The following is a 52,244-nucleotide window of genomic DNA, read 5'->3' as shown; positions in this document are numbered from 1 at the left end:
GAATACGAAGCAATCATGACCACACCGGCCAGTCAGGCCGCGTGACCGTAACTGTCACCTGATCGTGCAGCAGACCCGGCCGAGTACCCAAGCTTGAGGCATATCAGCATCTGCGCTCTGGTCGCGGGCGCTGGTGGCGACCCCTGGCGAACTGATTCCACTATCGAGAGTGGAGAACCGAAGCAGATAGCTGATATCGCAAAAGCATTCTATGACGCCGGGATTTGTATGACGGATACGTCAGAAGCTTTCGCCGACGCACGCAGCCGATTCCAAGCATCATGGAACCGCGAGAACGGTAGCCACCCGATCAATGACTCGGTCGAGGTCCAAAGTGCGGCCGTGTCACTTAACTTGGACAAGCAACAGCTAACCAAGATCGGGGTGGACCTCGAAAAAATTGCCGCGTCGCTCACCGAGGCACAACGCGCTTCCCACAACGCAATTGAATCACTCGACTCAAGCCTTAACGAGATCGACGACGCGATAGACCGGACCTTGCGCCAAGGTGTCGAACTGACTGAAGCCGACATCGAGCCACTCGAAAATATCGCGATTCTCGATACCAGAGAAGCCCTCGCGCAAATTGAATCAACCCGCGAGTCGTACGCCGCCGAGATGACTCGTGCGATGACGGAGATGGAGGCCGAGGGCTACACCCCGGACGTCATTGATCCGGTTGACGGCAACGGGATGGACGCCTCGGACGATGCCCAATCCACCGCGGCCGCCTACAGCGCGAGCCAGCGCGCCACCGACCAGGCGCTTGTCGATTCCGCTGGCCCGATGACTCCCGAAAAAGCAGAAGCTGCAGCGCGTTTGCGCGATTACGCGACAGTAACGAACCCAGGATCGAGCCCCGATTCGGTCCGGCTGGCTGGCGAGCGGTTGGACGACTTTGCGAAGACCACGCACCCCGGGCCGTGGAAGACAGATCCCATCTTGGGCGTTCCGCCGTCCAGGCGCGCCCTCGTCCGCCGTGAATGGCAGAAGCAACTCGAACAGGGTCAACCGTGGATGCCGCCGATGACCCCGGACGAAGCAACACGTTGGATGGACGAGCAAGAGGCGCACGCACGACTGAACGCGATGAACGCGACGCAGAAAGCGCTCGAAGATGCGGGCATGTCAGCTCCCAAAGCAAAAAGTTTGGTTGATGCGATGACGTCGGGTTTGACGCTGAAAGATCTTTCACAATATGCCGAAGTCACTGGTGGTGCCGCAGCAGACATAGACGGGCGAGCCCCCGTGGGCCGGCACGCACTCGACGGATTCAATCCGGAAACGATCAAGACTCTCGGAACCATCGGAAAGACGGTGAAGGGTGCCGGATCATTGCTTGAAGTCGGGCTGGCGGTCGAGGCCCTCTCCATCGGTGCGCCGGCAGGCGCGACGCTCGGCGGCCTTGGCGGCAGTCTTGGTGGGGGCGCACTCGGCGGCGCAGCTTTGGGTTTTCTCGGCGGTTTGGAACTTGGTCCGGGAGGAGCGTTCGTGGGCACGATGGTCGGCGGCTTAGTGGGTGGGGCCGGAGGAGAGTGGGGTGGTCGCCTAGCAGGCAGGAAGCTATTTGATGAGTAACCTCGCCGACGTCCTGCTGACGTCAACTACTTCGCCGTTGCGTTCACACGCTGTATTCGCCGCCGGATTGTTCGCCGGCGCTGTGGGCGTCGCGGCGGTCGCCTTGCCATTGAGCACAAGACACAAGCGTTGGGTATTTTGGAGCGGGTGGTGCGGCGCAGCAATTCTCTTTGCGTTCTATGTTTCTGACCGCGGCGTCACCATCTCCGCGCTTACCGCGTCGGCATGCGTCCTTGCGGCGGCCCTTTATGCCTTCTACTTCACGCCCTTTATCAAACTCGGTGGCCGTGTGTGGACTTTCTGGATCAGCGACGCTCGGGAAGACCCCGATGTGCCACCTCCACCATCAGACAGTTACGTGGAACGTGTGACAGCTTCAAGCATGTGGTGGACGCTTGCCGGGCTCGGCTTGGCCACGGGCGGCTTCGCATTATCCATCGGCTGGTTGGTGCCCGTTGGCATCATGGGCGGAGCTCTACTTGCTGCACCCCTCGCCGCGGTTGGCCATCTCGACCGAAAGGACGGCTACCCCATCGCACGGGGGCGCCACATTGCGTTTTCGATCGTGGTTCTGTCGTCGATTCCGACGCTCCTTTGGCCACTACTGGTGTACGTCCTGGCTTACTTCATGACCAGTCCGACGTTGCCCGACGACGACGTTGCAGAACGGCCCTTTATCGACCGTGACGCCTGAGACCTGATCCCAAGGGCTACTCCTCGTCGATGGCGCAATACTCATCGCCGCTTGGCTGGGCACCGTGTTCGTTCAGGACCTCCAAGTCGAGCGTTGGCTTTGCTGGTTCGGCCGCTGCTCAGGGGTGCCCTGATCTAGCTGGGCCTCGCCCGGCCACGGTTGCCTCCGAAGACGCGGGGCCAGAAGGTACAAGCGACTATCGCAGCGGCACTGTCGATTTCGATGGCGCTTCTGCCGCCTGTGCTCTGTCTCATCGGGTACCGAATCGGAACGATCCGGCCCATGGGGTACGGACTACGCGGCCCTGTCGCACGGCACTACGCTCACGAAGACGACGAATAGCGCCTCAGCCCAGCACGTGCCGTCCGGTGATCATCGGCAGATCCAGGAACGTCCTGATCCCCGGCGCTGCCGAGCAGACTGGCGAAATCGCGTGCACCGCATGCATTGCCGTGCCCAACCAGCCCTGATCGGTCTCGTCCTCACCGTGGGTGGCGATCTTGGATTCCAGCACCATCGACGGCTCCCCCTCAACGGTTACCTTCCACCCTCGCCCCGTCGGCCACTCCGGCGCCTGCTCATCGCCGAGCCGGGTGATGTGCTCCACCGTCATAGCGGGGCGCCCGTCGACCACGGCCGTATAGCCAAAGCGCTGTGCCGCAACGGTTCCTGCCTCCACCCGGCCAGCTGTGATATCGAAAGACTCAGCGGCAACAGCCGTCTCACGGTGATAGACGAAGTCATCGACCGTCGCCCCCAACCCTTCGGCGAGCAGCATCAGCGGAGCACGGAACGTCACCCCGGCCAGGGAAGCATCGGCCATCGGCACCGGCTCGTCGGGCCGTTTACCGAATCCCATGATGTCGAACAACATCGGAGCGCTGTCGTTTGGGCCAAGTGCCCAGAGTTGTTCGGCGCGTTGGTGTGTCAGGTACCGCTGCTGGACATGAAGCGCTTCCACCTGTTGCTTGCCGGGGCATCATGGGTGGCCGAGTACGGCGACCCGGAGAATCCCGACGACTGGGCATTCATCTCCGAATACTCGCCGTATCAAAATATTTCGGCCGCTCGACGCTATCCTCCAGTGCTGATCACAACCTCTACGCGTGATGACCGGGTGCATCCGGGGCATGCCCGCAAGATGACGGCTGCGCTCGAAGAAGCCGGCCACCCGGTCTGGTACTACGAGAACATCGAGGGCGGGCACGCCGGGGCGGCGGACAATGCGCAGACCGCCTTCAAGTCGGCGCTGAGCTACTCGTTTTTGCACCGCATGCTGGGCTGATCGGGTGAGTTGACCAGCAGACGAACCGTAGTACCCTCGTGCTAACAGCTAACATGCCAGGGGGTGTGCGGTGCAGGTCGACGTCACTGAGATGCGCTCCGGCGCAAACCGGTCTTACAACGCGGCGACCCTTGCCATGGAGGGCGCTGACCAGCTGTCACGTGCGAGCATCGGCACCAGCATCTTCGGGGATTTCCCGCCGGCGGAGTCGTTTCACGGCGCTCTGGCTGAGGCGCACAGCAATCACATTCAGCGGCTGCGCGAGCACGAAACTCACCTCGGGGTGCTGGGCGACAAAGGCCACAAGACTGCCTCGGTGTTCGTCGAGATGGAGGAGCGCAACGCCGAGGCCTTGCGTTCGGTGCTATGACCGAATACCCGAGCCTGACCCATATCAGCATCGGCGCGCTCATCGGTGAGGCCGGGGGCGATCCGTGGCAGGTCGACGCGACGGTGCAGAGCGGAGATCCTGGCGCAATCTCCGATCTAGGCCGCGCGTTCTATAACGCCGGCGCTTGCACAGCCGAGACGTACGCGGAGTTCGAACAGGCGCAGGCCCGCTTCCGCGCGTCGTGGAATCGGGAGAACGGCGAGCATCCCATCAACGACAGCGCCGAGGTTCAGCGCGCGACCACGCGGTTGATGGTCCAGCGTGAACAGCTGCCTGCGATCGGCGTAGACCTGTCGACGACTGCCGCTAATCTTGCTGAGATACACCGTTTTTCCGGGATGCAGGTGGAGAACCTCAACGCTGAGTTGCATTACATCGACGCATTGATCGACCAGGCGCTCGCGCACGACCAGGACACCTCGGCCTTGGAAGACAATGCGATTTCGGTGACGTCCGGAGTGCTGCGTCAGGTCGAGGCGCTGCGTGACGATTACGGAGCCAAGCTGCAAGCATCGTTGACGGACCTGCGAGCCGAACACGGCTACGACCCGGCACCGATCGAGGACGTCGACGGCGAACTAGGGCCAGAGCAGCGAGGACGAGGGTCCACCCACTATTACGACACCAACCAACGGGCCAAGGACGAGGCTCTGGTCAACAGCGGCGGCCCGATGACTCCGGAGAAGGCCGATGCCTCAGCACGTTTGCGCGATTTCGCCAGCGCGACAAATCCCGCCGCAGATCCCGAAGCTCGACGCTTGGCCGGCGAGCGCCTCGACGATTTCCGGATGGCGAACTTCGTGGGACCGCTCCCCAAAGATCCCATTCTTGGCGGTGATGCGCGTACACGTGCGCGGGGCAGGCTCGACCTACAACGGCAACTGGAACAGGGGCTGTACGGCCTGCCGCCAATGACGGTCGATCAAGCGACCCAGCAGCTCGACGATGGTGAACAATTCGCGCGCTCAACGACTGTCAAGCGAGCCGTCGATGCACTAGTCAGCCAGGGAATGTCGCGCCAAGGCGCTGACCATACGGTAAGCGAAGTCGCCGGAGGTGTCCCTTGGTCAGATTTGATCAAGCACGATTCGGGGCTCCTCGCTGGGGCCGGTGCCGGTATCAAGGGTATGGCTGACGGCGCCTCTGACGGTCGCCACTACGTACCCGACGTTCTTACGGCCGAAGATGCCGGCGTACTGCTCAGAGTTGGCAAGCATCTCGGTACAGCGGGCACAGTAATCGATGGCGTGCTGACGCTGAACGATCTAGCTCACGGCGCTAAGCCCGGTGAAGCACTCGGTGGGTTCGCCGGCGGCGCCGGCGGCGGCGCGTTCGGAGCATGGGTCGCAACGGTCGCCGCCGGGTCCGTGGTGGGGCCGGAAGGAACCTTCATGGCTGCGGTACTTGCCAGCGTTGGGGCCGCGGCGGGGGGCGAGTGGGCCGGCAAGAAGGTGGGAGGACTATTTGATAGTGCATTTGGCAACTGACACGGGGCTCCACACCTGGTCTGCGGCTTTACTCGGGGTCGGCAGTGCCATGATGATCGGCGGCTTGGTCGCGACGATGGTGGCTCGGGAACCCAGGTGGGAACGGCGCTTTTACTGGGGTACTTGGTTGATCGGCGGTGCCGTCGGCTCGATCTCACTAGTGCCTAGGGGCATCGGACTAGCATTCGCTACCTACGCAGTCCTTGTGCTGGTTGCAATCGTTTGGGCATTCTTCCGCACCAACTACATCAAGTTTGGTGACCGCATCATCGCTGCGACGCCCTCCGACCGCCGCCCAGATTCAGAGCAGTGACTTCGCTCCAGCTGTCCCCCGACTCGATCGAACGGCGAGTGTGGTGGGCCTGCTGCGCAGTCGCAGTTGTGTCAGTGTTCTTATCGCAATGGCCCGAGTGGCTTACCGGACTATTTGCGTCGGTCATGCTGGCGCTGGCGCTGGTCGCCATCGCCGGCCGTTGGACCAATTTCATCAAGATCAATGGTCGCGTGTACGGTGCCTCCGTCCGTCCGTCGCGACCGGCCACCAGCTCTCGCCCCGGGCCAAGACGACGAATAGCGCCTCAGCCCAGCACGTGCCGTCCGGTGATCATCGGCAGATCCAGGAACGTCCTGATCCCCGGCGCTGCCGAGCAGACTGGCGAAATCGCGTGCACCGCATGCATTGCCGTGCCCAAACAGCCCTGATCGGTCTCGTCCTCACCGTGGGTGGCGATCTTGGATTCCAGCACCATCGACGGCTCCCCCTCAACGGTTACCTTCCACCCTCGCCCCGTCGGCCACTCCGGCGCCTGCTCATCGCCGAGCCGGGTGATGTGCTCCACCGTCATAGCGGGGCGCCCGTCGACCACGGCCGTATAGCCAAAGCGCTGTGCCGCAACGGTTCCTGCCTCCACCCGGCCAGCTGTGATATCGAAAGACTCAGCGGCAACAGCCGTCTCACGGTGATAGACGAAGTCATCGACCGTCGCCCCCAACCCTTCGGCGAGCAGCATCAGCGGAGCACGGAACGTCACCCCGGCCAGGGAAGCATCGGCCATCGGCACCGGCTCGTCGGGCCGTTTACCGAATCCCATGATGTCGAACAACATCGGAGCGCTGTCGTAGGTCGTGTAGTCCATCAACTCCTGCACGAGCAGCGAGTCGATGCGCGCGAACAACCCCGACATCGTCAGCGGCAAAACCTCAGCGGCCCATCCAGGCTCAATCCCCGTGCCGTGAAAGGACGTCTCTCCCTCGACGCACGCCTCGCTCAGTCGATCCACGACCTGCTGGCCCATGCTCGCCGGATAGATCAGCGCCGTGACTGCCGTCGAGATCACGTTCTTGCCCGACGCCAGCAGCAGGCAGATATCGTCGACCGCACCCATCGGATTCATCTCGCCCTGCGGCATATACAGCACGCAGTCGGCGTCCAGGGCGACGATCTCTTCGGGGTCCTTAGTGGTGGTGACGCCGATCGGCCCGATGCCGCACACCTCGCCGACGTCACGGCCCGCCTTGGCGTCGCTGTACACCAGCGCCCCGACCACCTGCATGTTGGGATGACGGTGAACCGCGGCCACGGCATGTTTGCCCACCGAACCGGTAGCCCACTGGATGACCCGCAGCACGAGGCGATAGTACTGAAAGCCATGCGGTAATACCTTCGATTGGCAATCCTTGACCATCGGCCCGCAAGTCACTTCACTGCGGTAATGCCCCCAGAATTCGACACCGTCCTGTACGGCACCGACGGGCCGGTCGCCACCATCACTCTCAACCGCCCCGAACACCTCAACACGATCGTTCCGCCGATGCCCGACGAGCTCGAGGCCGCCATCGGCCTGGCCGACCGCGATCCGTCGATCAAGGTCATCGTGCTGCGCGGCGCTGGCCGCGCATTCTCCGGCGGCTACGACTTCGGCGGCGGGTTCCAGCATTGGGGCGAGGCGATGATGACCGAAGGCCGCTGGGATCCCGGCAAGGATTTCGCAATGGTCAGCGGCCGCGCGACCGGCCCGACCCAGAAATTCATGGCCATCTGGCGGGCCACCAAACCGGTGATCGCGCAGGTGCACGGCTGGTGCGTGGGCGGCGCCAGCGACTACGCCTTGTGTGCTGATTTGGTGATCGCCAGCGAGGATGCGGTTATCGGCACGCCGTACAGCCGGATGTGGGGCGCCTACTTATCCGGGATGTGGCTGTACCGCCTCAGTTTCAGTAAGGTCAAGTGGCACTCGCTGACCGGTCGCCCGCTGTCCGGAGTCGAGGCCGCCAAGATCGAGCTGATCAACGAAGCCGTTCCCTTCGAGCGTCTGGAGGCACGGGTGGCCGAGATTGCCGCCGATCTGGCCCGAATCCCGTTGTCTCAGTTGCAAGCCCAGAAGCTGATAGTCAACCAGGCCTACGAGAATATGGGACTGGCGAGCACCCAGACATTGGGCGGCATTCTCGACGGGCTCATGCGCAACACTCCCGAGGCACTCGACTTCATCACCACTGCCGAGACTGAAGGCGTCCGCGCCGCCGTCGAACTGCGCGACGGTCCGTGGGGCGACTACAGTCAAGCACCGCCCGAGCAGCGGCCTGACCCGTCGCACGTGATCAAGCCCTAGCCCGTCCTGGCCAAACTGACCAGCAGCGAAACGATCACCCCGATGATCACCAGGCCGCCGCCGACCACCAGGCTGATGTTGAGCCACTGGTGCATGCTGTTCTCCGCCGTGCCGACCATCACCTCGGCGATCCGCCGAATGTCACCGGAGGAATTGTCCAGCACCGCATTCAGCCGCCCTCGGCCGAATTCGATTGCGGCCCAACCGGCGGCGCCGACCAGCAGTCCCGAAACACCCAGCGCCACCAGCATCTTGCTCCGGCTTCTAGCAAGGAACAGCGCGAACAACGCGAACAGCCCAGTCAGCCCCGCCACGCCGATGCTGACCCACCGCCCGTAGGCTGCCGCCGGCCGCAAGGCACCGGGCCGCAATGCCGCAGGCGCATTGTCGGTCAAAGGAATTGGCACTGACGTCGGCACTGTGATCTTGTAGTCGCTGAGGGTCTCCTTGAACGCCGCATCGGACAGCATCGGCGCGATGTCGATCACCCAGCGGCCCTGCGCGTCGACACTCGACCGAATCGCGTCGGTGAACAACCACCGGTGGGCGAATCGGTTCGCCTGAGCGAACTGGCCCGGAAACGACGAACTCGAGACGTAGGTCGCCGCCACCAAGCTGACAGTCCCGGTGTTCACACTCGTGCCCAACCGAGCCACCTGTGTCGTCAACTCCGAGGCCATCGCCGACTGAAGACTGGGATCGGCCGCCGCCTTCTGCGTCAGCGCCGCGTAGCCGTTTTCATCGACCAGATGCTGCTGCACCCACGCCGTCGGCAGGGCGACCGCGAGCAAGAGCGTCGTGACGAGCCACATGAGCAGCGTCGCCGCGAACCGCACGCGTCCTCCTCCGCGGGGACGCGCGGGTTCAGTCGGAGTGAGTCGCGCGTCCCACGATCAGGGGGTCGGGCTGCCCGACCACCTCATGGTCTTTGTTGTCGTAATTGAATTTACTCAGCACATGGCGCATCGCGTTGATCCGCGCGCGTTTCTTGTCGTTGCTTTTCACGACGGTCCACGGCGCAATCTCGGTGTCCGTCCAGGCGAACATGTCTTCCTTGGCGGCGGTGTATTCATGCCACTTGTCCAGCGACGCCAGATCCGTCGGCGACAGTTTCCACTGCCGCACCGGGTCGACCTGGCGGATGGTGAACCGGGTGCGCTGCTCGCTCGACGACACCGAGAACCAGAGTTTGGTGAGGCTGATGCCGTCGTTGACCAGCATCTGTTCGAACAGCGGCGTTTGCCGAATGAACTCGGCGTGCTGCTTGGGCGTGCAGTACCCCATCACCCGCTCCACCCCGGCGCGGTTGTACCAAGAGCGGTCGAACATGACGATCTCGCCCGCGGCCGGCAGGTGGTTGACGTAGCGCTGGAAATACCACTGAGTGCGTTCCCTGTCGGTGGGCTTCTCCAGTGCCACCACCCGCGCGCCCCTCGGGTTGAGGTGCTCCATGAACCGCTTGATGGTGCCGCCCTTGCCGGCAGCGTCGCGTCCCTCGAACACCAATACGTGCCGCAGCCCGTGGGCCTGGCTCCACTTTTGCAGCTTTAGTAGCTCGATCTGCAGCAGCCGTTTCTGCTCTTCGTATTCGTTGCGCGTCAGCCGCTCGTCGTACGGGTAGTTCTCCCGCCACGTGTCGACGGCTAGCCCTGCTGCGTCGAGCAGCACCGGGTCGTCATCGTCGTCGTCAAAGACCGAGTAGCCATGGCTTTCGAGTGACACGAGCGGAAATTATCAGCGGTAGGGAAACCTGGGGTGACGTCCCGGTGAACGACGGATCCGCGGTCAGGCGGCGCCGCGCGCGGACCCACCCTCACCGCCTGCCTAACCACCCTTGACATTGTTGGCGCGGCCGGTCCTGGCGCTCTGTTGCCTGTGCGAGACCACGGCTGCCGCAGCGGCGACACAGACCAACGAACTGCCCAGCAGCAGGCCACCGACGGCATCGGTGAAGTAGTGGTAGGTCACCGCTTGACCGAGCATGCCCAGCAACGCCCAAATTACTTCCACCGCAACGACATACAGCCGCGCACCCGCGACCAGGACCACCATGCCCAGCACCGCAACCATCAGCGTCGTGTGCCCACTGGGATAGGCCGGTGCGCCACCCTTCTCCCGCCCGAACAGCTCCTTGAAAATCCGCGAAAGCCACACGGCCATAACAGGATTCACGACGACGAGCACGGCCAGAAGCCAGCGCCGCCGATAAATTGCCACCGCGAGCGCACCGAGCAGGATCACCGCGACCGTGCGCTGGTCGGTGAAGAACAGCAGCCAACCCAGCGCGCTGCCGTGAGCCCGCTGGAACCAGTCGTCGATCGGCGTCGACCCAGTTCCTACCGCCCAGCCCAGCAGCGCCAGCGCCGCCAGGCCGACCGGCGGCCACCACCAGATCGCATTGCGGGTCAGCGGGCGATACCCCGCACGTACGCCGCCTGTCCGAGATGCTGGGCGCAGTCGTCGATGATGCTGACCAACCGGGCGCTGGCCGTCACCGGCGGATCCCAATTCGTGTCGACCACGCGGGCCAGCTCGGCGGTGGAGACGCTGGCGATGTATTCCAGCGTTGCCTTGTGCACCGCGTGGTAGTAGCCGGCCAGTAGATCCGCGGGTGCACGGACCTTGCCCACCTCCTCGGGTGTCTGCCCGTAGCCGTGTGCGTCGCGGGGCAGGTCAAGTTCGAAGCGGTCCACCCAACCGCCGGTGAACCAGACCTGATCGGTGCCGGCGATATCCGCGATTTGCAGATCTTGGACGCGCGCGCTGTGCCAGATCAGCCAGGCGATGCTGTTGGCGGTCGAGGTCGGCCGGAAGAACGAGACGTCATCGGTCAGATCGTCGGTGAGGTTGTTGACGTGTTCGATGATGCGGGTGAAAGAGTCCCGCAGCAGTTCGCGGACGGCGTTGGCATCGGACAGTGAGTCAGTCATGGGGCTGACGCTACGCGCCGTGAAAAACCGCTTCGACGTTGTTGCCGTCGGGGTCACGGACGAAGGCGCCGTAGTAGCCGGGGTGGTACTCGGGCCACAGCCTGGGCGCGTGCAGGGATTCGGCGCCGAGTTCCAGGGCCGCGTCGTAAAAGGCGGTCACCGCCTCGACACCAGTAGCCGCGAAAGCGATGTGCACCTCACGGTTGGGTCCTGAGGCGTCGCCCGCCGTGACGTCGGCGATCCAGAACGACGGCTTGCCCTCGACGCCGTAGCCGACGGCGGCATCGAAGTCCATCTGGCGCGTGTAGCCGAGCACGCCGAGTACGCGATCGTAGAACTCCTTCGACCTGGCCCAGTCGCTGCAGTTGATTCCGAAGTGATCGATCACAGCTCTCATCCTGTCAGGCGTCGTAACCTGAGCCCATGAGTTATGACTTGGTCATCCGCAACGGCACCATCGTCGACGGCCTGGGCGGCGAGCCCTTCACCGGTGACGTCGCCGTGTCCGACGGCGTCATCGTCGCGGTCGGCGCTGTCGACGGATCGGGAACACGGGAGATCGACGCCACCGGGCTGCTCGTCACACCTGGCTTCGTCGACCTTCACACTCACTACGACGGTCAGGCCATCTGGTCAGAGCGAATGACGCCGTCATCGGCCCACGGCGTGACGACTGCGGTGATGGGCAACTGCGGCGTCGGGTTCGCACCGTGCCGCCCCGAGGACCACGACGTACTGGTCGACGTCATGGCCGGCGTCGAGGACATCCCTGGCGTCGTGATGGTCGATGGACTCCCGTGGACGTGGGAGACCTTCCCCGAATTCCTCGACGCACTGGATTCGCAGCGGCGGGATATTGATGTCGCCGCGTTCCTGCCGCACTCCCCGCTGCGCGTGTACGTGATGGGCCAGCGCGGCGTCGACCGCGAGCTGCCCACCGCCGAGGACCTGACGATGATGCGCAAGCTGGCAGCGGAAGCGATTCACGCGGGCGCGCTGGGCTTCGCGTCGTCCCGCTTGACCATTCACAAAACTGCTGGTGGACAGCCCATTCCGAGTTACGAGGCGCAGTACGAGGAGATCGAAGCGATCGCCCGAGGTGTCGACGACGCCGGCGGCGGGCTGCTGCAGTTCGTGCCGGATCTGATGGCCGGCGATTACGAGGGCGCGCTGAGCGCGGTATTCGACGTCGCCTCGGAAGTGGGTCTGCCCGTGACGTTCACGCTCGCGATCGGCAACGCGGGCCCGCCGATCCACCTCGACGCACTGCGCATGGTCGAGAAAGCCAACGCCAACGGCGGTGAGGTGACGGGGCAGATCTTCCCGCGGCCGATCGGGTTGGTGCTCGGTCTGGACCTGTCTGGCAACCCGTTCGTCATGTACCCGGCGTACCGGGAGATCGCCGATCTGCCGCTGGCCGAGCGGGTGGCCGAGATGCGCAAACCCGAAGTACGCGAACGCATCCTGAACGACAAGCCGGCCAGCGACGGGCATCCGCTGATGTTCGCCGCCCAGGCGTGGGACTATATGTACCCGCTCGGCGATCCGCCGAACTACGAACCCGCCGCTGAGGATTCGGTCGGCGCGCGGGCCCGCGCCCGCGACGTCAGCCCGCTGGAAGAGGCTTACGACCGGCTCCTCGACGACGACGGTCACGCCATGCTGCTGGTCACACTGGCCAACTTCCGTGACAACTCGCTGGACACGGTGGCGGAGTTGATTCAGCGCGACGACGTCGTCCTCGGGCTCGGAGACGGCGGCGCCCACTACGGAATGATCTGCGATGCAAGCTTTCCCACCTACATGCTGACCCACTGGGTGCGTGATCGGCAGTCAGGCCGGCTGTCGGTGGAACGGGTTATCCAGGAGCTGACGTCGGTGCCCGCCCGCATCGCCGGACTGGCCGACCGCGGTCGGCTCGCGGTGGGCTACAAGGCCGACGTCAACGTGATCGACGCCCACGCGATGCGGTTGCACCAGCCGACTGTCAAGTCGGACCTGCCCGCGGGCGGGCGGCGGCTCGACCAGACCGCCGACGGCTACGTGGCGACGATCGTCGCCGGCGAGGTGATCGCGGAGAACGGCGTGCCGACCGCGGCTCGGCCCGGCAAGCTGATCCGAGGCCGTCAACCGGCGCCCTCGGGCGCGACCATATGAGCCGCGTCGCACCGCTGGCCCAGCCGTGGAGTGACGAGGACGCCACCGACATCGGCAGCTGGGGCCACCCCGACCGGACCTATGAGCCGCTGCTGCTGGTGCGCTGCCTGCAGCGCCACCCCGACATGGCGCGCAAGCTGCGCAAGATGGGCGAATCGCTCTACCTGGACACCCGGTTGCCACCGCGGGTTCGCACCATCGCGATCCTGCGCATCTGCGGACTGGTGCGCTGCGCCTACGAGTGGGGCGGGCAGGCCGCATTCTGGGGACCCATCGCCGGGGTGTCCGGCGATGAGGCGGACGCATTGGCCGTCGGCGATGCCACCGATCCGCGGTGGAACGCTGACGAGCGCATGCTCATCGGCGCGGTCGACGAGGTGGAGCGAACGGGTTCGTGGGCGACGCAAACCTGGGCTGCACTCGGTGAGAGCTTCGATGACGAGCAGCGGATGGAGCTGCTGATCGCCGTCGGCTGGTACCGAACGGTGTGCACGCTGTGCAACGGACTGGATCTGCCGGTCGAGGGCTGGATGCGGCCCTGGCCACATTCAGCGCCGTGATTTGTCCCGCTTGAGTGCGGGATGCGAACCGGCGAGCAACGGCAACAACACTCTTTTCGGCAGTAGCTGGAAGAGGCGGGTACTGATCACGTTCTGCACGCCGGCGATCACGTCGCCGCGATCCTGGTCGAGGGCGTCGATGCCGATCTTGGCGACCGTGCGTGACGGCATCCACATGAATTTTGGGAAGGCCTTGGCGAATTCGCGTTCGTCCATGCCTGCCGCACTGAGGAATTCGGTGCGGACCGGGCCGGGATGCAGGACCGCCGCGGTGACGCCGGTGCCGGCGAGCTCGCCGCGCAGCCCGGCGGTGAACATGCGGACGAAGGCCTTGGTGCCGGCGTAGCCGGCCTGGCCCGGGAAGGGCTGGAAGCCCGCGGTCGATCCGACGTTGAGGATCGCACCGCGACCGCGCGGGACCATCTGCTGCACCGCGCGCGAGGTGAGGTCGATGACGGCCTCGACATTCACCCGAACCTGGGCGATCTCGTCGGCAACCGGTGCAGTGGCGACCGCGCCGACGACGCCGATGCCGGCGTTGTTGACGAGGATGTCGACGGTCAGGCCGCGCCCTTCCACCTCGTCGAACAGAGCGGCCCGCGCGTCCGGGTCGGCGACATCGCAGGCGATGACTTCGACGCGTACTTGGGAGCTGAGTTCAGCGGCGAGCTCGCGCAGCTTGTCTTCACGGCGGGCGACCAGCGTGACGCCGTGGCCGCGCGCGGCCAGCTCGCGGGCGAGGTCGGCACCGATTCCCGAGGACGCTCCGGTGACGACGGCGGTGGACGTGGGTGATGGCGGAGGCAGCGGCATTTGCTTGCCAACCCTAAGGCACAGCATCGCTATTCCCGTCGAGCGTGGGGTTGTCGTCGACGAATCGGCCGGCCTCTGAACACCCAAAACCCACACGCTCGGCGCAATAAGATTCGCTCATGAGCGTCAAGGTGGACCTCGACCAGCTCGTCGCCACATTGGCCGACTATCCCTTCGGCTACCTGATCACCGTCGGCGACGACTACCAAGCGCACACCGTGTCGATCGTCCCTGTGCTGCGCGACGGCATCCTCGATATCGGGGAGGTCGGCAACAGCACACGACGAAACATCTGCGGCCACCCCGACGCCACGCTGTTGTGGCCGCCGATCCAACCCGGCGGTTACAGCCTGATCGTCGACGGCCGCGGGGAGCTCACCGACGATTCGCTGCGCGTCATCCCGCATCGCGCCGTATTGCACCGGCCGGCGCAACCGAACATCCCGACCGCATCCGGCTGCGGCGACGACTGCGTGCCGCTTGGCGGATAACGAAAAAGCCCCGGTGCGCCAAGCGCACCGGGGCTTCTTTCGTACTGGGACTTAGAAGTCCATACCGCCCATGCCACCGGTCGGGTCGCCCGCAGGAGCGGACGCCTTCTCCGGCTTGTCGGCAACGACGGCCTCGGTGGTGAGGAACAGCGCCGCGATGGACGCCGCGTTCTGCAGCGCCGAGCGGGTGACCTTCACCGGGTCGGCAACGCCGGCCTTGAGCAGGTCCTCGTACACACCGGTCGCGGCGTTGAGGCCGGTTCCGGAGGGCGAGTTGGTGACCTTCTCGGCGACAACGCCGGGCTCGAGGCCCGCGTTGAAGGCGATCTGCTTCAGCGGAGCCGACAGCGCGACGCGCACGATGTTGGCGCCGGTCGCCTCGTCACCCGAGAGCGACAGCTCGTCCAGTGCCGGAGCCGACTGCAGCAGGGCCACGCCACCACCGGCGACGATGCCCTCCTCGACGGCGGCCTTGGCGTTACGCACGGCATCTTCGATGCGGTGCTTGCGCTCCTTGAGCTCCACCTCGGTGGCAGCTCCGGCCTTGATCACCGCAACACCGCCGGCAAGCTTGGCCAGGCGCTCCTGCAGCTTCTCGCGGTCGTAGTCGGAGTCGCTGTTCTCGATCTCGGCGCGGATCTGGGCGACACGGCCCTGGATCGCGTCGGCATCGCCGGCACCCTCGATGACGGTGGTCTCGTCCTTGGTGACGACGACCTTGCGAGCCTGGCCCAGCAGAGACACGTCAGCGGTCTCGAGCGAGAGGCCGACCTCTTCGCTGACGACCTGGCCACCGGTGAGGATGGCGATGTCCTGCAGCATGGCCTTGCGGCGGTCACCGAAGCCCGGTGCCTTGACGGCGACGGACTTGAAGGTGCCACGGATCTTGTTGACCACCAGGGTGGACAGGGCTTCGCCCTCGACGTCCTCGGCGATGATCAGCAGCGGCTTGCCCGACTGAATGACCTTCTCCAGCAAGGGAAGCAGGTCCTTAACCGTCGAGACCTTGCCCGAAACCAGCAGGATGTACGGATCCTCGAGGACCGCTTCCTGACGCTCGGCGTCGGTCACGAAGTAACCCGAGATGTAGCCCTTGTCGAAGCGCATGCCTTCGGTGAGCTCCAGCTGCAGGCCGAAGGTATTGGACTCCTCGACGGTGATGACACCCTCGTTGCCGACCTTGTCCATGGCCTCGGCGATCAGGTCACCGATGGTCTGGTCACCGGCCGAGATACCAGCGGTAGCAGCGATCTGCTCCTTGGTCTCGACCTCTTTGGCGCTCTTGAGGAGCGTCTCGGTGATCTTCTCGACAGCCTTCTCGATGCCCCGCTTCAGGCCGAGCGGGTTGGCGCCAGCGGCCACGTTGCGCAGACCCTCGCGCACGAGCGCCTGAGCCAGAACGGTGGCGGTGGTGGTGCCGTCGCCAGCGACGTCGTCAGTCTTCTTGGCGACCTCTTTGACCAGCTCAGCGCCGATCTTCTCGTACGGGTCCTCCAGCTCGATCTCCTTGGCGATGGACACACCATCGTTGGTGATCGTGGGAGCGCCCCACTTCTTCTCCAGGACGACGTTGCGACCCTTGGGGCCCAGCGTCACCTTTACCGCATCGGCGAGGGCGTTGAGGCCCCGCTCGAGGCCACGGCGTGCCTCTTCGTCGTAAGCAATGATCTTGGACATTGCGAAGTGAATCCTCCGGTTGGGGGTTACACGTTCTTGGGTCGGACACAGTGCCCGCGACGGACGACCAAAGCTGTGTTCTGCTCCGGTCTCACCGTCCCGACCTAGCACTCACCGGTCGGGAGTGCCAACCACATTCTTAGCACTCGCCTATGCCGAGTGCAAGAAGATGATCAGCCGTTCACCCGGCGCGTAACCCGGCCACGATGACGTTCGTGATCCGGTCGGCGACGTCGTCCCCGTATTCCTGACCGCTCTTACAGACGACCAGCAGCGCCTTGAGTTCGGCGACGCCCACGTCGGCGCGCGCAGCACCCGCCTGCTGCGCGCCCACCAGCATCTCGCCCAGCACGCCGAGGAACTCCGCCTCGGCCCCCGGCGCCGCAGTGTCGAGGTCGATGCCGTAGCCCGCCAGCGCTTCGACCATGCCGTGGTCGGCCGCGCTTGCACGCACCGTCTCGCGGATGAATTCGAACAGCGCGGTAGACGGATCGGCGGCCAGCAGTTCTCGTCCCCGCGCCACGACAAGGCGCACCCGCTCACCGATGACGGCTTCGAACAGCGCTTCCTTGGTGGGGAAATGCCGATAGACGGTGCCCGCGCCGACGCCGGCCCGCCGCGCGATCTCATCGATCGGCACGGCCAGTCCCTGCTCGGCGAAGACGTCGTAGGCGACCTGCAACACCCGCGCACGGTTGCGCGCCGCATCGGCCCGTAACGGCCGGCAGTTGAGGACCACCTCATCACCCCTCACGCGTTGACAAAGCGGGGCGCACGTTCCGTATAGTCGAAGCAACCGGGGCGCGCGCTCCGTTTATCGAGTTTAAACGAGGAGAACCGCTGTGCCTGATCAGACGCCCAACTGGACCACAGCCGACATTCCGGACCAGACCGGCCGCACGGCCGTCATCACCGGCGCCAACACCGGCCTCGGCTACGAAACCGCCCGCGCGCTCGCCGCCAAGGGCGCGCATGTAGTCATCGCCGTGCGCAACCTCGACAAGGGCAAGGCCGCCGCCGATCTCATCGGTAGGCGATACCCCGGTGCCGACGTCAGCGTGCAGGAACTCGACCTCACCTCGCTGGACTCCGTCCGGGCGGCCGCCGGCCAGCTGCGCGCCGGCCACGACCGAATCGATCTGCTCATCAACAACGCGGGCGTGATGATGACGCCGAAGGAGACCACCAAGGACGGCTTCGAGCTGCAGTTCGGCACCAATCACCTGGGGCACTTCGCGCTGACCGGCCTGCTTATTGATCGCCTGCTTGCCAGCCCCGGCTCGCGAGTCGTGACCGTCAGCAGCAACGGCCACCGATTCGGCGGCATCCGGTTCGACGACCTGCAGTCCGAGCGCAGCTACAGCCGCGCGGGCGCGTACGGGCAGTCCAAGCTCGCCAACCTGCTGTTCACCTACGAATTGCAGCGCCGACTGGCCGGAACGGGCACCATCGCGGTCGCAGCCCACCCCGGCGCATCCAGCTCCGAACTCGGGCGCTACGCCCCCGGAGCCGTCCGACGGATCGCGCCGCTGCTGGAGCAGAGCACCGAAATGGGCGCCCTACCCACGTTGCGCGCCGCGGCCGACCCCACAGTCCGGGGCGGCCAGTACTACGGACCCGGCGGATTCCTCCAGCTGCGGGGCTACCCGAAGCTCGTCTCCTCCAACAAGCGCTCCTACGACACCGGTGTGCAACGACGGTTATGGGCGGTGTCCGAAGCGCTGACAGGTGTGGTGTACCCGCTCGACTGACGTGCAGACTGGGGGCGATGTCACTCCACGTACCGCCGTATCCCCCGCCGCGCTACGACGGTGACGGCGAGGTCAGCGCCGCCCTGCGCAGGGGCGACACCCCAGCCGACTTCGAGACGTGGCGGGTCAAGTACAGCTACCTGGCCACCGAGCAGTCCACCGGTGGCGACTTCGGCCTCTACCGCGTGGACCTCGGCCCACAGGCCGGCGGTCCGGGACCCCATTTCCACAAGGCCATGTCGGAGTCCTTCTTCATCCTGTCCGGACGGATCCGGCTCTACGACGGACGCGACTGGACGGTAGGCGAGCAAGGCGACTATCTCTACGTCCCGCCGGGTGGCGTGCACGGCTTCGGCAACGTGACCGACGAGCCGGCGTCGCTGCTGATGCTGTTCACTCCCGGTGCGCCGCGGGACTTCTATTTCGAGGGCCTGCCGAAGCTCGGTGAGATGACCGACGAGGAGCGTCGCGAGTTCTTCGAACGCAATGACAACTTCTTCCCCGAACCGCCCGACATCAAAGATGCGTATCCGTAATCCGTTGCGCTAAGGTTCTTCTCGACCGGAGAGGAGTCCCAGGGGTGCGGGCAGTTGATGCGCCCAGCACCCAGGCATTGCGGGGCTGGCAGCGACGGGCGTTGGTGAAGTATCTATCGGACGCTCCTCGGGATTTTCTCGCAGTCGCGACCCCAGGCGCCGGTAAAACCACGTTCGCTCTGCGGATCGTCGCCGAACTTCTCGCCGAGGGCACCGTCGAAGCCATCACGATCGTCGTCCCCACCGAGCACCTCAAGGTCCAGTGGGCGCAGGCCGCCGCCCGGCACGGCATCTCCCTGGATCCGAAGTTCTCCAACTCCAACGCTCAGAACTCCGCGGAGTACCACGGCGTCGTGGTCACCTACGCCCAGGTCGCCAGCCACCCCACCCGGCACCGGGTGCGCACCGAGAACCGCAAGACGCTCGTCGTATTCGACGAGATCCACCACGGCGGCGACGCCAAGACGTGGGGCGACGCCATCCGGGAGGCTTTCAACGACGCGACGCGGCGGCTGGCGCTGACCGGGACACCGTTCCGCAGCGACGACAGCCCGATCCCGTTCGTCACCTACGAGACCGGGCCCGACGGCTTCGCCCGCTCGCAGGCCGACCACACCTATGGCTACTCCGACGCACTCGCCGACGGCGTCGTGCGGCCGGTCATGTTCATGGCCTACTCCGGCGAGGCCCGCTGGCGCGACAGTGCCGGCGAGGAACACGCCGCCCGCCTCGGTGAGCCGCTGACCGCTGAGCAGACCGCGCGGGCGTGGAAGACCGCACTCAACCCGGCCGGCGAGTGGATGCCCGCAGTGATCGCCGCGGCTGATATTCGGCTGCGTGGCCTTCGCGAACACGTGCCCGACGCCGGCGGCATGATCATCGCCTCCGATCAGACCGCTGCCCGCGCCTACGCCGATCTGCTGGTGAAGATCACCGGCGAGGCCCCCACCGTGGTGCTGTCCGACGACAAGGGCGCCTCGGAGCGCATCTCGCAATTCTCGGCGAGTACCTCGCGCTGGCTGGTGGCCGTGCGCATGGTGTCCGAAGGCGTCGACGTGCCACGGCTGGCGGTCGGGGTCTATGCCACCAGCGCATCGACGCCGTTGTTCTTCGCCCAGGCGATCGGCCGGTTCGTGCGCTCCCGGCGCCCCGGCGAGACCGCGTGCATTTTCTTGCCGTCGGTGCCCAACCTGCTGCTACTCGCCAGCGAGATGGAAGCCCAGCGCAATCACGTGCTCGGCAAGCCGCACCGGGAGAACTTCGACGACGATCCGCTCGAGGCCGAGCTGGCCAAACAGAACCGCGACGGGCCCGACGACAGCGACAACAAGATCGAGTACCTCGGCGCCGACGCCGAATTGGATCAGGTCATCTTCGACGGATCCTCGTTCGGCACGGCGACGCCTGCCGGCAGCGACGAGGAGGCCGACTACCTCGGCATCCCCGGGCTGCTTGATGCCGAATCGATGCGAGATCTGTTGCGGCGCAGGCAAGAAGACCAGATCAGCAAACGGACCGCCAGCGGCGAGACGCCCAGGCTGACCACCCATGGCCAGCTGCGGGATCTGCGAAGCGAACTCAACACTCTGGTGTCCCTGGCCCATCACCGCACCGGCAAGACGCACGGGCAGATCCACAACGAACTGCGGCGGGTCTGCGGCGGCCCGCCGGTGGCGGCGGCCACCAGCGATCAGCTCAAGGCGCGTATCGAAGCGGTGCGAAAGTTGTCGCGCGAGAGCTGAGCCGACCTTCGCGAGTAACGTCCCCGCGTGTGACGACCGTCGAACTCGAAGCCAAGACCACCGACGCCCTCGCGGACCTGTATCGGCAGCTGCACTCCGACCCGGAGCTGTCCTTCGCGGAACATCAGACAGCCGCGCGCATCGTCGACGCCCTCGCCGGCACCGGCTGCGAGGTCACGCAGCATGTCGGCGGGACCGGAGTGGTGGCTGTCTTACGCAACGGCGACGGTCCGGTGATCATGTTGCGTGCCGACATGGACGCGTTGCCGGTGGCCGAGAACACGGGCCTGCCGTACGCCAGCACCAAAGTGGTCGTCGACCAGACCGGTAAGTCGTTGCCCGTAGCCCACGCGTGCGGTCACGACATGCACGTCGCCGCCTTGGTCGGGGCGGTGGGCGAACTGTCCAGGCTCCGCGAACGCTGGGCGGGCACGGTCGTCGCGGTGTTCCAGCCCGCCGAGGAGCTAGCCAGCGGCGCCCAGGCCATGATCGACGACGGACTGTTCGAACGTTTCCCTCGTCCGAGCATCGTCCTCGGCCAGCACGTCGGGCCACTGCCCGCGGGGATGATTGGGCACGGTCAGGGACCGGTCATGGCCGCGACCGACTCGGTACAGGTCACGCTGTTCGGCCGCGGCGGCCACGGGTCGCAGCCTGAGAACACCGTCGACCCCGTCCTGATGGCGGCGGCCACAGTGGTGCGGTTACAGAGCATCGTGTCCCGCGAAGTCCCCTCGGGCCAACAGGCCGTCGTGACCGTCGGGCGGCTGCAGGCCGGCACCAAGGAGAACATCATCCCGGCGACCGCCGAGCTCGGCATCAACACCCGCAGCTATACACCGGAGGTCCGCGCCCAGGTCAAAGCAGCTATCGAGCGCATCGTCACTGCCGAGGCGGCGGCCAGTAACAGCCCGCAGCCTCCACGCTTCGACTGGAATGTCAGCGCACCGGTGTTGATCAGCGACCCCGCGGCGACGGCCCAGACAGTGGCCGCGTTCGAGCGTGAATTCGGCGCGTCCCGGCTCATGCCATTGCCGCCGCTGGCAGCCAGCGAGGACGTCGGCGTCTTCGGCGACAGCCTCGGCGTGCCAACGGTGTTCTGGTTCTGGGGCGGCGTGCCACTCGACGTGTTCAACGAGGCACTGAGCCGTGGGCAACTGCCGCCGATGAACCACTCCCCCGAATTCGCGCCGGCGATCGAGCCGACATTGACCACTGGCGTGCAGGCCATGACGACTGCGGCGCTGACCTGGCTGCAGCCGAACGAGCTCAGGTCCTGACGACGGCCAACCTCGCCAGATTCGCCAGCGAATTGTCCAGATGCGAGACGGGGAACGGCGGGAACATGATGTTCTCCCGGACCTCCGCCGGAACCTTCGACCAGTCATAGGTCAGCGTCACGCGGGTCTGCTGAGGACCCAGCGGTTCGAGGTCGTAGCGCCACGTCCAGCCGCCTAGTTCCAGGCTGCCGTCCTCGGCCAGTCCGCCAGGCGCCCAGGCGATGACGCGGTCGGGTTCCAGATCGACGACCTGGTTGGCCATCTCGTAGTGCTTGTCGGGATGGCCGTCGTGATACATGGCGACACGAAAGACCTGCCCGGGCGCGCTCAGCGGCCGCGGCCCGTCGATCGGCTCGCGTACCCAGCCGGTGCCGTCGATGTCCTTGTGGGTGCTCGGGTCGGCCAGCACGCCGAACACCGCCGCTGCGGGCGCATCGACCGTGGCATTCACTATCAGAATTTCAGTCATACCTAGACAGACCCCGGTCGCCGGGGAAAGTCATCGCTGGAGTCTTCCCGGATCGCTTCGCTCCTGCCCGCCACTTCAGAACCCGAGCAATCTCGGCAAATCAGCGACCGAATCGATCACGTGATTGGGCTGCATCGCGAATTCGTCAGTGGCCCAACGGTCCAAGGTGTCCTGGCGGAACTTGCCGGTGCGCACCAACACGCCTGTCATGCCGACCACCTGGGCTGCCAGCACGTCGTTGTTGAGGTCGTCGCCGACCATGTACATCTCGTCGGGGTCGACCCCGAGTCGGGCGGCCGAGGCCAGGAACCCCGCCGGGGCCGGCTTGCCGACGGCAGTGGCCTTGCGGCCGGACGTCTCCTCCATGCCGATCAGATACATCCCGGTGTCGATTCGCAGACCCTCGGTGGTGGTCCACGCCGTGCTGCGGTGCATGGCGACCACCGGCACACCCTGCGCCATCCACTCGTAGACGCGGCTCAGCGTCCGGTGGCTGTACTCGGGTCCGGCGCCGCCGAGCAGAATGACGTCCGGATCGACGCCGTCGTCGTAGTCGGTGGAGTCGACGATGTCGATGCCCGGCATGTCGTCGGTGATGTCGCCGTTGTTGACCAGAAAGCACCGCGCGTCGGGATAGTTGGCGCGCACATAGTCCGCGGTCAGCGCGGCGGCGGTGACCACCTCGTCGGGCCGCACATCGATCCCGGCATCCGACAGTGCTGCCGCGATCTGCTGGCGAGTACGGGTGGTGGTGTTGGTCAGATAGGACCGCGCGATCTGGTGATCAGCCAGCAACGCCAGCGCCTCGGCCGCGCCGGGGATCGCCGTCCACGAGGTCACCAAGACGCCATCGATGTCGAAGAGGACCCCACCGATAGCCATACCGCGACAGTAAACGGCCACCGCTCGTCTGCAACTTGGGCCGACGTATGGTCGTGCCATGAGCGGCAGCAATTGGACTTCGGGCAACGTCCCGGCACAGGACGGGCGCGTCGCCGTCATCACCGGCGCCAACTCCGGTATCGGCTACGAGGCCGCGGCGGTGCTCGCCGCCCGCGGCGCCCGAGTCGTGATGGCGGTGCGCAACCTCGACAAGGGCGGCGCCGCCCGCGACACGATCCTGGCGGCCAACCCCGGCGCCGACGTCACCGTCAAGCAGCTTGACCTGACGTCGCTGGACTCGGTGCGCGCCGCCGCCGACGCCCTACGCACGGCACACCCGCGGATCGATCTGCTGATCAACAACGCCGGGGTGATGTGGACTCCGAAGGAGACCACGAAGGACGGCTTCGAGCTGCAATTCGGCACCAACCACCTCGGCCACTTCGCCTTCACCGGCCTGCTGCTGGACACCCTGCTGCCGGTGCCCGGCTCGCGGGTGGTGAACATCAGCAGCCTGGGTCACCGGCTGCTGGCCGACATCCACTTCGACGACCTGCAGTGGGAACGCCGCTACAGCCGCATCGCCGCCTACGGTCAGTCCAAGCTGGCCAACCTGTTGTTCACCTACGAACTGCAGCGCCGGTTGGCCGCCGCCGACACCGACACGATCGCGGTGGCCGCCCACCCGGGCGGGTCGTACACCGAGCTGGCCCGCAATGTCCCGGCGATCTTCCACCCCGCCTACCGCATCGTCGGTCCGCTGCTCTTCCAGAGCGCGGCGGCCGGCGCGCTACCGACGCTTCGCGCGGCGACCGATCCCGACGTCCGCGGTGGGCAGTATTACGGCCCGGACGGTTTCGGTGAGCAGCGGGGCAACCCGAAGCTGGTGCAATCCAGCGCCCAATCCCACGACCGCGAGCTCCAGCAGCGGCTGTGGACGGTGTCCGAGGAGCTGACCGGCGTGAGCTTCCCGGTCTGATGCGCACCGTCGAGGAACACCAGCGCGTCGTCGCCGACCTCATCACGCCACGCGCGGCGGTGACGGTCGGCCTCGCCGAGGCCGAAGGGCTGGTGCTGGCCGACGACGTGGCAGCCCCGCTCTCGCTGCCGGTGTTCGACAACTCGGCGATGGACGGCTACGCGGTGCACGCCGAAGACGTCGCGGGGGCCGACGCTAACCCGGTGAAACTGCCTGTCGCCGAAGATATTCCGGCCGGGCGCACCGACCCGCTGACGCTGGCGGCGGGCACTGCGCACCGGATCATGACCGGGGCACCGCTGCCGTCAGGTGCGACAGCGGTGGTGCCGGTCGAGGCCACCGACGGCGGCGTCGACACCGTCGAGATCCGCACGGCCGCCAAAGCCGGCCAGCACATCCGCCGCGCCGGCGAGGACGTGACCGCGGGGACCACGGTGCTGCGGACCGGGCATCTCGTCACCCCGGCCGCGCTCGGCTTGGCCGCCGCCCTGGGCCTCGGCTCGCTGACGGTGCGGCCCCGCCAACGCGTGCTGGTGATGTCGACGGGTACCGAATTGGTGTCGGCCGGCACCGAGCTCCAGCCGGGCCAGATCTACGAGTCCAACGCCATCATGCTGGCCGCCGCGGTGCGCGAGGCCGGCGCCGAGGTGGTGGCCACACCCACGTCGAGCGATGACGTGGCCCAGTTCAGCACCGTGCTCGACGGATATGCCGGCCAAGCCGATCTGATCATCACCACCGGCGGGGTGAGTGCCGGCGCCTACGAGGTGGTCAAGGATGCCTTCGGCACGGCCGAAGGTAGCCGGCCCAGCGGGTCCGGTGGCGGCGTGGAGTTCGTGAAGGTCGCCATGCAACCGGGCATGCCGCAGGGTGCGGGACGGCTCGCCGGAACCGCCGGGCCGACGACATCGGGCCTGGGATGTCCGATTGTCACGCTGCCGGGAAATCCGGTGAGCGCGCTGGTGTCCTTCGAGGTGTTCGTCCGCCCGGCCCTGCGCACGGCGATGGGTCTGCCGCACCCGCACCGGCCACGGCGCACGGCTGTGCTGGCCGACAACCTGACCTCGCCGAAGGGCAGGCGCCAATTCCGACGCGGTGTGTACGACGCGGCGGCGGGCACGGTGACCACCTATGGGCCGCCGGCGTCTCATCATCTGCGCTGGCTGGCGTCGGCGAACTGCCTGCTGGAGATCGCCGAAGATGTCACCGAGATGTCCGCTGGCGAACAGGTGCAGCTATGGGACCTGTCGTAGCCCGGCGCGGTTAGAATCGTCGCCGATGGCCAGACGCCCCCGCACGTCCGAAGCAACACATCTCCTCGATCTAGTTCGCTCGACCGTGCCACCGATGCACCCCGCGGGTCTGCCGTTCGTCGGCGCCAGCCTGGCCGTCGCGGCCCTGGGCAGGCGCCATCGCTGGGTACGCACCGCGGGTCTGGCCGCTGCGGGCGCCAACGCAGCGTTCTTCCGCCACCCACGCCGCGTCCCGCCGACCCGGCCCGGTGTGGTCGTCGCGCCGGCCGACGGTCAAGTGTGCCTGGTGGACACCGCGGTCCCTCCCGCTGAGCTTGGCCTGTCCACCGAGCCGCTGCCGCGGATCAGCATTTTCCTCTCGGTGTTTGACGCGCACGTGCAGCGCGCACCGGTCGCCGGCGAGGTGATCGCGGTGCACTACCGACCCGGCCAGTTCGTCTCAGCCGACCTGCCCGCTGCCAGCGCAGACAACGAGCGCAACAGCATCGTCATTCGCACACCCGGCGGCGCCGACGTGGTGGCCGTGCAGATCGCGGGTCTGGTGGCACGGCGCATCGTGTGCGACGTCCACCCAGGCGACACGCTGACCATCGGCGAAACCTACGGGCTGATCCGGTTCGGCTCCCGTCTGGACACGTATCTGCCCGAAGGTGCCACGCTGCTGGTGTCCCCCGGCCAACGCGCGGTGGCCGGCGAGACGGTGCTGGCGCAACTGTCGTGATCAAACCCGGGCGTCCGGCCGCCATGCGCATCCTGCCCAGTGCGACGACGGTGTTGGCCATTTGCGCGGGGCTGACCTCGATCAAGTTCGCGTTGGACGGGCGCCCCCACATCGCCCTCGCGTTGATCGGGGCCGCGGCAGTGCTCGACGGTATCGACGGCGGCATCGCGCGCGCCCTGGACGCACAGTCTCGGATGGGCGCCGAGATCGACTCGCTGGCCGACGCGGTGAACTTCGGTGTCGCCCCGGCGCTGGTGGTCTACGTGACGTTGCTGCCAACGTCGCCGGTCGGCTGGATCTTCGCTCTGCTCTACGCCGTGTGCATCGTGCTGCGGCTGGCCCGTTTCAACGCACTGCTCGACGATGACACCCGGCCGGCCTACACGCGGCAGTACTTCACCGGTATGCCCGCACCGTGCGGCGCGGTCGGGGTGATCGGCCCGCTCGCGGCGATGCTGCAGTTCGGTCACGGCTGGTGGACCTCACCGTGGTTCGTCTGCTTGTGGTTCGCCGCCAATGCCACGCTGTTGATCAGCCGGGTGCCGACACTGGCGCTCAAGTCGGTGAGGATGCCGGCCAACGCCGCGCCTATCCTGCTGATCCTGATCGCCGCAGCGGCGGCGGCGTTGCTGCTCTTCCCGTACATCCTGGTGCTGTTGATCATCGCGGGCTATCTGTGCATCATCCCGTTCACGATCCGCAGCCAACGCTGGGTTGCCGCCCGCCCGGAGGCATGGAACGACGAACCCAAACAGCGGCGCGCGGCGCGGCGCGCGAACCGTCGCGACCAACCGAACCGCCGCTCGGTGACGCGCCTCGGCCTGCGCAAGCCCGGCCGCTGACATGGCGCCGACCGGCCTGGCGCTGACGGCACGGCTGAACACCTCGGCGCTGGATTCCCGGCGTGGTGTCGTGCGGCTGCATCCCGAGGCCATCGCCGCCCTCGGCATTCGCGAGTGGGATGCGGTGTCACTCACCGGTTCTCGCACCACCGCCGCCGTCGCAGCACTGGCACCGCCGGACACCCCGGCCGGCACGGCGCTGCTGGACGATGTGACACTCTCCAACGCGGGCCTACGCGAGGACACCACTGTGCTGGTGGCGCCGGTCACCGTGTACGGCGCGCGCTCGGTGACGCTGCGCGGCTCTTCGCTGGCCACCCAGTCGGTGTCGTCGGCGACGCTGCGCCAGGCGCTGCTGGGCAAGGTGATGACCGTGGGCGACACGGTGTCCCTGCTGCCGCGTGACCTCGGCCCCGGCACGTCCACCACCCGGGCCAGCTCGGCGCTGGCGTCGTCAGTGGGCATCACCTGGACTTCGGAGCTGCTCACCGTCACCGGCACCGATCCGGCCGGACCCGTTAGTGTGCAACCGAATTCGTCAGTCACCTGGGGCGCCGGCGTATCCGGGCCGGCCGCGCCTGGCCCGTCCGCGGCCGTCAGCCCGCCGATGGTGTGGCCGGAGGCGCCGCCGGTGTCGATCGACGATCTCAAGGGCCAACACGTGCAGGCCGGCCGGCTCACCGAGTGGCTCAAGCTAGCGCTCGACGAGCCGCAATTACTGAAAAAGCTTGGCGCCACACCGAATCTGGGCGTTCTGCTCACCGGACCGGCCGGGGTCGGCAAGGCCAGACTGGTGCGCGCGGTGTGCGCCGGACGGCGCCTGGTCGAGCTCGACGGGCCTGACACCGGCGCACTGGCCGCGCAGGATCGGCAGCGCGCCGTGGCCGATGCGGTCGCCACCGTCGCCGCCGGCGGCGGGGTGCTGCTGATCACCGATATCGATGCGCTGCTGCCGACCCAGGCCGAACCGGTGTCGGCGACGATCCTGACCGAGCTGCGTAAGGCCGTCGCCGCACCCGGGGTGGCGCTGGTGGCCACCTCCCAGCAGCCCGACGGGGTGGATCCGCGTCTGCGCGCACCGGATCTGTGCGACCGCGAGCTGGGCTTGAGCCTGCCTGATGGCGCCACCCGAAAGGCGCTGCTGGAGGTGTTGCTGCGCGACGTCCCCGCCCAGGATTTGACTCTCGCCGACATTGCCGATCGCACACCGGGATTCGTGCGTGCCGATCTGGCCGCCCTGGTCCGGGAGGCAGCGCTGCGGGCGGCAGCCCGCGCCAGCGAGGACGGCAAGCCACCCGCCCTGACCCAGGAGGACTTAACCGGTGCGCTGACCGTCATCCGACCGCTGTCGCGGTCGGCCACCGAGGAGTTGTCGGTCGGTTCGGTCACCCTCGACGATGTCGGCGACATGGTCGAGGTCAAACAGGCGCTCACCGAGGCGGTGCTGTGGCCGCTGCAGCATCCCGACACCTTCGCCCGACTCGGGGTCGACCCGCCCAGGGGTGTGCTGCTCTACGGGCCACCGGGCTGCGGCAAGACATTTGTGGTGCGTGCGCTGGCCAGTTCGGGCCGGCTGAGTGTGCACGCGGTGAAGGGCGCCGAGCTGATGGACAAGTGGGTTGGCTCCTCAGAAAAGGCTGTTCGCGAATTGTTCCGGCGGGCAAGGGATTCCGCACCATCTCTGGTGTTCCTCGACGAGATCGACGCGCTGGCTCCCCGGCGCGGGCAGAGCTTCGATTCCGGGGTCACCGACCGTGTGGTGGCCGCGCTACTGACCGAGCTCGACGGCATCGAGCCGTTGCGCGACGTGGTGGTGCTCGGCGCCACCAACCGGCCGGACCTGATCGACCCGGCGCTGCTGCGCCCCGGACGGCTGGAGAAGCTGGTGTTCGTCGAGCCACCAGACACCGACGCACGTCGCGAAATCCTGCGCACGGCAGGCAAATCGGTGCCGCTCTCGCCTGACGTCGATCTCGATGCACTGGCCGGCGATTTGGACGGCTACAGCGCAGCCGACTGTGTGGCTCTGCTGCGCGAATCCGCGCTGACCGCGATGCGCCGCTCGATAGACGCCGCCGACGTCACCGCTGCCGATGTAGCCAAGGCCCGCGAGACGGTGCGACCGTCGCTGGATCGGGCTCAGGTGGCGTCGCTGCGGGAGTTCGCCGCGGGCAACCGCTAGTCGGCTTCGGCCTGTGCGGCGAGCCGGTCGATCGATGCCTGCAACTTGTCCGCGGTGGTGGCGCGCGCCCTCGGAAGGCGCTCCGGGTCCGTCAGGTCGGTCCAGTCGTAGGTATGGGTGACGACGGTGGTGGTGGCATCGACGGGCTCCAGCTGCCAGCGCCACAGATGACCCGGTGGCGGATTGCCCGGCGGTGCAGGCCGCCACGCGATCAACCGGCCCTCGGCGAACTCGACAACGTGGTTCTCCCGGTCGGCGCCCAGCGTCAGCGTCATGGTGAATACGTCACCGACCCCGCGGACCCGCTGGTCGGGCGCGGCTTGGGCCAGATTGTCATTGCCGTCCCACTCGGGCTGACGCGCCGGGTCGGCGATCAGCTCAAAGATAACCGCGGCGGGGGCGGCGATTCGCCTGCTGGCGCTGACAACTCGGTCGTCGGTGGTCACGGTGAATATTCAACAGCACCGCCGCAGCCCACAGGCAGGCCCCAGCCAAGCTTCGTAAACTGCCGTCGTGCGACAGACGGACGATCTGGACGACGCAGTGAATCGGCTTCAAGCCGACTACGACGAGACTCCGTATACCTCCAACTCGTTTCCACAGTCCGCCCCCGGGCAGCTGGCGGCGGTCGCCCATGTGTTCGGCTTGCAGGCACCCGAGGTGACAGGAGCCCGGGTGCTCGAGATCGGTTGCGCCAGTGGCGGAAACGTGCTTCCGTTCGCGGCGGCCAATCCTCATGCCTACGCGGTGGGCATCGACCTGTCCCAGGTGCAGATCGATCAGGCACGAGCTCTTGCCGATGGCTTGGGCCTGCGCAATATCGAATTCATCGCCGCGGACATCGCCCAGGTGGATCCGGCGCTGCTCGGCCGCTTCGATTTCATCATCGCCCACGGGGTGTACAGCTGGGTGCCACCCGAAGTTCAGGACGCCTTATTGGCAGCGGTCCGTTCGCTGCTGGCCCCCGACGGTGTCGGCTACGTGAGCTACAACGTCTATCCGGGCTGGAAGTCGAAAGAGATTGTGCGCGACGTCATGCTGCTTGCCAGCCGCGCCGACCGCACCCCGGAAGACAAAGTGCACAGCGCCAAGGAAGTCGTCGACTATCTGGAAGAGGTCGCACCCGCCGAGGGCGTGCTGGCCCGGGTGCTGGCTGAAAGCCGAGCTTTCAGTGAAGGTTTCGGCGATTCGTATCTCTTGCACGACGAGCTCGAGACGTTCAATTCGCCGTGCTATTTCCACGAGCTCGTCAGTCACGCCGGCGAGCACGGCCTCGCCTTCGTCGCGGAGGCCCGCCCGCAGACGATGATCCCCGCCAACTTCGGACCCCGGGTCGCCGAGTTCCTGGCCGCCAAATGCGGGGGCGATCAAGTAATGACCGAGCAGTACCTCGATTTCGTGACCAACCGGATGTTCCGGGAATCGCTCCTGGTGCACACCGAACGCGCGACTCAGATCAATCACACCCCAGGCCGCAGCCGCTACGCCCGTCTGCACCTGAGTGCTTTTCTGCCACCCGCCGACGAGCCGACGCGCATCGACTACTCGCGGCAGGACTACCTCCAGCCCGACGGCGCGCGGCTGTTCACCAACGATCCAGGCATCAAAGCCGGAATTGACGCGCTGACCGACCGGTGGCCGTGGACGATCTCGTACCAGGAGCTGGTGGACGCCGTCAGTGCCCGCCTTCTCGCGGCGGGCGTGGCGGCCAGCCCCGGCCTCGCCGCCAACATCGAGAACCTGATGGCCACCCTCGTCCTACAAGGCGGAGCGAGCTACCGCCTCGAACCGCTGCTTCCTGAGCCGACGCGCGACCCGCTGCGGCTGTCCGAGCCTGTGCGACGCATGGCCGAGCTGACCAGGAACCAGCCTGACGCTTCCACGTTCAACGTGTGGCACGAAACGCTCATACTGTCCCCGCTCGACCGCCACCTCTTCCCGCTACTGGACGGCACCAACGACCGGTCGGCGCTGATCGACGCGCTGGTGGCCGTCAACCGAGAGACGCCGCTGGAGATCGACGACGGCCGGCGGCTATCCGATGAGGCTGAGCTGCGCGCGGCCCTCGCCCGCTACATCGACGACCTGCCACAACACTTGTCCGAGATGAAACTCGCACGAATCCGTTGACAGTCCACTATTGACATGTCAGAGTTGGACGGTATGAGCATAGCCACTGTCCGGGTCGGAGATCGCGACCGAGAGACCACCGCTGACCTGCTGTCCCAGGCTCTTGCCCAGGGATACTTCGACCTCGCGGAGTACGAGATCCGGGTCCAAGCGGCCTTCGCCGCCGATACCGCTGACGTATTGCACCGCACCGTCGCCGACCTTCCGGTCGAACGCCTGCGTCGCACCGACCCCCGCCGAATCGCCGCTCGCAAAAGCGCCGCCCGCGCCTCGGTGCGCTTCCACCTGGCCGGCTACGCCGCCATGGTCGCAATCGTCCTGACGGTCTGGCTCGCGATCGCACTCACCACCGGATCGCTCGCGTACTTCTGGCCTGTCTGGCCGATTCTCGGCGGGGCCCTCGGGTTGCTAGGGCATGCCCTTCCCGTGCGGACCTATTGCCGGTAGGCCCTCGTCCTCCGATTGGAGGACACGAGAATTCCCCCGCGCTACCCACCGGTCAGCCGACGCGGCAGCGCCGCCCCCTGCGCCATGGTTGCAATCGATACAGCAGCGCATACGCGGAGGGAATCGACCATGACCACGATGATGAACGCCAGGCGGGAAGCTCAGCAGGCCCAGTTCGACTGGGGCTGCAACCGAGACGGGTGGGAGTTCGAGATCCACAACGAGACCTCGGTCGACCTCGTCCCCCTCTACTTCGGCAGTTCGAACCTCGACCGGGTCGACAGCCCCATCAAGGCGGGCGACATCGGGTACGCCAAGGGCATCAAAAGCCCGTTGCCGCCTTTCCTCTTCGACGGGCCGGCGGACGCCGATCTCGCCTTCCGATACGAATCGACCAGCGCGCGGATCTTTATCCAGGGGTCCGCCGACGGCACGATCACGCGCCAGACTGCGCAGGACAACGACCAGCGCATGTCGGTCCAGTTCCCTCATGCTCCAGGCGACCGGCGCCAGATTGTGGTGTTCCGCTGGCCCGACCTCTGGGGACCGAACTACAACGGGTGGGAGTTCGAGCTCACGAATACCACCGGGCACGACCTGATCTACGTGCCGGACATCACCACCAACGTCGCGAGCTGTCCTGCCCGCATAGCTTCGGGCGCAACCGGCTTCCTCAAGGGAAAACGCCGCACCAACGGCGGTCCGGCGAACTGTAACTTCGCGTATCGGCATCCGGATCACGCTTTCGACTCCGGCGGCATTGCCATCGCCGCGACCAGCGACGCCAGTAGAGCCCGTATCACCGGAAACGCATCGGGCACCACCGACATCGTCTACACCGCGGACACCGCCGCCAACGTGGTCCAAAGGGTCACCTACATGCAGCGCTGAACCTGGCTCATCCGGGATGGGCCGTCAACTCGGGGTCGGTTCGGCGTCGCGCATGTCGTCGGGCCGCATGGTCAGCAGCAGGCGCGCATCTTCGGCACAGTCTCTGGCGAAGCCGACCGTCGCGGCGGCCATCTGGGCTGCGACCTCCAGCGGGTCTGAGCCCGAAGCGGCGATCGCCCGCGTGTGAAAGCGCACCAGAGCACGCAGCCACGCCACCGTCACGACACCGTCGCGATTGCCGAACCGGTGATACCGCGTGCCCACCGGCGCCCCGCTGGCCTTGGCGATCGCTGCGACGCTGGCCGTCCGCGGACCTTCGGAGAGCACCAAACCGCGCGCGGCGTCCAGGATGGTGTCGGTTTCAGGCTTCCGCGGGGGTGCCACGATCTAGTGCAGCCCTTCTACATGGAGCGCTTGCCCTATATCGATGAGCATGCCGTACCCGGATGAAGACGGCATCGTCGTGCGGAATATGTTGAGAAGCATTGCTGCTCAAGCAATTTCGGATCACACCCACCGATCCTGACAGCTTCGGCGGCGCAGCCGGAAAATCTCCTCCGCCGTCAACCCCGTAGACTATTGACAGGACATAGCCGAAAACCTTTGGCTGACACCCCGACCGACCGGTAGATCACCGACGCGCTGCGCGTCAATAGATCGGAGTGCCATGCTCGTCATCCTGATCGCGCACGCGATCGCCGCCGCCGTGGCGCCGGTGCTCGTGTACCGATGGGGAAGGCTGGCGTTCTACCCGCTCGCGCTCGTTCCGGCGGCGTCGCTGATCTGGGTCGCACTCAACTGGCCCCATGGCCGTCAGCCCGCAGAAGTCGATATCCCGTGGATACCGCAGCTGTCGATGAACATCACGCTGCGCTTCGACACCCTGGCGGCCATCATGAGCGTGTTGGTGCTGGGTATCGGCGCGCTGGTGCTGTTCTACTGCGCCCAGTACTTCCACCACCGCGACGGCCGCACCGAGAGGCGACTGCCCAGCTTCGCCGCTGAACTCGTCGCCTTCTCCGGAGCCATGTTCGGCCTGGTGGTCAGCGACAACATGCTGCTGCTCTACACGTTCTGGGAACTGACCACGGTGTTGTCGTTCCTGCTGGTCGGGCACTACGCCGAGCGGGCCACCAGCCGTCGCGCGGCCATGCAGGCCCTGTTGGTCACCACCGCGGGCGGGCTGGCGATGCTGGGCGGAATCGTGATCCTCGGCCACACCGCCGGCACCTACCTGCTGTCCGAGCTGGTGGCCGAAGCCCCGCACGGCACCGCCGTCGCCGTGGGTGTCGTCCTCGTACTCGTCGGTGCGCTGTCCAAGTCTGCGATCGTGCCGTTCCACTTCTGGCTGCCCGGTGCCATGGCCGCCCCGACCCCTGTCAGCGCGTACCTGCATGCCGCCGCGATGGTCAAAGCAGGTGTCTACCTCATCGCCCGGCTGGCCCCAGGCTTCGCCGACTCCCCAGGCTGGCGGCCCACCGTCATCACACTGGGTCTGCTGACCATGCTGCTGGCCGGTTGGCGCGCGGTCCGCGAGTACGACCTCAAGCTGATCCTCGCGTTCGGAACGGTCAGCCAGCTGGGGTTCATCACGGTGATGGTCGGGGCCGGCGGCCGGGACATGATGCTGGCCGGGCTGGCCATCCTATGCGCGCACGCGTTGTTCAAGGCGACGCTGTTCATGGTCGTCGGCGTCATCGACCACTCGACCGGCACCCGTGACATCCGACGGCTGGCGTGGCTGGGCCACCGCATGCCCGCGTTGTTCGTGATCGCCGCGGGCGCGACGGCGAGCATGGCCGCACTGCCGCCGTTCCTGGGGTTCGTGGCCAAGGAGGCCGACTTCGAGACGATCGCGCACAGCGAGTCACTGGGCGGCTGGGCACCGGCGGTCCTCGCCGGAGTCGTCATCGGTTCGATCTTCACCACCATTTATGCGTTGCGATTCCTGTGGGGTGCCTTCGCACGCAAGGGATCTGCAGGCCCGACCATCCTGGTGGCCAACCTGCACCGGCCAGCCACCTCGTTCCTGGTGGCTCCGGCGATCCTGGCCGCGGCAGGACTGTTCTTCGGTGTGGTGCCCAATTACCTCGACACCGCGCTGGACGGCTACGCGGCGACCATGCCCGCCGCCGGCGCCGACGACGGCCACTACACGCTGGCCCTGTGGCACGGCCTCAACCTGCCGCTGTTGCTCTCGGCGCTGGTGCTGGGGCTCGGTGTCGCGGCGTTCGTCAACCGCGAACGGCTCAGCCGAACCGGGCTGGGCTCCTGGCACCCGCTGGGCAATGCCGACCGGATCTACGACGCGGTGATCCGTGGCGCCGACGTCGCGTCCGTCCGTCTGACTGCGATCACCCAGCGCGGCTCCATCCCCGTCACCCAGTCGGTGATCCTGTCGACACTGGTGCTGCTCCCGGTGGCCGTGCTGGCCTTCGGCGCCCGAGACCAGCCCCAGTTCCAGCTGTGGGACTCCCTGGTCCAGCCGGTGGTGGGCCTGCTCATCCTGGCCGCCGCGGTGGCCGCCACCGTGATGCGCAACCGGCTGGCGGCGGTGCTGCTGGTGGGTATCACCGGCTATGGCTGCGGGGCGATCTTCGCCTTCCACGGCGCCCCGGACCTGGCGCTGACGCAGTTCCTGGTGGAGACGCTGACACTGGTGATCTTCGTGCTGGTGTTGCGTACCCTGCCCGCCGAGGCCGACGAGGCGAGCATGAAGCGCTACCGGCTGCCCCGCGCGGCGCTCGCGCTGGCCGTCGGCGCCACCGTCACCACGCTGGGGGTGTTCGCGATGGCCGCCCGCACCCGCACCGGAATCGCCGCCCTGCTGCCCGATGCCGCCTACGACCGGGGCCATGGCGCCAACACCGTCAACGTGCTGCTGGTTGACATCCGCGCCTGGGACACCCTCGGCGAGATCTCGGTCCTGGTGGCCGCCGCCACCGGCGTCGCGTCGCTGGTTTTCCGCAACCGGCGGTTCGGTGCGGCGCCGCGGGTGTCCGACGCCGGCCAGCCCGACATCGGGGTGCTGCCCGCGACGGCCTACAGTCCCGCGGTCGGCGACACCACGTGGCTGCGCGGTAGCGAGCTGCGCGACCCGCGCAACCGCTCCCTGGTGCTCGAAGTCGCGACCCGACTGATCTTCCCGCTGATCATGGTGCTGTCGGTGTACTTCTTCTTCACCGGACACAACACCCCCGGCGGCGGCTTCGCCGGCGGGCTGACCGCAGGCCTGGCGCTGGTGCTGCGTTATCTGGCGGGTGGTCGCTACGAGCTCGGCGAGACGCTGCCGCTGGACGCCGGCAAGATCCTCGGCGCCGGCCTGGCGCTGTCAGCCGGCACCGCGGCCGGCTCGATGCTGCTGGGCGCCCCCGCGCTGTCCTCGGCGGTGATCGAACTGCATGTGCCGCTGCTGGGCACGGTTAAGTTCGTGACCGCCCTGTTTTTCGACCTCGGCGTGTACCTGATCGTGCTCGGCCTGGTGCTCGACGTGTTGCGCAGCCTCGGTGCGCGCATCGACGAAGAACTCGTCAGCGCACGCTCGACAGTGAAGGCGAGGGCGTCGTGACCGTCTTCCTCGTTCCGCTCGTGATCATCGGCGGACTCACCAGTTGTGGTGTCTACCTGTTGCTTTCGCGCAACTTGACTCGGATGCTCATGGGCCTGCTGCTGGTCGGCAATGCCGTCAACCTGCTGATCCTGACCGTAGGTGGCGAAAGCGGGAACCCACCGATCAAGGGGCGCACGAGCGGCTCGGAAACGGCGACCGCCGACCCACTGGCCCAGGGGATGATCCTGACAGCGATCGTCATCGCGATGGGGATGGCGGCCTTCGTCCTGGCGCTGACCTACCGCTCGTTTCGGTTGACCACCCAGGAGGAAGTGGATACCGACCCCGAGGACGCCCGGGTGTCGAGGCTCTCCGATTCCGAGGCGTCCTCGGTCGACGACGACGTCCCGGTGCACGTGGCGGCTCACGACACCGACGAGCCCGACGAGCTCGATGCGCTGCCCGGCCATGAGGGGTCGCGATGAGCCTCTCCGGGGTGTTGATGCCGCTGCCGGTATTGATTCCATTAGTGGCGGCCGCGTTGACGTTGATCGCCGGGCGTAAACCGCGACTGCAGCGGATGATCGCGCTGGCCGCGCTCACCGGCGTGCTGGCGGTGTGCGCGGTTCTGACGTATCTGACCGACCGCGACGGCACTCAGGCGCTGCATATCGGCGGCTGGGGTCCGACCAAGGAGGGCCTCGGTCCACTTGGGATCACGCTGGTGGCCGACCGGCTGTCGGCGCTGATGCTCGTGGTGTCGGCGATCGTGCTGCTGGCCGTCGTGTTCTACGCGATCGGACAGGGTATCCGCGACGGTGACGAACACCAACCGGTGTCGATCTTCCTGCCCACCTATCTGGTGCTGTCGGCGGGGGTGTGCACAGCTTTCCTGGCCGGCGACCTGTTCAACCTGTATGTCGGTTTCGAGGTGCTGCTGACGGCGAGCTTCGTGCTGTTGACCATCGGAGCCAGCAAGGACCGGGTGCGCGCCGGCATCTCCTACGTCATGGTGTCGATGGTCTCGTCGCTGATCTTCCTGGTCGGCCTGGCCCTGATCTACGCCGCCACCGGAACGCTGAACATGGCCGAGCTCTCCCTGCGGCTGCAGGACATCAGCACCGGCACCCGAAGCGCGATCTTCGCAGTGCTGCTCGTGGCCTTCGGCATCAAGGCCGCGGTCTTCCCGCTGTCGGCGTGGCTGCCGGACTCCTACCCCACCGCGCCGGCGCCGGTGACCGCCGTGTTTGCCGGGCTGCTCACCAAAGTCGGTGTTTACGCGATCATCCGGGCGCACGCACTGCTGTTCCCCGCGGGCGGGCTGGACAACGTGCTGTTGGTCGCCGCGCTGCTGACCATGCTGGTGGGCGTCCTGGGTGCGATCGCGCAGAGTGATATCAAGCGACTGCTGTCGTTCACCCTCGTGAGCCACATCGGCTACATGGTGTTCGGTGTCGCGCTGTCCAGCCGGCTCGGCATGTCCGGGGCGATCTACTACGTCGCCCACCACATCATCGTGCAGACCACGCTGTTCCTGGTCGTCGGCCTGATCGAGCGACAGGCCGGGGCATCGACGCTGCGCCGCCTGGGTGGGCTGGCCGCCGCCAGCCCGCTGCTGGCTTTCGTGTTCTTGGTTCCGGCGCTGAATCTGGGTGGTATTCCTCCGTTTTCGGGCTTCATCGGGAAGGTCGCGCTGCTGGAGGCCGGTACCGCCAGCGGCTCGGTGCTGGCCTGGCTGTTGGTCGCCGGCTCGCTGATCACCAGTCTGCTGACGCTCTATGTGGTGGCGCGAGTGTGGACCAAGGCGTTCTGGCGGGCCCGGGTCGACGCCCCCGAGGGCGAGCTTGCCGATTCCGCACCGTCGGTCCTGCTGGACGATTACGCGGAAGACGTCGCGTTCGACGACCGCGGCGACGTAGGTCGGATGCCGATCGGAATGGTCGCTCCCACAATGGCTTTGATTGCCGTCGGGGTGGCGCTGACGGTGGCGGCCGGCCCGATCTTCGGTTACACCGACCGCGCGGCCAACGAGGTGCTCGACCGTGGCCAGTACATCACCGCGGTGCTGGGGCCAGGAGATTGAGTCCGTGATGAGAACATTGACGCTGCGGATCTGGACGCTGGTGTGGCTGACCTTGGTGTGGCTGCTGCTGTGGGGCACGGTGTCGGTGGCCAACATCCTCTCGGGTTTGGTGGTGGCGCTGGGCATCACCCTGCTGCTGCCTTTGCCGTCGGTACCGGTGCAGGGCCGGCTGCATCCGCTGTCGCTGCTCTGGCTGGTACTGCATGTGGCATGGTGGCTGGCTCAGTCGTCGGTCCAGGTGGCGTGGTTGGCGATCCGGCCGGGCGGCCCGCCGCTGTCCGCGGTGCTGCGGGGGCATCTGGCGCTGAAGTCCGATCTGGTGCTGGCGCTGGCCGTCAACATCATGAACCTCACCCCGGGCACGATCGTCCTGGAGATCGACCAGGCCCGGCGGCTGGTCTACGTCCACGTGCTCAACGTCGGGTCCAAACGCTCGGTCGAAAGGTTCTATCGGCAGGTCGACCAGCTGCAACGGTTGATGGTCGCGGCATTCGAACGTGATTCCGAATGGCGGCCTGCGGCAATCGAATCCGAGGAGGTCTCCCGATGACGATCGTCTGGGTGCTGTCCGGGGTGATGCTCGTGGCGGCGGCCGCGGTGACGATGATCCGGCTGCTGATGGGCCCGAGCACGCTGGACCGGCTGGTCGCCGTGGACACCCTGGTGGCGGTGACGATGTGCGGTGTCGGCACCTGGGCGGCGTTCAGCCTGGACACCACCGTGACCTACAGTCTCGCGGCGCTGTCGTTGATCAGCTTCGTCGGCTCGGTCAGCGTGGCCCGATTCCGGGTGCCCGACCTCGCCGAGAAGGACAAAACATGAGCAGCCTGGATCTGATGGCCGGGGTGCTCGTGCTGGGCGGTTCGGCGCTGGCGTTGACCGCGGCGATCGGCGTGTTGCGCTTCCCGGACACCTTGACCCGCATGCACGCCGCGACCAAACCGCAGGTGCTAGGCCTGCTGCTGGTGCTGGCGGGCGCGACGATCCGGCTGTCCGGCAACGCCGACGTCGGCATGCTCATACTGACCGCGATGTTCACCCTGATCACCGCGCCGGTGGTGGCACACCGTGTCGGCCAGCTGGCCTACCGTGAGCAGAAGGTCGGCGACGAGCTGACCGTCGACGAGATGCGTGACGACACCGAGAGAGCGAAGCCGAAGCCGTGAGCCGAACCGACGACGACACCTGGGACATCACCGAGAGTGTGGGTGCTACCGCGCTGAGTGTGGCCCGCGCCCGGGCCGTCGAGACCGATGCCGAGCACCCGCTCTACACCGACCCCTACGCGCACTACTTCGTCGAGGCCGCGGTCGAGGCGGGCTGGCGCTCGCCGTTCCTGGACCACGGGGGAGAGCGCGCGAAAGCGATGGCCGCCTACATCGCGTCGCGGACCAAGTTCTTCGACGACTTCTTCACCACGGCCGGCGCGAACGGCATCGATCAGGCGGTCATCCTCGCTGCCGGTCTGGACACCCGCGCCTGGCGGCTGCCGTGGATCGACGCCTCGACGGTGTACGAGATCGACCAGCCGAAGGTGCTCGAGTTCAAGGATCGGGTGCTGGCGAAGCATCATGCCCAGCCTGCCGTGCGCTATGCCGCAGTGGCGGTGGACCTGCGCCACGACTGGCCAATGGCGTTGCGGCAGGCCGGTTTCGATCCGTCCACCCCGACCGCGTGGTCGGCGGAAGGACTTCTGCCCTACCTGCCCGCCGTCGCCCAGGACGCACTGTTCGAGCAGATCGACGCCCTCAGCGCGCGCGGCAGTCATCTCTCGGTCGAGGCATTCGGCGAGGTGTTCTACTCCGCCGAGCAGCTGGACCGGCGCCAGAAACGGGTAGCCGAGGCGCGCCGTGCGGCCGCCGAGGCCGGCGGATCCGGGCCAGCAAGAAGCGAAGCGGAATCGCCCATGTCTGAGCCCGACGTCACCGGGCTGTGGTACATGGAGGCCCGCACCGACGTCGCGCAATGGCTGACCGAGCACGGCTGGGAGGTCAGCGCCATCGCCGCCGCCGACCTGATGGCGCGCTACCGGCGGCCGGCCCCCGCCGACCTCGAGGATCCTGTACCCGACACGGTCCTGCTGGACGCCCGCAAGATTTGAGCGCCTACTCCCCTGTGTCGTCAGTGGCGATCTGGAATTCGACCATGGCCGTGACGGTTTCGATGGCGTCGGTGAGCACGGCCACCCGCTCGGCCAGCGTCGGCGCGGCCAGTACCGCGTAGCGGTCGGCTTGTCCCATCGGCACCCGGGCGGCGAGCTCGTAGATGTGCCGCGACGGGTCATCGGCGACTTCGGGCTCGACCGCGAGCGCGTCCGACCGCAGTTGCCCGCCCCGCACGCTGAGGATGCGCTGGAACAGCGCGAGAATCTTGTCGATGACCCCGCCGATGTGCTCGGGGGTCACCGGTGCGCCTGGCTGGTCGGGCCAGGGTTCGACGACAGCGCGCGGGTACGGATCGTCGTCCAGCCACTCGAGTACCCGGATCCGTTCACCGACAACGGTTCTCAGTTGGTAGCGGCCCATCCCCTCGTCGGCGTGCTCGGTGATGTGGGCCAGTGCGCCGACGTCGCTACGTACGTCCCCGCCGCCGATCTCACGTCCTTGGGTGATCAGCACCACCCCGAACGCAGGATCGGTCATCGCCAGGCAGTCCTGCACGAGCCGCGAGTATCGTGGCTCGAATATCCGCAGCGGCAAGAACTCCCCGGGCAGCAGCGCCGACTGCAGCGGAAACATCGGTTGCGCGGCCATGGCTAGCGGATGCCCTGCCCCATCACCACGTCCTTCACCGGCGCGCTGGGGTCTACGAATCCGCAGAGCGCACCGGCGACGCCGGCCCACAGTTCGGGGTTCATCGCGACCAACTGGTTGCCGCTCTTACCAATTGCCTTGATCACTTCGCGGCGGGTGACCACGTCCATGGTCAGGTAGTCACGGCAGGTCGTCGTCGTCAGATCGGCGGGCGCGAGGTGTTTACCTGCCTCGCCCGGCGTCGCCACCGGAGTCCCCGCGATCGGCTCGGCGCATCCGCCGACACCGATCACCACCGCGGCGGCCACGACCGCCAGTCCCCATCGTCGAATCCTCATGGGCGCCTCCAATCGCTAGATGTCCAGCTCCCCGACCAATGAATCCACCACCGCGCGCAGGTCACCGCCACTGGCCTCGGCCACCTGGTGCTGGCGTTGATAGGACGCACCGCGCCGCGGAATATCGGCGACAGCGGCCAATTCGTCTGCGCAGTACAAAGATTCGGCGACCGGCTGCAACCGGGTCAGCAGGTCGTCGAGGTCCTCGGTGACCAGCCGCTCGTTGCTGTCGGCATCGAGGATGATGATGGCGTCAAGGCCGTAGCGCGCCGCGCGCCACTTGTTCTCCTGCACATGCCAGGGCGGCATCACCGGCAGCTGCTCGCCGGCGTCCAGCCTGCGGTCCAGGTCGACCACCAGGCAGTGCGTCAACGCGACCAGCGCCGCGAGCTCCCGCAGATTGGACACTCCGTCGAACACCCGCACCTCGATGGTGCCCAGATGCGGCGACGGCCTTATGTCCCAACGGATCTCGTTGATGTGATCGATGATGCCCGTCTTCTTCTGGTCGTGCACGAACCACTCGAACTGGCGCCACGTCTCGAATTGGAAAGGCAGACCGGCAGTCGGCAACTGCTGGAACATCATGGCGCGGTTGCTGGCGTACCCGGTGTCGTCACCGGCCCAGAACGGCGAGGACGCCGACAGCGCCAGCAGGTGCGGATACTGGTTGAGCAGGGACGAGATGATCGGCATCACCTTGTGCGCCGAGGACACCCCGATGTGCACATGCACGCCCCAGATCAGCATCTGGCGTCCCCACCACTGAGTGCGCTTGATGAGTTCCGCGTAGCGCGGCGCGTCAGTCAGCTTCTGCGTCGACCAGGACGCGAACGGATGGGTGCCCGCGCAGAACAACTCCATGCCGCGCTCGTGCACGATCTCGCGGGCGCTGCGCAGCGTCGAACGAAGGTCCACCATGGCCTCGTCGACGGTGTCGCACACCCCGGTGACGACCTCAATGGTGTTGCGCAGCAACTCCTTGTGCACATGGGGGCTTTCGCCCACATCGGCGATCACCGCGGCGGCCTCATTGCTCAGGTCCCTGGTTTCCGCGTCGATCAGCGCGAACTCCCATTCGACGCCGAGGGTGGGCCGGGGTGACCCGGCGAAGTCGATCCGGCCGGGCTTGGCCGTGGGCGGCTTAGCCGGTACCGATGACACCACACGCCACCCGCTTGCCGGCGTCACCGGTGGCCATCGTGGTTTCGTCGGGGCCGGGTGCGCCACCGTTGATCTGCTGATAGCGCTCCGGCGGGATGTTGGCGAAGTTGTCGGAATCCGCGTGGATGATGATCGCCGTTCCGTTGCCGGCCAGCAGATCCTGCTTGGTGAATGCATTGGTGGTGGTCACCAGCAGCGCAGTGCCGTCATCGCGGACCTGCAGCGAAGCCAGATCACCGCTGGCCGGATGCGTGGTGTGGCCGCTGACCTGGAAGTGGCCACCGGCGGACAAGAAGTCGCCGGGCGCACCGCCGGTCGGGGCCACCGAGTTGGCCTCGCACTTGGCGAACGAGTGCAGGTGCAGGCCGTGGAAGCCGGGGGTCAGCTTGCCGCCAGTGGTGGTCTGGACGGTAACCGTGGCGAAGCCGTCCTGGAATTCGAAGGTGGCGGCGGCAACCTGGGTGCCGTCGGCGGTTTTGATCTGTGCGGTCAGGGTGTCGGCGGCGGCGGGCGCCTCGGGCGCGCCGTGCGATCCTTCGCCCGCAGCGGCCGGCGCCGACGACCCGGTCCAGACCGGCGGTGGGGTACCGGGCTGCGTGGCGATCGGCTCGTTGGGGCTACATGCGCTCAGTAGCGCGACGGGAACAACGAACAGGACAGCGGCGGCAGTTCTCAACGGGCTCACAGGCATGACCATGTGCCGAAGCCTATCCGGTCACCAAAACGATCACGCCCGGTGGCTGGTCGGCAATTTCGGGAATTCTCGCTGCCACCGGCGCACTGAGCACCTTGGCCACGGCTTCGGCGGCAGCCTGTTCCCCGTCGGTCGTACCGTAGTAGACGGTCGTGGCGGGAATCGGGGGCACTTGGAGGTTGCTGGTCTCGGTGACGTTCCAGCCGGCTTCGCGCAGCCGGTCACCGATGCGCGTGGCGGCGCCTTCGCCTTCGCCGACGTTGAACACCCGCACATCGGCCTTCGGGGCCGGCGCGGCCGAGGTTTTGCTCGTCGTGGTGGTGACGGTTCGCGCCGAGGTGTCGTCGCTGCTGCTGTCGCTGCCCGAGCCCATGGCCTGGAAACCGACCAACAGGAAGATCACACCGAGGAACAGCAGCACCATCACCATGGCCCGCAGCGGCAGCCCGGAGGAGTCAGGTACGCGGTCGTTCATCGCGCCCACTGTAACGGGGGCTGGACGCGCATCGCGAAAACGCTCATCGCCCAGCACCGCCAACGAAGAAAAATCAGGGAACCTCGAAGCCGAGTCGCCGGGCCGCACGCGCCTTCTGCCGGCTCGCCCGCAACCGTCGCAACCGTTTGACCAGCATCGGATCAGCCGCCAGGGCCTCGGGGCGGTCGACCAGGGTGTTCAGCACCTGGTAGTAGCGAGTGGCCGACATGGAGAAGAGCTCCTTGATGGCCTCTTCCTTCGCGCCGGCGTACTTCCACCACTGCCGCTCGAAGGCCAGGACGTCGTATTCGCGGCGAGTCAACCCATCGGGAAGGTCGGCGTCGTCATTAGACCGCTCGGCCCGTGCCATGGCGCCGTCCATTTCGATCTGCTGACCCTTTCGAAGACCCTGAGAAGACATCCCTATGCTCGGCGCTCATTCAATCACGGTTGTGCCGGTTGGGACGGCAGCCAACCCCGCGCGTCGGCTGACTTAAGCTTGCCGATCATGGCAGTGAGACCAATCGTGATTTTGGGTGATCCCGTTCTACATACGCCGACACAACCCGTGCCGGTTGCAGCCGACGGTTCGTTGCCCGAAGATCTGGCCGATCTGATCGCGGACATGTACGACACGATGGACGCGGCGAACGGAGTCGGGCTGGCGGCCAACCAAATCGGCGTCGGACTGCGGCTGTTCGTCTATGACTGCGCCGACGAGCGCGGCAAGACCCCGCGCCACCGAGGCGTGGTGATCAACCCGGTCCTGGAGACCTCGGAGATTCCCGAGACGATGCCCGACCCGGATGACGACGACGAGGGCTGCCTGTCGGTGCCCGGCGAATCGTTTCCGCGCGGCCGCGCGAAGTGGGCCCGGGTGAACGGGCTGGACGCCGACGGCAACCCGGTGACGCTGGAGGGCCACGACCTGTTCGCCCGGATGCTGCAGCACGAGACCGGACACCTCGACGGCTTCCTCTACGTCGACCACCTGATCGGCCGGCATGCCAGGGCGGCCAAGCGCACCGTCAAGGCCAACGGCTGGGGGGTGCCCGGCCTGTCGTGGATGCCCGGCGAGGTGCCCGACCCGTTCGGTCACTGAGCCGATGGCCAGCCTGCCGCCGGTCGGCAGCCGGGTGAGCATCCGTTACCGCTTGCCCGCGGGCACGACTCCGCCGCTGACCGATGTGATCGGTGAAGTGCGGGCCGTCGACCCGGTGATCGTGGTGCGCACCAAGTCCGACGGCCTGGTCGAGGTATCACCCGGCGACGTGGTGGCGGTGCGGGAGCTCAGCGTGGTTCCGGTGCGGGCCTCCGCGATTCGGGCGCTGGAGCACGCGGCGGCCCTGGCCTGGCCGGGAACCGAACAGACCTGGCAGGACGGCTGGCTGCTACGGGCCGCGGGCGGGTACACCAGTAGGGCCAACTCGGCTGTGCCGCTGGATTTTTCGGCGACCATCGCCGCGTTGCCGCCGATTGTTGACTGGTACCGGCAGCGGGGGTTACCGGCATGGCTGGCGCTGCCGGAGCGGCTGTCGCCGATCCGGGCCGAAGGCGTCAAGCACACCCGGGTGATGGTTACCGAGCTGGCCGCGGGCGAACCGGACCCGGCGGTGACGCTGCTGGACCGTCCCGACGCAGCGTGGCTGACGACCTATGAACGCGACGTGCCGGCCCAGGTCCTGACCGCGGTCGTCGACGGAGAGGTGGTGTTCGCGGCGGAGCCGACCGCCGCGGTGGGTCGCGGCGCGGTGACCGTCGCGCCGGATGGCACGCACTGGCTGGGGATCTCGGCGGTCCGCGTGAGCGACGAGCACCGCAGGCGCGGGCACGCCCGTCGGCTGTGCCAAACGCTGCTGGCGTGGGGTGCCCAGCGCGGTGCGACCCGGGCCTACGTGCAGGTGCTCAGCGACAACGAACCGGCGATCCTGCTATATCACTCGCTGGGCTTCCGGCTGCACCATCACCACCGCTACGTCGATGCCGTGTCGTTGACCGGTCGTACGCTGTAGCCCATGCCCGCCGACGTCCTGCGCCTGGCCACCTGGAATGTGAATTCGATCCGCGCCAGGGTGGATCGCGTCGTCGACTGGCTGCGGCGCGGCGACGTCGATGTGCTGGCCATGCAGGAAACCAAATGTGCCGACGACCAGTTCCCCACCATGCCGTTCCTCGAGGCCGGCTACGAGGTGGTGCATTGCGGGTTCAACCAGTGGAACGGGGTCGCGATCGCCTCCCGGGTCGGCCTCGACAACGTCGAGGTCGGTTTCGAGGGCCAGCCGTCTTGGGGCAAGGACGGCACGGACGCCAAGGCGGAGGCCCGCGCACTGGCTGCCACTTGCGCAGGGGTTCGGGTGTGGAGTCTCTACGTGCCCAACGGCCGTACCCTGGCCGACCCGCACTATCAGTACAAGCTGGAATGGCTTGCCGCCCTGCGTAATACGGCCGAGCAATGGTTGCGTGACGATCCGCAGCAGCCCATCGCGTTGGTCGGCGACTGGAACATCGCACCCACAGACGAGGACGTGTGGGATATGGCGGCGTTCGCCGGTGCCACCCATGTCTCGGAGCCAGAACGCGACGCGTTCAACGCCATGATCGACGCGAAGTTCACCGACGTGGTGCGCCCGTACACCGCCGGCCCCGGGGTCTACACCTATTGGGACTACACCCAGCTGGCCTTCCAGAAGCGCCGCGGTATGCGGATCGACTTCATCCTCGGCTCACCGGAATTGGCGGCACGGGTAACGCACGCCGAGATCGTCAAAGACGAACGCCGTCCGGGTAAGAAGGGCGATCCTGCGCCCAGTGACCACGCGCCGGTGCTGGTCGACCTGAGCCGCTGAGCCTCAGACCGGCGAGGGTTCGCTGACCTTCACCAGCATCTTGCCGATGTTGGCCCCGGTGAACAGGCCGTTGAGCGCGTCGACACAAGACTCGAGGCCGTCGAACACGGTCTCGCGATGCACCAACTTGCCCTCGGATTCCCAGCGGCGCAGATTGGCGAACGCCTCGTCGAAGCGGCCCCACATGTCCAGGGCGTTGAACCCCTGCATCGTGGCGGTCTTGGCCAACAGGTTCACATAGTTGGCCGGTCCGGGATGCTCCCCGGTCAGGTAGCTGGAGATGACGCCGCACAACACCACCCTGGCTTTGGGGGCCAGCCGCCCCAACACCGCGTTGAGGATCGGGCCGCCGACGTTGTCGAAGTAGACGTCGACGCCCTTGGGGCAATGCTGTTTGAGTGCGGCCGGGATGTCGTCGCGCTTGTAGTCGATGCAGGCGTCGAACCCGAAGTCCTCGACGACGGCCCGGCACTTGTCCGGGCCGCCGGCGATTCCGATGACGCGGGCCCCGGCGATCTTGGCGATCTGGCCGGCGACCGAGCCGGTGGCGCCGGCGGCGGCCGACACCACCACTGTTTGCCCTTCCTGCGGGCGGCCGATGTCCGTCATCCCGAAATAGGCGGTGGCACCGGTGGGCCCGTACACGCTCATGATCGCGAGTTGGTCGGTTTCGCCCGGGATGGGCGTGCTGAAAAGGTCGTCGCGGATGATGGCGTAGTCCTGAAAACCAGTGAGGGTGGTGACGATGTCGCCGACGGCGAACGCCTCACACCGGGATTCGACGACCTCGCCGATGCCCGCCGCGCGGATGACCTCACCGAGTTGCACCGGCGGCAGGTAGCTCGGCTGATCGTCGAGCCAGGTGCGCACAGCCGCGTCCAGCCCGACATAGGTGGTGCGCAGCAGCGCCTCACCCTCGGCGAGCTCGGGGGCGGCCGTAGTGATCAGTTCGGTGTCGTTGGGTTGCACCAGGCCCGACGGGCGTTGGCGCAACAGGATCTGGCGGTTCGTCAGCACGGGCACGGACAGTGAAGCTACCGAAGGCGGCGCCGGTTTGGAGCCCAGATGAGACAGGCTGCGCGGTGTCGCCGACACATCGGCTTCGGACAAGGAGGCCGCCCTATACGTCTATGCCACCACCGGTGTCGCGCCCACCCGCATGGATCCGACATAACGGCAGGTGAACATTGGGTGATTCGAGTGGCGACCGGCGGTGAATGACGCCAGCATGTTTGGGATGGGGTCGTTTGTGTCGGTTTACGTCGATTGGGCAGCAACCATCGAGCATGTGCGCGCGGTGACCACAAGACTGCCGCTGCCCGCGGGAGTGCTCCGCGTCGACGTGGTCGAAGCCGGCGACACATTGGGATGTCGTGTCGCCGTCGACTTGACCGGAGATTTCGACGAACAGCGGGACGGCCCACGGATCGCCCGGTCCTACGCGGCTGCACTCTCGGAGACGCTCGCCGTGCCAGCTTTCGCGCTGAACGACCTGATTCTGGTCGGCCGTTCGGATTGGTGAACCCCGGTAGTCGGTGACTCGTCACGATCTGTTCGCGCGGGTGTGCTGGGCTTAGCCCGTGAGTTCGGACGCTGACATCCTGATTCCCAAAAGCACTGCCCATCAAGCGTTGACGTGTATCGACGCGCTGATCGAGCTCTATCGGCGGGAACGGCCCGCGGGAGGTTCCCGGGTCGTCGGCGACCTCATCGAACTGCGCGAGGTGGTCGCACAGAGCGTACGGGCCTCGCGTGATCGCACCGCTCGCCTGGCACCGGTCACTCTGGTCAGGGTTTCCGATCGCCTCAGGGCTTGTGCCCAAGACGAATTGGGGCCCGACGAGATGCAGGCCGCGATGTGGCGGACCGCAGGCCGGCTGCACCGCTGGGTGGTCGAGGGGACCGCCGCGCCGGTGATTACTCCTCGACCTTCGCCTGCTCGGCCTCGATGATCGCGTCGGCCGCGTAGCGGCCAGGGTTGAACAGCGACGCGATCGCACCGATCACCATCATCAGCGCGGCGGCGCCGAACACCACCGTCAGACCGGAGTGGAACGGCTCGGTGATGAGGTTGGGGAAGAACGTCTGCCCGGTCAGCACCTCGACGTTCACGCCCGGCTGGTGGAGCGCGTTGAACGGCGCCAGTAGTTCGGCGATCGGGTTGTAGCCCAGGAACGCAGCGAACAGGCTGCCGACGGGCGGCAGATTGGCGACGTCATGGGCGACCGACGCGGAGACACCCTGCGCCTGCAGGCCCTGGCTCATCGCGTCGGGCAGGGTGTGTGCCAGCCCGACGATCATGAGCGAGAAGAAGATTCCGATCGACAGTGAGTTGCCGGCGTTGAAGAACGTCGACCGCACCCCCGATGCCGCGCCGCGCTGGGCGGCCGGGACGCTGGACATGATGGCCGCCGTGTTGGGGGCGGTGAAGATGCCGCCGCCGAGGCCGTTGAGGAATACCAGCACCGCGAAGATCCAGTAGTTGAAGTTCACCGGGATCAGCAGCAGCGCCACAAATGTGGCGGCCATGAGCAGCATGCCTGCCACGGTGAACGGCCGCGCGCCGAACCGGTCGGCCAAGGACCCGGCAATCGGCGCGGCGGCAAGGAAGCCGAACGTCGCCGGCAGCAGATAGATGCCCGCCCACAGCGGTGTGGATTCAAAGCTGTAGCCGTGCAACGGAAGCCAGATGCCCTGCAACCAGATGATCAGCATGAACTGCAGGCCGCCGCGGCCCACCGAGGACATCAGTCCGGCGAGGTTTCCCATGCCGAACGACGCCGACCGGAACAACCGGATGTCGACCATGGGCTGCGCCACCCGCAGCTCGATCAAACAGAACAGCACCAGCAACAGCACGCCGCCGATGATGGAACCCAGCACCATCGGGCTGGTCCATCCGGTCGTCGAGTTGCCGTAAGGCTGGATGCCGTACGTGATTCCGATCAGCAGGACGGTCAGGCCGACACCGAACGTCACGGTGCCCGCCCAGTCGACCCGGCCGGGGCTGCGCACTCCGAGTTCCTTGAGTGAGCGCACGCTCCAGATGGTGCCGAGGATGCCGATCGGCACACCCACCCAGAAGATCGCCTGCCAGTGGATCTCGGAGAGCACGCCACCGATGAGGAGGCCGAGGAACGAGCCGGCCACCGCGGCGACCATGTTGACCCCCAGCGCCATGCCGCGCTGGTTGGCGGGGAACGCGTCGGTGAGGATGGCCGACGACGACGACATCAGCATCGCGCCGCCGACGCCCTGGACCACCCGCCAAGCAATGAGCCAGATCGCGCCGCCGTCGAGATGGAACGGGTCGAACGACAGCGCAACGGCCGACAGCGTGAAGACAACGAAGCCGATGTTGTAGATCTTGACTCGGCCGTACATGTCGCCGAGGCGACCGAAGGGCACCACCAGCACAGCGGTCACCACCAGATAACCCATCAGCATCCACAGCAGGTAGCTGACATTGCCCGGGGCCAGCGGGTTGAGTCCGATGCCGCGGAAGATGGCCGGCAAGGAGATCAGGACGATCGAGGCGTTGATCGACGCCAGCAGAATGCCCAGCGTGGTGTTGGACAGCACCACCCACTTGTAATGCGGGTGATCGTGGTCCATCCGGCGGCGACGCCGGTCGGTTTCGGCCAGGGCAGGGTCGAGCTCGGTCGTCACGGCGAATCTCGTTTCGTATGCAAGCGTCTAGCAAAGAGCAAACGGGGCGCCTGCGGCGCAATAACGCATATGTTAGCTATACAAATCATGTAGGGCCAATCGTTAATCCCACACTTACTGCGAGCGATGCCCCGTCGAATTTCACCTTTCGCAGGAAAGAGTTGAGTGCACCGGCACGAAACGTGAAAATCAATCCGAGAGGGGTCCGTGCTCACGGTTTCCAGCCGCGAGAGAGCAGCATTCGGGTGGCACGCTCGATGATCTCTGCATCGCGGTCTTCCTTGATGACGTGATCGACCGTCCAGCCGAGGTTCTCCACTGTCGCGCGCAACCGGAGATCCTTGACGTACGCCCGGCGGTCGGTGCGGTGCACGTCGCCGTCGTACTCCGAGCCGACCCGAAAACCCTCCCATCCCAGGTCGAGGAGCCGTACCACCCGCCATCCATCAAAGACCGGGACCTGGGTTGCGGGACGCGGGAGACCCGCATCGATGTACAGCAGCCGCAGCCGGGTCTCCCGCGGCGAGGCCGCCCCACCATCCACCAGGGGCAGCACGCCGGCCACCTGCCTCAGGCCGCGCACGCGGGGATACCGCTTGGCCAAGACGTGCACATCCTCGACGGAGAACACCCCGTTACGCATCAGTGCATCCAGACGGGCAGTCGCCTCGCTGCGCCCCAGATGCCTGGCGAGGTCGAAGGCCGCGCGGGCGCGCACCACCACGGGAAGGCCCGCCACTGTGGTGATCTCGTCGGACGCCAGCGACTCCTGCCGGACCACCAGACCCGGTTGCGGCCGGGCGTGGCGCGGGGATATCAGCTCAATGGTGGTGTCGGCATCAACCCAGTTCGCGCCATATAGCCCAGACGCCGCCACACCGGTGATCACCGCCTGCCGCCCGGTGGCCAACCACGCGGCCTTCGCCCGGTCCCACAGCGTCGTCCGCGAATCCCTTGGCACATACACGCCGCGGAACACCGGCCGGTACCAACGCGCCAATTCGCTTCTGGTCAATCGACCATCCGACAGAGCCTCACGTCCGACGAACACCTCCCGCTTCGCCATAACAGGCAGCCTGCCGGCGGGCACTGACATTCATCCAGCCGCTTCGAGCGCCGACGGGTTGCCGGTGGGTTACTGTGGGCCTCGGAACAACAACCACACGGGAGCGCACGCCGAGTGCGCTGAGAGGACGGCTAGGGCCGTCGACCGTAGAACCTGTCCGGGTAATGCCGGCGTAGGGAGTGAAAATGACCGATCGCTTTGTCGAACCCACCGTCACCACCGGCCCGATCGCCGGCAGCACGAAGGTCTATCGCCAACTCGGTGACGGCATCCGGGTGCCATTTCGCCGGGTCGGCCTGGCGGATGACGAGTACCTGGACCTCTACGACACCTCGGGTCCCTACACCGACTCGCACGCACTGATCGACCTGCACGCCGGCCTGCCCGCACGGCCAGGCGTGGTCGCCGACCGCGGCACCCAGTTGCAGCGGGCCCGTGCCGGTGAGATCACCGCCGAGATGGCGTTCATTGCGGTCAGGGAGGGAGTACCGGCGGATCTCGTTCGCGACGAGGTGGCGCGCGGGCGGGCCGTGATTCCCGCCAACCATCGTCACCCGGAGAGCGAACCGATGATCATCGGCAAGGCCTTCGCCGTGAAAGTCAATGCCAATATCGGCAATTCGGCCGTCACCTCCTCGATCGGCGAGGAGGTCGACAAGATGGTCTGGGCCACCAGGTGGGGCGCCGACACCATCATGGACCTGTCCACCGGCGCCGACATCCACACCACCAGGGAATGGATCCTGCGCAACTCCCCCGTGCCGGTCGGCACCGTGCCGATGTATCAGGCGATGGAGAAGGTCAGGGGCGATCCCACCCAGTTGAG

55 protein-coding genes, 2 pseudogenes and 1 riboswitch (1 of these 58 cut by a window edge) are annotated in these 52,244 nt (G+C 66.6%); of the genes and pseudogenes, 34 read left to right on the top strand and 23 right to left on the bottom strand.

The genetic code is table 11. The annotated features are described in order from the left end of the window. Positions 1–93 precede the first annotated feature (93 nt). Positions 94–1,578: a putative alpha/beta hydrolase gene (locus tag CG716_RS15240; protein WP_133066949.1), complete on the top strand. Its 1,485-nt coding sequence runs from the start codon at positions 94–96 to the stop codon at positions 1,576–1,578. Next, entirely contained in the window at positions 1,571–2,272 is a 702-nt protein-coding gene (locus CG716_RS15235) for a hypothetical protein (protein WP_094480972.1), read from the top strand. Before CG716_RS15240 ends, CG716_RS15235 begins: the two co-directional genes overlap by 8 nt. A 346-nt stretch (positions 2,273–2,618) precedes the next feature. Here CG716_RS15235 and CG716_RS15230 read toward each other — a convergent pair whose 3' ends face one another. Continuing rightward, entirely contained in the window at positions 2,619–3,146 is a 528-nt protein-coding gene (locus tag CG716_RS15230; RefSeq protein WP_207760694.1) for a hypothetical protein, read from the bottom strand. Between the two features lie 27 nt (positions 3,147–3,173). On the opposite strand from CG716_RS15230, the pseudogene CG716_RS15225 reads away from it, so the two are divergent. The 3 genes and pseudogenes from CG716_RS15225 to CG716_RS15215 form a co-directional block, all read left to right on the top strand. Then, positions 3,174–3,557: pseudogene (locus tag CG716_RS15225) on the top strand (prolyl oligopeptidase family serine peptidase); the annotation flags it as partial. Between the two features lie 70 nt (positions 3,558–3,627). After that, the gene (locus CG716_RS15220) at positions 3,628–3,927 is read left to right on the top strand and encodes a DUF2563 family protein (RefSeq protein WP_094480970.1); all 300 of its coding nucleotides are present in this window, start codon (positions 3,628–3,630) and stop codon (positions 3,925–3,927) included. Then, a complete protein-coding gene (locus tag CG716_RS15215; protein ID WP_094480968.1) occupies positions 3,924–5,435 on the top strand; it encodes a putative alpha/beta hydrolase in 1,512 nt (503 codons plus the stop codon). Before CG716_RS15220 ends, CG716_RS15215 begins: the two co-directional genes overlap by 4 nt. 578 nt (positions 5,436–6,013) lie before the next feature. Here CG716_RS15215 and CG716_RS15205 read toward each other — a convergent pair. Further along, complete coding sequence (locus CG716_RS15205; protein ID WP_234817860.1) at positions 6,014–7,063, bottom strand: NAD(P)H-dependent amine dehydrogenase family protein; 1,050 nt, start codon at positions 7,061–7,063, stop codon at positions 6,014–6,016. Positions 7,064–7,147: 84 nt separating this feature from the next. On the opposite strand from CG716_RS15205, the gene CG716_RS15200 reads away from it, so the two are divergent. Continuing rightward, a complete protein-coding gene (locus tag CG716_RS15200; protein ID WP_094480963.1) occupies positions 7,148–8,047 on the top strand; it encodes a crotonase/enoyl-CoA hydratase family protein in 900 nt (299 codons plus the stop codon). Here the strand turns inward: CG716_RS15200 and CG716_RS15195 are convergent. The 5 genes from CG716_RS15195 to CG716_RS15175 form a co-directional block, all read right to left on the bottom strand. Further along, positions 8,044–8,883: a hypothetical protein gene (locus tag CG716_RS15195; RefSeq protein ID WP_094480961.1), complete on the bottom strand. Its 840-nt coding sequence runs from the start codon at positions 8,881–8,883 to the stop codon at positions 8,044–8,046. The genes CG716_RS15200 and CG716_RS15195 overlap by 4 nt on opposite strands. Before the next feature lie 28 nt (positions 8,884–8,911). Next, a complete protein-coding gene (gene ppk2, locus CG716_RS15190; protein WP_094480959.1) occupies positions 8,912–9,769 on the bottom strand; it encodes a polyphosphate kinase 2 in 858 nt (285 codons plus the stop codon). 102 nt (positions 9,770–9,871) lie between these two features. Continuing rightward, complete coding sequence (locus tag CG716_RS15185) at positions 9,872–10,555, bottom strand: phosphatase PAP2 family protein (RefSeq protein WP_337360773.1); 684 nt, start codon at positions 10,553–10,555, stop codon at positions 9,872–9,874. After that, a complete protein-coding gene (locus CG716_RS15180) occupies positions 10,453–10,977 on the bottom strand; it encodes a mycothiol transferase (RefSeq protein WP_207760690.1) in 525 nt (174 codons plus the stop codon). The genes CG716_RS15185 and CG716_RS15180 overlap by 103 nt, the downstream gene beginning before the upstream one ends. 10 nt (positions 10,978–10,987) lie before the next feature. Further along, entirely contained in the window at positions 10,988–11,365 is a 378-nt protein-coding gene (locus CG716_RS15175) for a VOC family protein (protein WP_094480957.1), read from the bottom strand. Between the two features lie 35 nt (positions 11,366–11,400). Here CG716_RS15175 and CG716_RS15170 point away from each other — a divergent pair, with 35 nt between their 5' ends. Beyond that, positions 11,401–13,134 carry an N-acyl-D-amino-acid deacylase family protein gene (locus CG716_RS15170; protein ID WP_094480955.1) on the top strand — a complete coding sequence of 578 codons (1,734 nt, stop codon included), beginning with the start codon at positions 11,401–11,403 and terminating at the stop codon, positions 13,132–13,134. Next, complete coding sequence (locus CG716_RS15165; RefSeq protein WP_094480953.1) at positions 13,131–13,694, top strand: carboxymuconolactone decarboxylase family protein; 564 nt, start codon at positions 13,131–13,133, stop codon at positions 13,692–13,694. The genes CG716_RS15170 and CG716_RS15165 overlap by 4 nt, the downstream gene beginning before the upstream one ends. On the opposite strand, the gene CG716_RS15160 is transcribed toward CG716_RS15165, so the two are convergent. Next, complete coding sequence (locus CG716_RS15160; RefSeq protein ID WP_094480951.1) at positions 13,683–14,507, bottom strand: SDR family NAD(P)-dependent oxidoreductase; 825 nt, start codon at positions 14,505–14,507, stop codon at positions 13,683–13,685. The two genes, CG716_RS15165 and CG716_RS15160, sit on opposite strands and share 12 nt — an antisense overlap. 119 nt (positions 14,508–14,626) lie before the next feature. Between CG716_RS15160 and CG716_RS15155 the strand changes: the two genes are divergently transcribed. Next, positions 14,627–14,998, top strand: a complete 372-nt coding sequence (locus CG716_RS15155) for a hypothetical protein (RefSeq protein ID WP_094480949.1) — start codon at positions 14,627–14,629, stop codon at positions 14,996–14,998. Between the two features lie 51 nt (positions 14,999–15,049). Here the strand turns inward: CG716_RS15155 and groL are convergent, their stop codons facing one another. Then, the gene (gene groL / locus CG716_RS15150) at positions 15,050–16,675 is read right to left on the bottom strand and encodes a chaperonin GroEL (RefSeq protein WP_094480947.1); all 1,626 of its coding nucleotides are present in this window, start codon (positions 16,673–16,675) and stop codon (positions 15,050–15,052) included. Positions 16,676–16,856: 181 nt separating this feature from the next. After that, positions 16,857–17,414, bottom strand: coding sequence for a TetR/AcrR family transcriptional regulator (locus tag CG716_RS15145; protein WP_094481002.1), 558 nt, complete (start codon positions 17,412–17,414; stop codon positions 16,857–16,859). 103 nt (positions 17,415–17,517) lie between these two features. Here CG716_RS15145 and CG716_RS15140 point away from each other — a divergent pair, with 103 nt between their 5' ends. From CG716_RS15140 to CG716_RS15125, 4 genes are read left to right on the top strand one after another with little or no spacing between them, the layout of a single operon-like run. Beyond that, positions 17,518–18,426, top strand: coding sequence for an SDR family NAD(P)-dependent oxidoreductase (locus CG716_RS15140; RefSeq protein WP_094480945.1), 909 nt, complete (start codon positions 17,518–17,520; stop codon positions 18,424–18,426). A gap of 17 nt (positions 18,427–18,443) precedes the next feature. Continuing rightward, entirely contained in the window at positions 18,444–18,962 is a 519-nt protein-coding gene (locus CG716_RS15135) for a cupin domain-containing protein (protein WP_094480943.1), read from the top strand. A gap of 44 nt (positions 18,963–19,006) precedes the next feature. Further along, on the top strand, positions 19,007–20,704 hold the full coding sequence (locus tag CG716_RS15130) for a DEAD/DEAH box helicase (RefSeq protein WP_094480941.1): 1,698 nt from the start codon (positions 19,007–19,009) through the stop codon (positions 20,702–20,704). Positions 20,705–20,733: 29 nt separating this feature from the next. Continuing rightward, positions 20,734–21,984, top strand: a complete 1,251-nt coding sequence (locus CG716_RS15125; RefSeq protein WP_094480939.1) for an amidohydrolase — start codon at positions 20,734–20,736, stop codon at positions 21,982–21,984. On the opposite strand, the gene CG716_RS15120 is transcribed toward CG716_RS15125, so the two are convergent. Both CG716_RS15120 and CG716_RS15115 read right to left on the bottom strand, forming a co-directional pair. Then, positions 21,974–22,453: an SRPBCC family protein gene (locus CG716_RS15120; protein WP_094480937.1), complete on the bottom strand. Its 480-nt coding sequence runs from the start codon at positions 22,451–22,453 to the stop codon at positions 21,974–21,976. The genes CG716_RS15125 and CG716_RS15120 overlap by 11 nt on opposite strands. 75 nt (positions 22,454–22,528) lie before the next feature. Continuing rightward, a complete protein-coding gene (locus CG716_RS15115; protein WP_094480935.1) occupies positions 22,529–23,335 on the bottom strand; it encodes an HAD-IIA family hydrolase in 807 nt (268 codons plus the stop codon). A gap of 58 nt (positions 23,336–23,393) precedes the next feature. On the opposite strand from CG716_RS15115, the gene CG716_RS15110 reads away from it, so the two are divergent. The 5 genes from CG716_RS15110 to CG716_RS15090 are packed head-to-tail and all read left to right on the top strand — an operon-like array spanning position 23,394 to position 29,312. Next, the gene (locus tag CG716_RS15110; protein WP_094480933.1) at positions 23,394–24,314 is read left to right on the top strand and encodes an SDR family NAD(P)-dependent oxidoreductase; all 921 of its coding nucleotides are present in this window, start codon (positions 23,394–23,396) and stop codon (positions 24,312–24,314) included. After that, on the top strand, positions 24,314–25,567 hold the full coding sequence (moeA, locus tag CG716_RS15105; protein ID WP_094480931.1) for a molybdopterin molybdotransferase MoeA: 1,254 nt from the start codon (positions 24,314–24,316) through the stop codon (positions 25,565–25,567). Before CG716_RS15110 ends, moeA begins: the two co-directional genes overlap by 1 nt. Positions 25,568–25,592: 25 nt before the next feature. Next, positions 25,593–26,288, top strand: a complete 696-nt coding sequence (locus tag CG716_RS15100; protein WP_094480929.1) for a phosphatidylserine decarboxylase — start codon at positions 25,593–25,595, stop codon at positions 26,286–26,288. Between the two features lie 23 nt (positions 26,289–26,311). After that, complete coding sequence (locus CG716_RS15095; RefSeq protein WP_094481000.1) at positions 26,312–27,130, top strand: CDP-alcohol phosphatidyltransferase family protein; 819 nt, start codon at positions 26,312–26,314, stop codon at positions 27,128–27,130. Position 27,131: 1 nt separating this feature from the next. Further along, positions 27,132–29,312 carry an AAA family ATPase gene (locus CG716_RS15090; protein WP_094480927.1) on the top strand — a complete coding sequence of 727 codons (2,181 nt, stop codon included), beginning with the start codon at positions 27,132–27,134 and terminating at the stop codon, positions 29,310–29,312. On the opposite strand, the gene CG716_RS15085 is transcribed toward CG716_RS15090, so the two are convergent. Next, positions 29,309–29,758 carry an SRPBCC family protein gene (locus CG716_RS15085; RefSeq protein WP_094480925.1) on the bottom strand — a complete coding sequence of 150 codons (450 nt, stop codon included), beginning with the start codon at positions 29,756–29,758 and terminating at the stop codon, positions 29,309–29,311. The genes CG716_RS15090 and CG716_RS15085 overlap by 4 nt on opposite strands. 67 nt (positions 29,759–29,825) lie before the next feature. Between CG716_RS15085 and CG716_RS15080 the strand changes: the two genes are divergently transcribed. The 3 genes from CG716_RS15080 (at position 29,826) to CG716_RS15070 (ending at position 32,780) form a co-directional block, all read left to right on the top strand. After that, positions 29,826–31,442, top strand: a complete 1,617-nt coding sequence (locus CG716_RS15080; RefSeq protein WP_094480923.1) for a methyltransferase regulatory domain-containing protein — start codon at positions 29,826–29,828, stop codon at positions 31,440–31,442. Positions 31,443–31,475: 33 nt separating this feature from the next. Beyond that, positions 31,476–31,889 carry a DUF1707 SHOCT-like domain-containing protein gene (locus tag CG716_RS15075; RefSeq protein ID WP_094480921.1) on the top strand — a complete coding sequence of 138 codons (414 nt, stop codon included), beginning with the start codon at positions 31,476–31,478 and terminating at the stop codon, positions 31,887–31,889. A 129-nt stretch (positions 31,890–32,018) separates the two neighbouring features. Continuing rightward, on the top strand, positions 32,019–32,780 hold the full coding sequence (locus tag CG716_RS15070) for a hypothetical protein (RefSeq protein ID WP_094480919.1): 762 nt from the start codon (positions 32,019–32,021) through the stop codon (positions 32,778–32,780). Between the two features lie 36 nt (positions 32,781–32,816). Here the strand turns inward: CG716_RS15070 and CG716_RS15065 are convergent. Then, positions 32,817–33,164: pseudogene (locus CG716_RS15065) on the bottom strand (TetR/AcrR family transcriptional regulator); the annotation flags it as partial. A gap of 283 nt (positions 33,165–33,447) precedes the next feature. Here CG716_RS15065 and CG716_RS15060 point away from each other — a divergent pair. Genes CG716_RS15060 through CG716_RS15030 form a run of 7 tightly spaced genes read left to right on the top strand, consistent with a single transcriptional unit; the run spans position 33,448 to position 40,514 of the window. Next, positions 33,448–36,348: a Na+/H+ antiporter subunit A gene (locus CG716_RS15060; protein ID WP_094480915.1), complete on the top strand. Its 2,901-nt coding sequence runs from the start codon at positions 33,448–33,450 to the stop codon at positions 36,346–36,348. Then, the gene (locus tag CG716_RS15055) at positions 36,345–36,815 is read left to right on the top strand and encodes a Na(+)/H(+) antiporter subunit C (protein ID WP_094480913.1); all 471 of its coding nucleotides are present in this window, start codon (positions 36,345–36,347) and stop codon (positions 36,813–36,815) included. Before CG716_RS15060 ends, CG716_RS15055 begins: the two co-directional genes overlap by 4 nt. After that, positions 36,812–38,413, top strand: coding sequence for a Na+/H+ antiporter subunit D (locus CG716_RS15050; RefSeq protein ID WP_094480911.1), 1,602 nt, complete (start codon positions 36,812–36,814; stop codon positions 38,411–38,413). The genes CG716_RS15055 and CG716_RS15050 overlap by 4 nt, the downstream gene beginning before the upstream one ends. A gap of 7 nt (positions 38,414–38,420) precedes the next feature. Further along, complete coding sequence (locus CG716_RS15045; protein ID WP_094480909.1) at positions 38,421–38,963, top strand: Na+/H+ antiporter subunit E; 543 nt, start codon at positions 38,421–38,423, stop codon at positions 38,961–38,963. Continuing rightward, a complete protein-coding gene (locus CG716_RS15040; RefSeq protein WP_094480907.1) occupies positions 38,960–39,235 on the top strand; it encodes a monovalent cation/H+ antiporter complex subunit F in 276 nt (91 codons plus the stop codon). Before CG716_RS15045 ends, CG716_RS15040 begins: the two co-directional genes overlap by 4 nt. Continuing rightward, entirely contained in the window at positions 39,232–39,579 is a 348-nt protein-coding gene (gene mnhG / locus CG716_RS15035) for a monovalent cation/H(+) antiporter subunit G (protein WP_094480905.1), read from the top strand. Before CG716_RS15040 ends, mnhG begins: the two co-directional genes overlap by 4 nt. Further along, positions 39,576–40,514: an SAM-dependent methyltransferase gene (locus CG716_RS15030; RefSeq protein WP_094480903.1), complete on the top strand. Its 939-nt coding sequence runs from the start codon at positions 39,576–39,578 to the stop codon at positions 40,512–40,514. The genes mnhG and CG716_RS15030 overlap by 4 nt, the downstream gene beginning before the upstream one ends. Before the next feature lie 4 nt (positions 40,515–40,518). On the opposite strand, the gene CG716_RS15025 is transcribed toward CG716_RS15030, so the two are convergent. The 6 genes from CG716_RS15025 to CG716_RS15000 all read right to left on the bottom strand — a co-directional run bounded on the left by CG716_RS15025 (position 40,519) and on the right by CG716_RS15000 (position 44,219). Then, positions 40,519–41,166: an LON peptidase substrate-binding domain-containing protein gene (locus CG716_RS15025; RefSeq protein ID WP_094480901.1), complete on the bottom strand. Its 648-nt coding sequence runs from the start codon at positions 41,164–41,166 to the stop codon at positions 40,519–40,521. A 2-nt stretch (positions 41,167–41,168) separates the two neighbouring features. Beyond that, entirely contained in the window at positions 41,169–41,504 is a 336-nt protein-coding gene (locus CG716_RS15020; RefSeq protein ID WP_133066948.1) for a hypothetical protein, read from the bottom strand. Positions 41,505–41,519: 15 nt separating this feature from the next. Continuing rightward, positions 41,520–42,668 carry a glutamate--cysteine ligase gene (locus tag CG716_RS15015; protein ID WP_094480998.1) on the bottom strand — a complete coding sequence of 383 codons (1,149 nt, stop codon included), beginning with the start codon at positions 42,666–42,668 and terminating at the stop codon, positions 41,520–41,522. Then, positions 42,649–43,365 (bottom strand): superoxide dismutase[Cu-Zn], encoded by a 717-nt coding sequence (gene sodC, locus CG716_RS15010; RefSeq protein ID WP_094480897.1) that lies wholly within the window; start codon positions 43,363–43,365, stop codon positions 42,649–42,651. The genes CG716_RS15015 and sodC overlap by 20 nt, the downstream gene beginning before the upstream one ends. 10 nt (positions 43,366–43,375) lie before the next feature. Then, positions 43,376–43,837 (bottom strand): LytR C-terminal domain-containing protein, encoded by a 462-nt coding sequence (locus CG716_RS15005; RefSeq protein WP_094480895.1) that lies wholly within the window; start codon positions 43,835–43,837, stop codon positions 43,376–43,378. A gap of 73 nt (positions 43,838–43,910) precedes the next feature. Next, positions 43,911–44,219 carry a nucleoid-associated protein NapA gene (locus tag CG716_RS15000; protein WP_094480893.1) on the bottom strand — a complete coding sequence of 103 codons (309 nt, stop codon included), beginning with the start codon at positions 44,217–44,219 and terminating at the stop codon, positions 43,911–43,913. Between the two features lie 126 nt (positions 44,220–44,345). On the opposite strand from CG716_RS15000, the gene CG716_RS14995 reads away from it, so the two are divergent. The 3 genes from CG716_RS14995 to CG716_RS14985 are packed head-to-tail and all read left to right on the top strand — an operon-like array spanning position 44,346 to position 46,683. Next, positions 44,346–44,939, top strand: a complete 594-nt coding sequence (locus CG716_RS14995; RefSeq protein WP_094480891.1) for a peptide deformylase — start codon at positions 44,346–44,348, stop codon at positions 44,937–44,939. A 4-nt stretch (positions 44,940–44,943) separates the two neighbouring features. Then, complete coding sequence (locus CG716_RS14990) at positions 44,944–45,849, top strand: N-acetylglutamate synthase, CG3035 family (RefSeq protein WP_094480889.1); 906 nt, start codon at positions 44,944–44,946, stop codon at positions 45,847–45,849. Positions 45,850–45,867: 18 nt separating this feature from the next. Then, complete coding sequence (locus CG716_RS14985) at positions 45,868–46,683, top strand: exodeoxyribonuclease III (protein WP_207760692.1); 816 nt, start codon at positions 45,868–45,870, stop codon at positions 46,681–46,683. 3 nt (positions 46,684–46,686) lie between these two features. Here the strand turns inward: CG716_RS14985 and CG716_RS14980 are convergent, their stop codons facing one another. Next, complete coding sequence (locus tag CG716_RS14980) at positions 46,687–47,706, bottom strand: NADP-dependent oxidoreductase (protein ID WP_094480885.1); 1,020 nt, start codon at positions 47,704–47,706, stop codon at positions 46,687–46,689. A gap of 214 nt (positions 47,707–47,920) precedes the next feature. Between CG716_RS14980 and CG716_RS14975 the strand changes: the two genes are divergently transcribed. Both CG716_RS14975 and CG716_RS29895 read left to right on the top strand, forming a co-directional pair. Then, entirely contained in the window at positions 47,921–48,205 is a 285-nt protein-coding gene (locus tag CG716_RS14975; protein WP_094480883.1) for a hypothetical protein, read from the top strand. 58 nt (positions 48,206–48,263) lie between these two features. Beyond that, positions 48,264–48,635 (top strand): hypothetical protein, encoded by a 372-nt coding sequence (locus CG716_RS29895; RefSeq protein WP_133066947.1) that lies wholly within the window; start codon positions 48,264–48,266, stop codon positions 48,633–48,635. On the opposite strand, the gene CG716_RS14970 is transcribed toward CG716_RS29895, so the two are convergent. Together CG716_RS14970 and CG716_RS14965 are read right to left on the bottom strand one after the other, a co-directional pair. Next, the gene (locus CG716_RS14970) at positions 48,601–50,298 is read right to left on the bottom strand and encodes an MFS transporter (protein ID WP_094480996.1); all 1,698 of its coding nucleotides are present in this window, start codon (positions 50,296–50,298) and stop codon (positions 48,601–48,603) included. The genes CG716_RS29895 and CG716_RS14970 overlap by 35 nt on opposite strands. Positions 50,299–50,563: 265 nt before the next feature. Continuing rightward, positions 50,564–51,418, bottom strand: a complete 855-nt coding sequence (locus tag CG716_RS14965; protein WP_234817859.1) for a type IV toxin-antitoxin system AbiEi family antitoxin — start codon at positions 51,416–51,418, stop codon at positions 50,564–50,566. Positions 51,419–51,505: 87 nt separating this feature from the next. Next, positions 51,506–51,614, top strand: a riboswitch (TPP riboswitch). Between CG716_RS14965 and thiC the strand changes: the two genes are divergently transcribed. Then, positions 51,604–52,244: the beginning of a phosphomethylpyrimidine synthase ThiC gene (gene thiC, locus CG716_RS14960; RefSeq protein WP_094480881.1), read on the top strand. Its footprint extends 934 nt past the window's final position; the window shows 641 of its 1,575 coding nt (coding positions 1–641); it begins with the start codon at positions 51,604–51,606; the stop codon falls past the right edge of the window. (Overlaps the previous riboswitch by 11 nt.)

It is taken from the genome of Mycolicibacterium sphagni (assembly GCF_002250655.1).
In the GTDB taxonomy this organism is placed as follows: Bacteria; Actinomycetota; Actinomycetes; order Mycobacteriales; family Mycobacteriaceae; genus Mycobacterium; species Mycobacterium sphagni.
Note: the sequence above shows the minus strand (reverse complement) of the source record. Positions and strands in the feature narration are given on the sequence as shown.

What these genes read in the sequence shown, in the direction of transcription:
- CG716_RS15040 (WP_094480907.1), top strand. Translation starts at nt 38,960, where the DNA reads ATGACGATCGTCTGGGTGCTGTCCGGGGTGATGCTCGTGGCGGCGGCC.
- CG716_RS15075 (WP_094480921.1), top strand. Translation starts at nt 31,476, where the DNA reads ATGAGCATAGCCACTGTCCGGGTCGGAGATCGCGACCGAGAGACCACC.
- mnhG (WP_094480905.1), top strand. Translation starts at nt 39,232, where the DNA reads ATGAGCAGCCTGGATCTGATGGCCGGGGTGCTCGTGCTGGGCGGTTCG.
- CG716_RS15230 (WP_207760694.1), bottom strand. Translation starts at nt 3,146, where the DNA reads ATGTTGTTCGACATCATGGGATTCGGTAAACGGCCCGACGAGCCGGTG.
- CG716_RS15155 (WP_094480949.1), top strand. Translation starts at nt 14,627, where the DNA reads ATGAGCGTCAAGGTGGACCTCGACCAGCTCGTCGCCACATTGGCCGAC.
- groL (WP_094480947.1), bottom strand. Translation starts at nt 16,675, where the DNA reads ATGTCCAAGATCATTGCTTACGACGAAGAGGCACGCCGTGGCCTCGAG.
- CG716_RS14995 (WP_094480891.1), top strand. Translation starts at nt 44,346, where the DNA reads ATGGCAGTGAGACCAATCGTGATTTTGGGTGATCCCGTTCTACATACG.
- sodC (WP_094480897.1), bottom strand. Translation starts at nt 43,365, where the DNA reads ATGGTCATGCCTGTGAGCCCGTTGAGAACTGCCGCCGCTGTCCTGTTC.
- CG716_RS15160 (WP_094480951.1), bottom strand. Translation starts at nt 14,507, where the DNA reads ATGCCGCTGCCTCCGCCATCACCCACGTCCACCGCCGTCGTCACCGGA.
- CG716_RS14970 (WP_094480996.1), bottom strand. Translation starts at nt 50,298, where the DNA reads ATGGACCACGATCACCCGCATTACAAGTGGGTGGTGCTGTCCAACACC.
- CG716_RS14990 (WP_094480889.1), top strand. Translation starts at nt 44,944, where the DNA reads ATGGCCAGCCTGCCGCCGGTCGGCAGCCGGGTGAGCATCCGTTACCGC.
- CG716_RS15180 (WP_207760690.1), bottom strand. Translation starts at nt 10,977, where the DNA reads ATGACTGACTCACTGTCCGATGCCAACGCCGTCCGCGAACTGCTGCGG.
- CG716_RS15115 (WP_094480935.1), bottom strand. Translation starts at nt 23,335, where the DNA reads ATGGCTATCGGTGGGGTCCTCTTCGACATCGATGGCGTCTTGGTGACC.
- CG716_RS15050 (WP_094480911.1), top strand. Translation starts at nt 36,812, where the DNA reads ATGAGCCTCTCCGGGGTGTTGATGCCGCTGCCGGTATTGATTCCATTA.
- CG716_RS15095 (WP_094481000.1), top strand. Translation starts at nt 26,312, where the DNA reads ATGCGCATCCTGCCCAGTGCGACGACGGTGTTGGCCATTTGCGCGGGG.
- CG716_RS15170 (WP_094480955.1), top strand. Translation starts at nt 11,401, where the DNA reads ATGAGTTATGACTTGGTCATCCGCAACGGCACCATCGTCGACGGCCTG.
- CG716_RS15110 (WP_094480933.1), top strand. Translation starts at nt 23,394, where the DNA reads ATGAGCGGCAGCAATTGGACTTCGGGCAACGTCCCGGCACAGGACGGG.
- CG716_RS15000 (WP_094480893.1), bottom strand. Translation starts at nt 44,219, where the DNA reads ATGGACGGCGCCATGGCACGGGCCGAGCGGTCTAATGACGACGCCGAC.
- CG716_RS15025 (WP_094480901.1), bottom strand. Translation starts at nt 41,166, where the DNA reads ATGGCCGCGCAACCGATGTTTCCGCTGCAGTCGGCGCTGCTGCCCGGG.
- CG716_RS15235 (WP_094480972.1), top strand. Translation starts at nt 1,571, where the DNA reads ATGAGTAACCTCGCCGACGTCCTGCTGACGTCAACTACTTCGCCGTTG.
- CG716_RS15020 (WP_133066948.1), bottom strand. Translation starts at nt 41,504, where the DNA reads ATGAGGATTCGACGATGGGGACTGGCGGTCGTGGCCGCCGCGGTGGTG.
- CG716_RS15120 (WP_094480937.1), bottom strand. Translation starts at nt 22,453, where the DNA reads ATGACTGAAATTCTGATAGTGAATGCCACGGTCGATGCGCCCGCAGCG.
- CG716_RS15215 (WP_094480968.1), top strand. Translation starts at nt 3,924, where the DNA reads ATGACCGAATACCCGAGCCTGACCCATATCAGCATCGGCGCGCTCATC.
- CG716_RS15200 (WP_094480963.1), top strand. Translation starts at nt 7,148, where the DNA reads ATGCCCCCAGAATTCGACACCGTCCTGTACGGCACCGACGGGCCGGTC.
- moeA (WP_094480931.1), top strand. Translation starts at nt 24,314, where the DNA reads ATGCGCACCGTCGAGGAACACCAGCGCGTCGTCGCCGACCTCATCACG.
- CG716_RS15135 (WP_094480943.1), top strand. Translation starts at nt 18,444, where the DNA reads ATGTCACTCCACGTACCGCCGTATCCCCCGCCGCGCTACGACGGTGAC.
- CG716_RS14975 (WP_094480883.1), top strand. Translation starts at nt 47,921, where the DNA reads ATGGGGTCGTTTGTGTCGGTTTACGTCGATTGGGCAGCAACCATCGAG.
- CG716_RS15165 (WP_094480953.1), top strand. Translation starts at nt 13,131, where the DNA reads ATGAGCCGCGTCGCACCGCTGGCCCAGCCGTGGAGTGACGAGGACGCC.
- CG716_RS15060 (WP_094480915.1), top strand. Translation starts at nt 33,448, where the DNA reads ATGCTCGTCATCCTGATCGCGCACGCGATCGCCGCCGCCGTGGCGCCG.
- CG716_RS15090 (WP_094480927.1), top strand. Translation starts at nt 27,132, where the DNA reads ATGGCGCCGACCGGCCTGGCGCTGACGGCACGGCTGAACACCTCGGCG.
- CG716_RS15100 (WP_094480929.1), top strand. Translation starts at nt 25,593, where the DNA reads ATGGCCAGACGCCCCCGCACGTCCGAAGCAACACATCTCCTCGATCTA.
- CG716_RS15045 (WP_094480909.1), top strand. Translation starts at nt 38,421, where the DNA reads ATGAGAACATTGACGCTGCGGATCTGGACGCTGGTGTGGCTGACCTTG.
- CG716_RS15070 (WP_094480919.1), top strand. Translation starts at nt 32,019, where the DNA reads ATGACCACGATGATGAACGCCAGGCGGGAAGCTCAGCAGGCCCAGTTC.
- CG716_RS15005 (WP_094480895.1), bottom strand. Translation starts at nt 43,837, where the DNA reads ATGAACGACCGCGTACCTGACTCCTCCGGGCTGCCGCTGCGGGCCATG.
- CG716_RS14965 (WP_234817859.1), bottom strand. Translation starts at nt 51,418, where the DNA reads ATGGCGAAGCGGGAGGTGTTCGTCGGACGTGAGGCTCTGTCGGATGGT.